The sequence below is a fragment of the Anaerovibrio slackiae genome (assembly GCF_009695585.1).
In the GTDB taxonomy this organism is placed as follows: domain Bacteria; phylum Bacillota; class Negativicutes; order Selenomonadales; family Selenomonadaceae; genus Anaerovibrio; species Anaerovibrio slackiae.
The window spans coordinates 1-57,671 of the sequence record NZ_VUNR01000017.1; the positions used below are offsets into that span (position 1 = coordinate 1).

Genomic DNA, 57,671 nt, shown 5'->3' on the forward strand with positions numbered 1-57,671 from the left:
CATGCTTCTTTACGGATATTCAAAAACCTGTTATACACAAACCTGGCGCATCCCAGTGTCTGATTGATTAGCTGTTGCTGTTGTTTAGTGGGATATATTCTATACTGATAGCCTTTTTGCTGTAACACATCGTTCACCTCCTGTCACTTACTATTATATCACCACTATGTTCTATTTTCCGCCTCGACTACTTGCGTAAATTCGGTGGACGTGGCATTCATCTCCCGCCTATAGAGGCAGGGAGTCTTCTGTCACATTAAGATAAAAATCCATTTCTTTGCCTTAATCCAATTCGTATTCCAGCATATTGCCAGTATTCGCATCAATGGTGCACTCAGCATCCATGTACTGCCCATATTGGAAATCTATTTCGTATATCTCATGGCCATCATCCCAATCATGCTCTACCTTTGTAATAGTTGCCCCAGGAAAATACCTGTATACAACATCACACGCTTCGTCACGGGAAATCTGGGCACACGCCACAGATGCTGCCATCAGGCAGCCTACTAGCACACTACCGAAGATCAGCTTCATTTTTCCTGACATACGATCACCCTTTACCTTTCACACTATTATACTACCACTATTATACTACCACTGTATTACCACCATTCGCTTAACATCTCCTCATCGCTTGATTATATTATCGCACATATTTCTGAAAAGACTCTGCATCGGATACAGGCATCTTCACGGTCAGCAACGTTCCCTGCTCATCATAATCTATGGCCTCTACCTTGCCAAGATTGTGCAGCTCCGTCACCAGCGCCCCCTGGTCATAAGGAATACACAAGGTCAGCGTTACCTGCCCCTGATTGAAAAAGCCTTTAATTTTTTCACGCAGCATCTTCAGTCCCTGCTCGTCCTTGGCAGAAATCACCACACCGTCCCTGCCCTGCAGCATCCGGGCGGCAACATACTCATTATCCTGTTCTGACTCCGGCAGCTTATCCGCCTTGTTGAACACAAACACAGATGGTTTATCCTGGGCCCCAATCTCCTGCAGGACTTCCATAACCGCCTTGATCTGCAATTCATAATTTGCATCGCTGGCATCCACCACATGCAGCAGCAAATCCGCTTCCACTGTCTCCTCCAGCGTTGCCTGAAAAGCACTGACAAGCGTATGGGGCAGCTTCTGGATGAAGCCTACCGTATCCGTCAGCAGGAGCTCCTGCTTTTCATCCAGCTCCACAAGCCTGGTAGTAGGATCCAAGGTGGCAAAGAGCTTGTCCTCTGCCAGCACCTCATCCCCTGCCGCCAGCGCATTCAGCAGGGTTGACTTCCCGGCATTGGTATACCCCACCAGGGCTGCCGTAGGAATACGGGAATTTTTTCGCTGTGCCCTGTGCAGCTGCCGCTGGTTTTTCAGCTTGGCAATCCGTTCCTCCAGGTCATGAATCCTGCCATGAATCCGCCGTCTGTCCATCTCCAGCTTTGTTTCGCCCGGGCCCCTTGTACCGATGCCGCCTCCCTGCCGGGAAAGCACCAGCCCCTGCCCACCCAGCCGTGGCAGGTTGTACCTGAGCTGTGCCAGCTCCACCTGCAGCTTGCCGGCAGCAGACCGGGCCCGCTGGGCAAAAATATCCAGAATCAGGGCTGTCCTGTCCACTACCCTCAGGCCGGTACTCATTTCCAGATTGCGCTGCTGGGAAGGGCTGATTTCATCATCCACAATCAGCAAATCCGCTTCCACATTCTGTGCCAGCATGCCAATCTCATCCACCTTGCCCCTGCCCAGGAAAAAAGCATTATCAGGCTTCGCCTTGCGCTGAATTACCTTGCCTGCCACCTGCGCTCCGGCAGTCTCTGCCAGCCCCTTCAGCTCCGTCAGGGAATCCTCAATGCTCCAGCCACCGGCAGAAGCATTGTAGTCCACTCCTGCCAAAATCGCCCTTTCCTGCCGCTTTTCAGTTTCCTTCAGCTGGTTGCGCCCCATCTCCTTGTTGATAGCTGTCACCAGCTGCATCAGGTTGTAGCGGTTCAGGTCTCCTATAGGCAGTTCCTTGGTGCCATGCACCACATAGCCGCCGCTTTCCGTCAGCTCACCGCTCAAAAAAGCCATGCTGCCATATATCCTGCCATCCTTCATGCCGATAGCTGCCATCACATCAAAGCGCATGCTGCGCAAAGATGACAAATCCGGTGCACTTAGCCTGGTATCACTGCTGGGGTGGGTATGCACGCACCGCACACCCGACAGGCGGTTTTCCGATTTGCGCTGCCTGATTTCCGGCAGGTCGACTGTCGCATCATCGCCCACGGAGACCTGCAGCACCTTGCCCTGGCGATTTATATAAACAGCTACCTCACGCTGCAGCTCTGCCGTCACCGACAGCATCAGCTCAGCTATCTCACGGGTAACCAGCTGACCGGCAGGCACCGCCAGCTCATACAGCCCCTCCAGGCTTTCCAGCACGCTTTTCTTGATATTTTTCAGCTCACCATGTATCATCATACCGCCTCCAATCAGCGCTGACCTATCTTTATACATCTCTACTCCATATTATAGAACAAATATCACAGAATAGCAAATTTTGGGTAAAACAAATTTTATCTGCACTGGCAGGATAAATACAAAAAAAAGCGGCTCCCGTAACAATGATGTACGCAAAGCCGCCTTTTTAGAATTTAAGCTATAAAATTATTATTCTGCTGCCTGACCAGTTGCTTCCAGTGCATCCCAGGCCGCATTGGCACGCTCTACGAAAACATTGCGGACAGCTTCATTTTCGCCCAGGCCATGAATGTATGCCTCTACCTTGATGCCTTCCTTCTCAAGGATGCTCTTGTGGGAGTCTTCCTCACTACCTGCCATGTCGTTGTTGGCGTGGTCACCGGCAACCATCATAAACGGCATAATAGTAACCTTCTTGATTTTCTTTGCCTTCAGCTTCGGAATGATGGTCTCCATGCTTGGCCAGCCCTCTACTGTCTCAATGAATACGTTGTCGTAGCCCAGCTCCTGCAGCTTCTCCTGAATCACTGCATAATAGGCATTGGCAATATTCGGTGTGCCATGAGCCATCATGACAATGCCCTCGCCCTTTTTCGTCTTTGGGAACTGGGTAGCAAAGGCTTTCAGCACCTCAGTCACATCGTCAGCCTGCTCCTCCTGGCCCTGCCAGTACATCAGCGGCGTGCCAATGGTCATCTTCTTGAAATCCTGCTTGTAGCTGTTGAACACACCCAGCTTATAGTTATACTCCATGCCAGGAATAATATCCAATGTGGTCAGGGCAACCCTGGTATAGCCTTCTGCCTTCAGCTGTGCCAGTGCTTCCTCAGGGGTAGGATACTTGATGCCCTCATTGGCTGCCACGCGGTCAATAATGATGTGGGAGGTATAGGCAGTTACAACCTTTACTCCCGGATGAGCTGCCTTAATGCCCTCTATGGTAGCATTAATAGTCTTGGCGCGGTTTTCTGCAAAGGTGGTGCCAAAGGTCATTACTACAATGGCATCCTTGTCAGCCAGTCCCTGCAAATCAGGATTCTCATATACCTGCACACCCATCTGGGATGCTGCCAAAAGGGCAGGAGTAGCGGTCTTCACCTCCGGGTTCAGCTCATAAGCAGCCTCGGAAGCAGCAGGGTTCACGGAAAATACTGTGCCTACGGCAACAGCAGCTACAAAAAATTTCTTCCAGTTCTTCATAAAATATTCCTCCTAAGAAAAAATACTATATATCTTCCTGCCTTAACAGCAGGAAAACTGACAACTTTTTTTGCAGCTCATACATTCATTGATTTTGACGGGCTGAATATTGCTCTGCTTTCAGCCTCTATAAAATTTATATGCACAATGGTTTTTATTTGGTTAATTATCAGATAACCACTGAAGAAATTTATCCCAATATCACTTCTCTAGGCTGCTGTTTTTGCGCAGCAGGTATAGGAAATAGGGAGTCCCCAGAAAGGCAGTCATAATGCCCACATTGACCTCCGTCTTTTCTATCAGCACTCTGCCCAGAGAGTCGCAGAACAGCAGGAATACGCCACCTGCCACAATGCTGGCTGGCAGCAGGTGCTTGTGGTTTGGCCCCACCAGCATACGCATCATGTGGGGGATAATCAGCCCCACGAAGCCGATGCTGCCGCTGATGCAGACACTGGCCGCCGTTGTCATGGCAGAAACCAGCAGCAGTATCAGGCGGTATTTTACCACCGGCATGCCCACTGCCTTGGCCTCTGCCTCGCCCAGGGCCAGGATATTCAGGTGCCGTGCCATCAGCAGCATGATGGAAATACCTGCCGCAATGGGCCCGATGCCCATCAGGACATGCTCCCAGCGGCGATAGTCCAGGCTGCCGATAGTCCAGAAAAGGTACTGCTGCAGCTTGTACTCATCCATGACCACCAGCAGGGCAGCCGTAATGGCACCCAGCAGCATGCCCACCACCACGCCGGACAGCAGCAGTGTCAGCACGGGAATCCTGCCGTTCCTGGTGGCCAGGCCGATAGTCAGGAACACGGCGCAGATGGCACCTACAAAGGCAAAGGCCGGCATAGCAAACATGTTTACGGCATTTACCCCCAGGCTGATGGCCACCACAGCACCTACCGTAGCGCCGCTGGAGACGCCTATGATGCCCGGGTCAGCCAGGGGATTGCTGAAAATCCCCTGCAATATCGTGCCGGAGGCTGCCAGCCCCGCCCCCACCATAAAGCCCACCAGGGTACGGGGGGAGCGGATAAACATCAGCACAGCCTCCTGCTGGGCCGAGACATTTACATCCTGCAGCACAGGCAGCCCCAGCTTGTGGCAGCACCAGGCCGCCACCTGCAAGAAACCCAGGTCATACTGACCTGCTGACAGGGAAAAAACAAATGTCAGGAGCAGCATAGCGAATAGCACTATGGCTACCAGCCTGCGATGATACTTCATGCTTCCCCACCTCCCATTGATGATTTGCCAATGGCTTGTGCCGTTTTTTCTGCATTTCTATCATCACTGCCGATAATCGTTGCCAAAAGCCGCAACTTTTCCTCATCCATAGGCTCCGGCAGGGTGTAAATATCCGCATGGCCCGTCTCCGGGTTGCGCCCCGACCTGATAGATACGCCGTAGCCATCGGTCAAAAGCTCATCAGTAAGCACCCTTTCCGGCACATCATCAGCAATAATCCTGCCCTGCCTTGCCAAAAGCAGCCTGCTGCAATACCTGGCGGCCAGGTTCAGCTCGTGGACAACCATCACCACGGTTTTTCCCCGGTGGCACAGCTCCTGGCAGAAGCGGAAGATTTCCTCCTGATAGAACAGATCCAGCCCTGCCGCCGGTTCATCCAGAAACAGCACCGGCGTCTGCTGGGCCAGCACCTTGGCCAGCAGCACCCTCTGCCGCTGGCCGCCGGAGAGGGCGCGGATAGGCTTGTCCGCCATTTCCAGCACCCCTGTGTATTTCATGCAGGCAGCCGTGATTTCCTTGTCCTCCTCACTCTGCTGCTGCCACCATTTCCGATATGGGTAACGCCCCGCCATGACAATATCCCGGGCTGTATAATCAAAGGTCAGCTCCACCTGCTGCTGGAGATAGGCAATCTTTTTCGCCAATTCCCTTTCCTGATAAGCCCCTATCTCCCTGCCTGCCAGCAGCACCCTGCCGGACCACACCGGCAGGAAGCCCCGCAGGGCTTTCAGCAGGGTGCTCTTTCCGGCACCATTCTTGCCGATGATGCCCACAAACTCACCTTTGCCGATGCTCAGGCTGATATTGTCCAGTATAGGATTTTGCCCGTTATATCCGGCTGTAATATCTTCCGCCTGGATAATTGTATTACTCATCCCATCACTCATACTCATATATAAAGCATACCTCACTCTACCGCGGACAGATGCTGCTGGTCAGCCAGCTTGAACTCGTCACCATAAACGGTATAAGCAATCTCCTGCACGGCAAAGCAGAAATCCTGGGAAGCGGTATAAATATATGCATCCCTTGGCTCCCGGATGCTGCCGGACTGAATCGCCTTCATCTGCTGCAGGGCAGGGTCCTTCAGATACCTGTCCCGGAAGCCCTGAATATCAAAAGTGCCATGGGCATTGTAGGTCGGCAGGAAAATCATATCGGGATTCATCTGCACCATCATTTCCTTGGTCAGCTTATCCCCCCGCTTCAGGCCGTACTCCGACAGGCAGTTGGTTACGCCTGCCAGAGTGCAGGCATCATCGTAGATGCAGTCCTTGCCGCCGTAATTGTTCATCAGGGAAATCAAAAGTACCCTCTTTCTTGCCTCCTGGGGGATTTTATCAACCTTTGCCTTGATTTCCGCCAGCTTGTCATCCATCATGCTCACCAGCTTGTCACCTCGCCGGGGTTCTCCCACGGCTGCCGCAATCAGACGGATATTGTCCCTTATATCCGGCAGGTTTTTGGCACCCTTGACTACGACTACATTAATCCCCATGTTCCGCAGGGATTCCACATAATCAATATCGCCCCAATCGGCGGCAATCACCAGGTCAGGCTCCATGGCGAGGATTTCCTCCACCTTGGGATGGCGCACCTTGTTGGGAATATCCTTGCCCAGCTCCACCACATTGGAGCTGACAGGATCATCCACCAGCACGTTGGCACACACTACCCTCTCAGGTTTCACCAGCCCCAGGAGGATATTGTCCGTGCTCATGGTGAGGCTGACAATCCGCTGGGGCTTTTCCTGGAAGCTCACCACGGTTCCCTGGTCATCCGTCACCTGATAGCCCCCTTCGGAGGCACTGTCCTGGCTGCCGCAGCCGCTGAAAAGCGCTGTCAGCACCAGCAAAAGCAACAGCAGCATTAAGCTTGCCGGATTCTTTCTGTACATCAATGCAAATCGCTCCTTTTCGCCCATTAAAAAAGCCCTTCCCCCACAGCAGAGGGAAAAGCCATCAACTTATAGCCCTGTCCAAAGGCTACAAATCCCCTTCCCATCGCTCGCAGGTACTGTACACAGCCAGCTTGCCGCAGCATGGCTGTCATATCATTCGGTGATTGCTGAACAGGCAATTCTTCTGGCTTAGGTTCATGGCTTGTCTGCGCCTTCTCAGGTTTCCCCAATGACATAACTTATGCAGACTCGCTCCCCTTACAGCGGCGGGACCGCGCCGGCTTTGACCGGCTTCCTTATTGAGTCTTTCGACACCTGTTCCAAATATTCATCTCCGTCCCTAATTGTAGCACAAATTTAAGCAAAAATAAACCCTCCCACGAGAAAAACAGTACATAAAAAACATAAAAAACGCTGCCGCCCCGAAGGACAGCAGCGCTCTCACCGTGACAGCACATGCCATCACAGCAGTATTCAGTTTTCAAAAGCAATGCCTTGAAATTACAGCTTAGGACCAGCAGCAACCAAAGCCTTGCCAGCCTCGTTACCAGTGTACTTGCCGAAGTTCTTGATGAAGCGGCCAGCCAGATCCTTTGCCTTGGTCTCCCACTCGGAAGCGTCAGCATAGGTGTCACGAGGGTCCAGAATCTTAGAGTCAACGCCTGGCAGCTCGGTAGGTACCTCGAAGTCAAACATAGGAATCTTCTTGGTAGGAGCCTCGTTGATAGCACCGGACAAAATAGCATCGATGATACCGCGGGTATCCTTAATGGTGATACGCTTGCCAGTACCGTTCCAGCCGGTGTTTACGAGGTAAGCCTTTGCGCCGTTAGCGTTCATCTTCTTTACCAGCTCCTTACCGTACTTGGTAGGATGCAGTTCCAGGAATGCCTGACCAAAGCAAGCGGAGAAGGTAGGAGTCGGCTCAGTGATGCCGCGCTCGGTACCTGCCAGCTTTGCAGTGAAGCCGGAGAGGAAGTAGTACTGAGTCTGCTCCGGAGTCAGGATGGAAACTGGAGGCAGTACGCCGAAAGCATCTGCGGACAGGAAGATTACATTCTTGGCAGCTGGTGCGGAGGAACCTGGCTGAATGTTGTTGATGTGCTGGATAGGATAAGATACACGAGTATTCTCGGTAACGGACTTATCAGCGAAGTCAATCTTACCATCCTCAGCAACAGTTACGTTCTCCAGCAGTGCATTTCTCTTGATTGCACCATAGATATCAGGCTCGGACTCCTTGTCCAGGTTGATAACCTTTGCATAGCAGCCGCCCTCAAAGTTGAACACGCCATTGTCATCCCAGCCATGCTCGTCATCACCGATCAGGCGACGCTTAGGGTCGGTAGACAAGGTGGTCTTGCCGGTACCGGACAGGCCGAAGAAAATAGCGGTGTTCTCACCGTTCATGTCGCAGTTTGCGGAGCAGTGCATGGAAGCGATGCCCTTCAGAGGGAGGAAGTAGTTCATCATGGAGAACATGCCCTTCTTCATCTCGCCGCCATACCAGGTGTTGATGATAACCTGCTCACGGGAAGTAGTATTGAAAGCTACGCAGGTCTCGGAGTTCAGGCCGAGTTCCTTGTAGTTGGTAACCTTAGCCTTGGAAGCGTTGTAAACAACGAAATCAGGCTCGAAGTTCTCCAGCTCCTCAGCGGTAGGCTGGATGAACATGTTGGTTACGAAATGAGCCTGCCAAGCAACCTCAACGATGAAACGAACCGCCATACGGGTATCCTTGTTGGCACCGCAGAAAGCATCTACAACGAACAGCTTCTTGTTGGACAGCTCGGTCTTTGCCAAATCCTTGACAGTAGCCCATACGTCCTCGCTCATAGGATGGTTATCGTTCTTGTACTCATCAGAGGTCCACCATACAGTGTCCTTGGAGTTCTCATCCATAACGATGTACTTATCCTTTGGAGAACGGCCAGTATAGATACCGGTCATTACATTAACAGCACCCAGCTCAGTCTCTTTACCTACCTCATAGCCCTCGAGACCAGCCTTAGTCTCTTCCTCGAACAGAAGCTCATAAGAAGGATTGTGAACAATCTCAGTAGTACCAGTAATACCATACTTGCTCAAATCAACGTTTGCCATTTTGCTATCAACCTCTTTCTCTTTATACTGCAGCAGCACTTTGCTGGCAAATTATGCCTGCTGAACTTCACAGGCATGTTTCCCATACGGTGGGCCGCCGCTTAAAATACTATTTCAAGGCTGGTACTTTCGTACCGCACCCTCGCTTTATATGTTATAGTATTTTGGCAATTTTGTCAAAAATTATTTAGACTTATTTCTGTATAAATTTTGCTTATTGTTCTCACAGTGCATTATTGTATTCACGCGAAAGCACTCAATTCTGCCCGGCAAAGGCTGCTACTGCCTGCGGCATAGCGGTCTTCTCTACCACATTGCCATGACGTACCTCGGCATTTTTCAAGGCAGCAAGGCCTGCCGGAATCTTAAAGCTGTTCATAGACTGCAGCTTGTCCAAAAGCTGGAACTCATCCATGCCCTCGATTGCCTCTCCCAAGGCTGTCAGCACGCTCTCATTGAACTTGTACGGACTGGCAGTGGATACCACTACCATTGGCTCGGCATTGCCCTGCAGCATATATTTGTGGGCGCTGTCCCATGCCACAGCAGTATGGGTGTCCGCAATATACTTTCTTTCGCCATAAACAGCATTTATCGTTTCCATAGTTTTCTGGTCGTCTGCCCAGTCGCAGCCAAAGGTGGCCTGAATCTTGGCCAGCACCTCTGCACCTACATCGTACCTGCCGGTTTCTGCCAGGGACTTCATCCACTCTGCCACCTGGGCGGCATCATTGGTCACATGATACAGAAGGCGCTCCAGGTTGCTGGAAATCAGGATATCCATAGACGGGCTGATGGTCTTGAAGAAGTCACGGTTCCTGTCATAAACGCCGGTGGTGAGGAAATCCGTCAGCACGTTGTTGGTGTTGGAAGCACAGATCAGCTTCTTTACAGGCAATCCCATGCGCAGGGCATAATAACCAGCCAGGATATCACCAAAATTGCCTGTCGGCACGGTAAAACTGATTTCATCCCCGGCACGGATAACGCCTGCCTTTAAAAGATCAGCGTATGCACTGAAATAGTAGACAATCTGTGGTACCAGGCGTCCCCAATTAATGGAGTTGGCAGAGGACAGGGATACACCGGCCTCATTCAGCTTTGCATTAAACTCCCTGTCGCTGAAAATTGCCTTGACGCCGCTCTGGGCATCGTCAAAATTGCCCTTGACAGCAGTAACGGCAACATTTTCGCCCTGCTGGGTAACCATCTGCAGCTTCTGGATGCGGCTGACACCGTTCTCAGGATAGAAAACAATAATCTTGGTCTGCTCCACATCCCGGAAGCCTTCCAGGGCTGCCTTGCCGGTATCGCCGGAGGTAGCCACCAAAATCAGCACCTGGTTCTTTTCCCCGGTCTTCTTCAGTGCAGTAGAGAGAAGCTGCGGCAGAAGCTGCAATGCCATGTCCTTAAAGGCGCTGGTAGGGCCATGCCACAGCTCCAGCACAGACACATCCTCCATGATATTCAGGGGAGCAACGGCTGCATCATCAAACTTGCCGCCGCCATAGGCACGCTCTACGCAGCCCTTGATTTCCTCGTCGGTATAATCAGTCAGGAAGCAGCCCAGCACCCTGGCAGCCCGCTCCTGATAAGAGAGCTTTGTCAGCCCCTTGATGAACTCCATATCCACCTGGGGCAGCTCATCCGGCACGAACAAACCGCCATCATCGGCAAGGCCTGCAATAATCGCCTGGGCAGACGTCATTTTCTGGTTATTTCCTCTTGTGCTGATGTAATTCATATAATTTCTTCACTCCTAAATAGATTTAGCAAACTAACTAATATTATTTTTATAAATATTTTACATAAGCAATTTATCTGATTAGATTCGCTACAACAGCATCCACAGCCTTCACCAAATCATCCGGGCTGAGTATCAGCTGCTGGCCCCTGATACCGGCACTGATGGCAATTTTTTCATAATTGCGGCAGGTCTCGTTCAGGTATACGGGATAATTCTTCTTGGCCCCCAGGGGTGAGCAGCCTCCCCGCACATAGCCGGTAAGACCCAGCACCTCCTTCAGATGCACCATCTCCACACGCTTGTTGCCAGACACGGCAGCCAGTGCCTTCATGTCCAGCTCCCCATCCCCGGGGATACACGCCATGAGGACTCCTGTCTTGTCCCCCCGGCACACCAGCGTCTTGAAGACCATCTTTACATCCATGCTGGCAGCTTCTGCCACATGGACTGCACTCAAATCATCCAGATCCACCTCGTATTCCTTGATTTCATAGCTGATTTTCAGCCTGTCCAGAATACGGGCGGCATTAGTTTTCTTGTTTTTCATACTGTAACATACTGTCCTTCCTTAGAAAACATAAATCCATGCTAGTATAACACAAATTATTTTTATTGTCTATAATCCAGCGCAAAAAATGCGGAGCAAATGCCGTCTTTTCCATGGAAAGGAAAAATTCCTGAAGAAACAAACGCACCTGCTCCGCCATCATGTTTTATTGCCTTTTTATTGCAGTTCTGCTGCAGTTATTGTGCAGTCATTGTGCCCCGTTGCCGTAGGCCGAAATCTCCGGCAGGTTCTCACCGCCCAGCAGGCTATAGGCATCACCGTTCTGCTCCGCTACGCCAGGATAATTAGCGGCCCTTACTGCTGCATCATCGTTGTTGCGCATGGAAGCAGCCGTCTTCTTCGCCACAGCTGTCCGGTCAATGACAGGACCTACCACAGCTTCCAGCTTGGACTTGTTCTCCGCCCACTGCTTCTGCAGGCCTGACAGCTTTCCATTGTACTGTGCCAGCCTGTTGTTCCAGACCGCAGCATTAAAGGTCGGACGCCTCTTGCCAGCCTTCCTGGCCTCCTCCGCCTGTTCCTTGGCATCATTCATGTTGTCGTTATGAGAAGCCACATCATAATAGCTTTCCAGCATATTCAGGGAAATTTCCTTGCGCTCCCTGAGAAGCTCATTGAGGTATCCCCCGGCAATCGGCACATTCAGCTCCTCAATCCGCTTGTAGGACTCCTCAAATATCTTCCTCGCCTCAAATACCCAGTCCAGATCATGCTCTGGATGCTGTGCCCTCAGCTCATCCAGCTTTTCCTGGGCAGCCGTCAGGATGAAGCGCACCTTGTCCTTGTAACGGATATAATCACGGTCATTCTGCTTGATCAGTTCATCTGCATACCTGCTGTAATTCTCAATGTCATAGAGCTTCCAGCTGCCATCATCCTGCCGTTGCAGCTTCAGATTGAGGATATAGGTATCACCGAAATTTGGCTCGTAGACGCGGATACCGGCAGTTACCCTGATAGGGCCTTCTTCCTCCTGCAATGCTACTTCCTCCGTGGCAACCTCCTTGCTTTCCTCGCCGGTCATGTAGTCATTGATTTTGGTGAGGATATAGCTGAGGACCTTATCCGTCAGGGTTTCATCCTTCCTGTCTTCCTCTCCCGGCGGCGGGTCCCTGTAGACATACTCCAGGCTGCGGAAGCTTACGGTCTTCAAGCCGATCTTATCCTGGAAGCTGGATTCTGCCGTTATCTTTTCCGGCTCCGGCCACTTTCCCGTCTTTACGTAGGTCAGAAAATCCTCCCTGCACAAATCACCGAAGCTGCCATCCTTCAGCTTGCCATACACAGGCTCATCCTGCGGCACCAGCTCCGCAAGCTTCTTGCTGCTGCCCTGAAAAATCGCATCCATGTCAATCCGCTTTTGCAGTTCATCCACATTGCCGGTCTGGATGGCTTTCTGCATAGCCCGCAGTGAATAGGTAGGCGTATAAATATAAAACTTAAAGTAAAAGGCACCTGCTGCAATCCCCAGCAAGAGCTCCAATAAAACACCTAAAATCACAGCTTTTCTAACCGTCATTTCCTCACCTGCTTTGCACATCATTGTGTTTTGCCCCATGCAGAAAAAAAGTCCTGCACAGAAAACATCCTTGTTTTTTTCTATACAAGACTCATTATATCATAATCTTAGAAATTTTTGTAATAATTTTGTTTTTTCATACATTATACCTATGCGCCGGGGCCTGAACCGGGCGCCAGCGCCTTGCATAACCAGCCGGAAGTTTTACATTTTAAAACGAAAAATCGATATAGGGATTTTCTATGATGGAAGTTTTATTGTATTTACTGCTCCCCTGCCTCCTGCTCAGGCAAATCCGCAAACAAATCCAGCTGCTCATGCTCCAGAATGCTGCGGTCCGCCTCCGGCAGCTCTGGCAGGTCACTGATGTCATTCAGCCCGAAGCATTGCAGAAAAGTATCCGTAGTGCCGTAGAGGATAGGCCGCCCGATAGTATCCTTGCGGCCCAGCTCCCGTATCAGCTCCATTTCCAGCAGCTTGGACATGATTTTCTCAATGCGCACACCCCGGATATGCTCAATCTCCTGCTTGGTAATCGGCTGCTTAAAGGCAACTATGGACAGGGTTTCCATGGCGGCAGGGGAAAGCCTCTTATCCCGTTCCTCGCTGAGCCTTTCCACATAGTGAAAATACTGTGCCTTGGTCACCAGCTGCCAGCCTCCGGCAACCTGCTGCAGCTGCAATCCGCTGCCACGTTCCTCCAGCTGCTTGCTGTAGGCTGCTGCCAGTTCCCGCACATTCTCCGCATCTATACCCAGGATTTCCTTCAGGCTCTCCATTGACACAGGCTCGCCACTGGCAAACAGCACCGCCTCAAAAGCCCCGGTCAGCTCATTCATGAACATCCTTATTTTCACCTACCCTCACGGAAATATAAATCTCCTCGAACTGCCCCTGCTGCTGCACAGTGATGCTTTTCAGCTTGATAAGCTCCAGCATCGCCAAAAAAGTGGTGATCAGCTCTGCCCGGCTATTTCCCTGAAAGGCATCTGCAAATCTCAGCCTGCCATCCCTGCGGTGCAAAAGGGAAATCAGCTCCTCCATCTTGTCCTGCACGCTAAATTCCTCAGGCGCCACCAGCACCTGAGGAATCTTCAGCTCCCTGCGCACCGCCAGCACATTGGCAAAAGCCTCCAAAAGCTCGCTCAAGGAAAGATTCTTTGGAGGCAGATGCCGCACAGGCAGCTCCATGGGCTCACGGGCCAGAAAACGCTCCTGAGACCTTTGCAGCTCCCCCATGACACTGCTGACTTCCTTAAAACGGCGATACTCCAATATCCTTTCTATCAGCTCCTGCCTCGGGTCTGCCTCCGGCTCATCATCCTTTTCCTTGGGCGGCTTCGGCAGCAGCATCCGTGACTTGATCTGCAGCAGGGTAGCCGCCATGATGATAAACTCGCTGGCAATCTCGATATTAAAGCTGCGGAATTTATCAAGATACTCAATATACTGCTCCGTCAGGGAAGCTATCGGAATATCATAAATATCTATTTTATTTTTCTCAATAAGATGCATGAGAAGCTCCATAGGCCCCTCAAAACACTCAAGCCTTATTGAATACTGCTCCATAAAAACTTCCCTTAAACTGCACAATACTCACTCAGCCAAATCCTCAGAACCACTAAAATCAGCTCAGATATCTGCCATGCATCAGCCCTGATATTTTGCCGCCTGGGCCCTGATAAGCTCCTCATCAGCAAAATAATTAATCTTCATGGCATCCTTCACATCCTGCAAGGTTGCCTCTGCCACCTGGCGAGCCCTGTCGCTGTCGGCCCTGAGAATATCATAGACAGCGGCAATATCCTTCTCATACTCCTTGCGGCGGGCGCGGATCGGCTCCAGCTCCGCCTGCATGATGCTGTTCAGGAACCGCTTAATCTTCACATCACCCAGGCCGCCACGGGTATAATGCTCCTTCAGCTCATCCAGGTTCTTATACTCAGGCAGATACTTGACAAAATCCTCCTCCTTGCTGAAGGCATCCAGATAAGTAAACACCGTATTGCCCTCCAGATGGCCCGGGTCGGAAACCTTGATATGAGTAGGGTCAGTGTACATGTTCATAATCTTCTGCTGCACGGTCTTTTCATCATCGGAAAGGTAAATGCAGTTGCCCAGGGACTTGCTCATCTTCGCTTTGCCGTCAGTACCCGGCAGGCGGCGGCAGATATCATTGTCCGGCAGCATGATATCCGGCTCCACCAGAGCCTCGCAGTTGTAAATCCTGTTGAAGCTGCGCACGATTTCCTTGGTCTGCTCCAGCATCGGCAGCTGGTCCTCCCCTACCGGCACCAGCGTAGCCTTGAAGGCAGTAATATCCGCCGCCTGGCTGATAGGATAGCAGAAAAAGCCCACCGGGATGCTGCCGCCGAAGCCACGCATCTGGATTTCGGATTTTACGGTCGGATTGCGCTGCACCCTGGCCACTGTCACCAGATTCATGTAGTAGAAAGAAAGCTCCGTCAGCTGCGGCACCATGGACTGAATAAACAGGGTGGACTTGGCAGGGTCCAGTCCCACGGACAAATAATCCAGGGCAACCTCGATAATATTCTGACGCACCTTCTCAGGATTGTCAAAGTTATCCGTAAGAGCCTGGGCATCTGCAATCATGATGTAAATTTCATCAAATTCACCGGAATTCTGCAGCTCCACCCGGCGCTTCAAAGAACCCACATAATGACCTACATGGAGCTTGCCGGTAGGCCTGTCACCTGTCAGAATAATCTTCTTCATCTCTCAAAATCCTCCCACTGCACAGGCAATGCATAAGAGCCCGTGCACATTTATGCAAATTATTTTTTGGCAAAGCCGCCAATCACAGAAAAACGCCGATAATGCTATTGAATATTCCCAATATCACCCGCTGCAAAGGAATCAATATCCCTGTCAGCACCGGCGTCATCATCATGGCAATCAAGATAATAAAGCTGTAGCGTTCCAGTGACATCAGCTTGTAGGCATACCTGCCCGGCAAAAACACCATCAGCACCTTGGAGCCATCCAAAGGCGGCAGGGGCAGCATGTTGAAAATCGCAAAGTTGATGTTGTACAGAACCATCAATGACAGCACCAGCCGCACCCCATCAGAAAAAATCCCTGCCTTAAACAAAAGAGCCATAGCTATCAGGGACAGGAACGCCACCACCAGGTTGGAAACAGGCCCTGCCAGCGCCACCAGCAGCTCCCCCTTTTTCCAGTCCTTAAAGTTGCGTGCATTATACATGACCGGCTTCGCCCAGCCAAAATGAGCTATCAGGAGCATCACCAGCCCTATAGGGTCAATGTGTGCCTTGGGATTCAGCGTCAGCCGCCCCATCATGCGCGGGGTAAAATCCCCCATGGCATCCGCCACCCTGGCATGGGCGTATTCATGCACCACCAGGGCAATCAGAAGCCCCGGCAGGCCGCCAATAATACTCATCAGAGAAAAATCAAACATAAAATCCTCCCTACTAATGTCCCTCCCGGCTTATCTGCCCTGCGAATCCTGCAAATCACGCAGAAGCAGCACCGCCGTAACGGACTTGGCATCACAGATTTCCCCTGACCTGATTTTTGCCATGGCCTCATCCATGGTCAGGGTGCAGACATTGATAAACTCGTCCTCATCAGGATGCTGCCTGCCTGCTGTCAGCCCCTCTGCCGCGTAAATATAGATAAACTCGTTGGAAAAGCCCACCGTGGTAGCCAGCTTGGTGAGGAAAGTGTATTTCTCAGCCTGGTAGCCCGTTTCCTCCGAAAGCTCACGCCTTGCGCAGTCCAGCGGATCCTCACCCTCGGCATCCAGCTTGCCAGCCGGAATCTCCAGTGTTACCTGCTGAATAGGATAGCGGTACTGGCGCACAAAAATCAGCCTGCCCTCAGGTGTAACCGGCACCACAGCCGATGCCCCCGGGTGCTTTATCCACTCCCGATAGGCAATATTGCCATTTGGCAGCCGGACGGTGTCCTTTTTTACATGCAGCAGATTGCCGTCAAAAACATCTTCGCTGCTTACCTTCTCCTCGATTAAATCAGCATCCTTGCCCATATTTTTATCCAACTCCCAATCCTTAGCCATGTTTTCTGTACCCCTCTTTTTTTATCTTTGCATAGGCAATCATTTCCCGGGCATTATCCAGGGATGCCGAGGAAACGTTGGCACCTGATGCCATTCTCGCAATCTCGTTGATGCGCTCCCCCTCAGACAGGGAACGGACCTCCGTAGATGTCTGGTTATCAGCCACATGCTTGCTGATGTAGAGATGATTGTCCGCCATGCAGGCAATCTGCGGCAGGTGGGTAATGCAGAGCACCTGCTTGCCGGCTGCCGCCATGGCAATTCGCTCCGCTACCATCTGGGCAGTCTTGCCGCCGATACCCGTATCAATCTCATCAAAGACCATGCTGGCAGGGGAAGTGTCCCTGCTGGCAGTAACCGTCTTGATAGCCAGGGCAATACGGGAAAGCTCGCCGCCTGATGCCACCTTCTGGATAGGCTTCGGCTCCTGCCCCGGATTGGCGGAGAACAATATCTCCAGCCTGTCACCGCCTGATGCCCCAAGAGACTCCGACGGCTGCACGTCAATCACAAAACGGGCATCCGGCATACCAAGGGCAGTGAGATGCCCCTCAATAGCATCGGACAAATCCCCTGCCGCTGCCCGGCGAAGCTCCGTCACCCTGCCGGCCGCCTTCCGTGCCGCTTCCCGTGCTCCGTTCACAGCTTCCTGCAGCCTGGCAATATCCTCATCATAATTTTCAATATCCGCCAGTTCCTGCTGACATTTATCATAATACGCCAAAATATCCCCGATGGTGGCACCATACTTCCGGCGCAGCTTGTCAATGACATCCATGCGGCTCTGCAGCCTGTCCAGAAGCCTAGGGTCAAACTCCATGGACTCCGCATAATCCCGCACCTCATAGCCAGCTTCCTTCACCTGAATGGCAGCCTCCCCCAGCACCCTGATGACTTCCTCCAGAGCATCATCAAAGCGGCTCAGTGCCTTTAGGCTCTCCACTGCTTCCTCCAGGCCGCTGACTACGCCTATGCCGTTATTGCCGCCACCATACAGGAGGCCGCATGCCTCCCCGGCATAACGGGAAATCTTTTCCGCATTGGACAGCTTGTTGATCTGCCGCTGCAGCTCCTCATCCTCGTTTTCCTGCAGCTGGGCGGCTTCTATCTCCTGAATCTGCCAGCGCAGCATATCCAGCCGCTGCTCATAATCACGGGAGGCATTTTCCTTTTCCGAAAGCTTTCCTTCCGCTTCCTTCAGAGCCTTGTACAATTCCCTGTACTCAGCCAGCGCACTTCCTAGCTCCCGGCCATAGCCATCCACCAGCTGAAACTGATTCTCCTGCTTCAAAAGGGACAGGTTCTCGTTCTGCCCGTGCACGTCCACCAGCAGGCCGCCCAGATTTTTCAGCACAGCCAGGGTTGTATGGCAGCCGTTAATCAGGATGCTGCCCCTGCCGCTGCTGGTAATCTGCCGCGTAATAATCAGCTCGTTCTCTGCCGTATCAATGGCATTTTCCTCCAAAAACGCCACCACATTGGGCTGATCCTCCAAGGAAAAAACAGCCTCCACACGAAGCCATTCCCTGCCATGCCGGATAAGCTCCGTGGAAAGGCGATTACCCAGCATAGCTCCCAAAGCATCTATCAGGATGGACTTGCCGGCACCTGTCTCGCCAGTCAGGATATTCAGGCCCTTATCAAATTCTATCTGAATATGCTCCAGGAGAGCAAAATTCCATACCGTAAGCGTGTTTAGCATTATAATCCTCTATTCTTCCATCCCTCAGACCGGGCAGCCCATGGACATCTCCCGCATTTTTGCCACAATGCCACGGGACTTCTCCTTGTCCTTCAGAACCGCCAAAACAGTATCGTCACCTGCCACCGTGCCTATGATTTCCGGCCACTGGGCATTGTCCAGGGCAAAAGCCACGGCAGCACCGGCGCCGGGCTGAGTCCTGATCACAATGATATTCTCACTGGCTTCCACCTTCAGCACAGAATCCTGAAATGCCTTCTGCATCTTAGACTCAGAATGCACCTGCTTCACATCCACCGGGAAAGAATAGCGGTATTTGCCGTGCCCATAAGGTATTTTCACCAGGTGCAGCTCCTTGATATCCCGGGAAACCGTTGCCTGGGTAACCTCGATTTTCTGCTCCTTCAGGGCAGCCGCCAGCTCCTCCTGGGTTTCTATAATCTGTGCCTCAATAATTGCCTTTATCTTTGCCTGCCTATAATTCTTCAATGTCCTCACCCCTCTATAAATTGCGCCAAAGCTTGTTTTTTAATGTATAATAATAATTCCTGTCCTCAAACTTGATAATCTTGGCAGGATCTTTCGCCTTGCGTATCGTAACCTCATCACCCGGCAGCAGCGGATAGCTTTCCTGCCCGTCCAGGGTTATCTGAATATCCTGATGCACCGCCGCTATGTGAATGCGCACCTTATCCTCATCCGGAATCACCATTGGCCGCACCTCCAGCGTATGAGGGCAGATAGGCGCTATCAGCAGTGACTTCACCGCCGGATTGATAATCGGCCCTCCTGCCGACAAGGAGTATGCCGTGGAGCCGGTAGCCGTGGAGATGATTACCCCGTCCGCCTTGTAGTCCGTCAGGCGGCATCCGGCAACGCTCAGGCCCAGATGCAGCATCCTGGCCACGCCCCCCTTGCAGATAACCACGTCATTGAGGGCATGCCCCAGAAAACGCTTCTGGCCGCGGCTGTAATGGGAGCTGGAAATAACCGTCCGCTCCTCAATATAATACTGATTGTTCAAAAGCTTGCCCAGGCGACTTTCCAGCTCCGGCACCTCAATATCTGCCAGAAAGCCCACATTGCCGATATTGATGCCGCAGCAGGGAATATTCTTGGCGTAGAGCTGCCTGCACACCCCCAGCAGGGTGCCATCACCGCCAATGCTGAGCCCTATGTCCACATTCTGTTTCCCAATCCCCTGTACTCCCAGTTCCGGGTATCCGCAGAGCCTGGCGGTAGCCTCCGGCATCATCAGCCGTACCTCCTTGTCTGCGAAAAAATCCACAATGCGCTTTAGCACCCCGGCTGACTCAGGCTTATCTATATTTGGAAAAATTGCTATTGTCTTCATCATTGCACACCTCAAAGGGCACATCCCATAAAATACATTGCATAAAATACATTTCACACCCCAAAATAATGACTACAAATAATGACTACAAATAATGTACTGCCATTAATGTACTGCCATCACTTATCCAGTGCCCCATGGGCCTGGCTGACCACGGATACCACCAGCTCATCAGGAACGCCATCCGTGGCAGAAGCCCCCTTGGCCAGCCAGACCAGATACTCGATGTTGCCCTCCGGCCCCTTCACCGGGGAATAGGTCAAGGCCTTGGGGGTAAGCTCCATCTGCCGTGCCAGTGCCAGCACACGGAAAATCACTTCCTCATGCACAGAAGGCTCCCTTACGACCCCCTTCTTGCCAACCTTTTCCCGGCCTGCCTCGAACTGGGGTTTGATAAGGGCTACAATCTCCCCCTCCGGCTGCAGCATCTCCCTGACAGCAGGCAGCACCTTTTCCAGGGAAATAAAAGCCACATCAATAGATGCCAGGTCCACGGGCTGCCCCAGCTGCTCAGGCGTTACATTCCTCACATTGGTGCGCTCCATGTTGACAACACGCTCATCGGTGCGCAGGCTCCATGCCAGCTGCCCGTAGCCCACATCAATGGCAAACACCTTCACCGCGCCATTTTGCAGCATGCAGTCCGTAAAGCCGCCGGTAGAGGCACCGATATCAGCCGCCACCTTGCCCTGCAGGGAAACGCCGAACTCCCTGATGGCCTTTTCCAGCTTCAGGCCGCCCCTGCTCACATAGGGCAGGGTATTGCCCAGCACCCTGATCTCCGCCTCCGGCTTGACCATGGTGCCTGCCTTGTCCACCTTCTGGCCATCCACCAGCACCAGGCCTGCCATGATAGTCGTCTTCGCCCGTTCCCTGCTCTGCACCAGATTGCGCTTTACCAGCAGGGAATCCAGTCTTTCCTTTGCCATTACATCATACCACCAATATCATCAATTGCCATTGTTTACTACTCACAAGGTTTTATTGATATCATCAGCTGCCATTACCTGCCGCTGCCGATGTTATCAATTATCCTGTCCGCTATCTGCTGCGGCATCAGGCCGCATTTTTCCAGAAGCTGAGGACAGGAGCCATGCTCAATAAATTTATCCTCAATGCCAAAGCGCAGCACCCTGCACTTTTTCCCTGCATCTGCCATAAATTCCAGCACAGCGGAGCCAAATCCCCCTGCCAGGGCATTTTCCTCCAGCGTAACCATAAGCTCCGGCTGTCTCTCCAGAAGCCAGCCCAGCATATCAGCATCCAGCGGCTTGACAAAGCGCATATTCACTACCGTAGCCTTGATATTCGCCATGTTCAGAAGCCGTGCCGCTTCCACCGCCTGCTTGACCATGCTGCCCACAGCCAGGAGCACCACGCCCCTGCCGTCACCGGACAAAAGCTCCGCCTTGCCGATTTCCAGCTGCCTGAAGCCATCAGACAATGCCGCACCGGTAGCAGAGCCGCGCGGATAGCGCACCGCCGCAGGGCCATTATACTTCACAGCAGTGTAGAGCATATCCCTAAGCTCGTTCTCATCCTTCGGCGCCATCACTACCATACCAGGAATGTGGCGCAGGTAGGAATAGTCAAATACGCCGTGATGAGTCGGCCCGTCCGCCCCTACCAGCCCTGCCCTGTCCAGGCAAAGGGTAACAGGCAGCTTCTGCAGGCACACATCATGCACAATCTGGTCATAGGCCCGCTGGGCAAAGGTAGAGTAGAGTGCCACCACCGGGTGCGCCCCGGCAGCCGCCATGCCTGCCGCCATGGTCACTGCATGCTCCTCGGCGATGCCCACATCAAAGAAACGCTCCGGGAACTGGCGGGCGAAAGCCTTCAGCCCGGTGCCTGACGGCATGGCAGCCGTAACCGCTACCATGCTGTGATTGTCATAGCCCAGCTCCAGCATGGTACGGCTGAAAATCTCCGTATAGGAAGGCGGAGCCGCCGGATTCTTGATTGGCTCCCCTGTAGCCTTGTTGAACTTGCTGATGCCATGGAATTTGTCCGGCTCATCCTCGGCAGGCATGTAGCCCCTGCCCTTTTTGGTGCGCACATGTACCAGCACCGGCCCCTCAATATTGGCAATCTGGCGGAAAACTGACTGCATGGCCTCTATGTTGTGCCCGTCAATAGGCCCTATGTAGCTAAAGCCCATTTCCTCAAAGAGCCCACCCGGCGTGATGGCAGCCTTGACGCCATCCTTCAGGTACTCTGCAGTCTTCAGCACCGTATCCCCGATATGAGGAATATTCCTGATGAAGCCCTCAATATCCTTCTTTGCCCTGGCATACTGAGGCGCCAGCTTGATGCGGGACAGGTACTCGGACATAGCGCCCACATTCCTGTCAATGGACATCTCGTTATCGTTGAGGATAACTATCAGCCTCTTGCCCAGGTCACCGGCATAATTCAGCCCTTCGTAGGCCTCGCCGCCGGTCAGTGCCCCATCGCCGATAATTGCCACCACGTTATAGTCCTTGCCTTCCAGGTCACGGACTATGGTCATGCCAAGAGCCGCCGAAATGGAAGTGCTGGCATGGCCTGTGCCAAAGGCATCAAACCGTGACTCCGACCGCTTGGGAAACCCTGTAATCCCGTTCAAGGTACGAAGTGTGGCAAAATTCTCCCTGCGCCCTGTCAGAATCTTGTGGGCATACGCCTGATGCCCCACATCCCAGACAAATTTATCCCGCTCCGGGTTGAATACGCTATAAAGTGCCAAGGTCAGGTCAACTGTCCCCAGGCTGGGTGCCAGATGGCCGCCATTTTTGGCACAGGTATCAATAATCATGCGGCGCAGCTCCGCCGCCAGGGACTGCAAATGGGAAATAGACAGCTTCTGTACATCAGCCGGGTGTTTTATACTATCTAAAATCTGTTCCACGCCAATCTCCCCTTTTACTTATTCCGCTCCAAGAGCATCTTCACCAGGTCACGGAGGAATTTTGCCTCATCGCCAAAGATTTCCAGTGCTTCCAGGGCCTGCTGCACAGTATCCGCTGCCAGCTTCTTCGCCTCATCCAATGAGGTCAGGGTAACATAAGTGGATTTCTCGTTGCGCTCATCGCTGCCTACAGGCTTGCCGATAACTGCCTCATCCCCCACCACATCCAGAATATCATCCGTAATCTGGAAAGCCAGCCCGAAGCAGTCAGCATAGGTGGTAAGGGCTGCCAGCTGCGCCTCGGAAGCCCCTCCCAGGATAGCACCGCTGCGAATGGCGGCACGGAACAGCGCCCCGGTCTTGCCCATGTGCATTTTGCGCAGCTCCTCCATGGAAATCCGCTTTCCCTCGGACAGCATGTCAATAACCTGGCCGCCTACCATGCCGTTAGGCCCGGCAGCTATGCTCATCTCCCTCAGCACTTCCAGAAGCACCTGGGCAGGCACCCCCTGCTGCCTGAGAATGACCTCAAAAGCCTGGGTCAGCAGGGCATCACCTGCCAGAATGGCAAGGGCCTCGCCAAAGACCTTGTGATTGGTCAGCTTGCCCCTGCGGTAGTCGTCATTGTCCATGGCAGGCAAATCGTCATGAATCAGGGAATAGGTATGGATCATCTCTATGCCGCAGGCAGCCTGCACAAAATCCGTTCCCCTTGCGCCCACTGCATCCGCGGCTGCCATCACCAGGATTGGCCGCAGCCTCTTGCCGCCAGCCATCAGGCTGTACTCCATAGACTCCGCCAGACGAGGAACCAAAGCCGTTTCCGCCCCCAGCTCCTTTAGCAAAGCTGCCTCTATCAGCTTTATTCTCTCGTTCCACTGTGTCTTGTCCATTGCCTTTCCCCCTAAATATCATTAAACAGAAATTATCTGTTATCTATATCTATTCCATTACTTGTTAACTATTACTTATTAGCCGTCATTTGTTATGCTTATCAGCCATTACTTATTGTCGATTATAAGCTCCTGCTCCGTTACACTGCCGTCCCCATTTTCCGCCAGCAGTATATCCATCTGTTCCTCTGCTTTCTTGAGGGCTTCCAGGCATTTGCCTGACAATTCCATGCCCCTGGTATAATCAGCCATGATTTCCTCCAAAGGAGCCTCACCGCCTTCCAGGCGGCTGACTATCTTCTCCAGCTCCTGCAAATTTTCCTCAAACGAGGCTGCTTTCTTCCGTGGCATAATCATACCTCCTCAATTTGGGTGACACATGCCTCCAATGATCCGTCTGCCACCCTTATCTTCACCACATCATCTACGCTTACTTTCCCTATGCTTGACACCACAGTGCCATCCTGCCGCTGCACCAGGCCGTAGCCCCGGCGCAGCACTCCTGCCGGATTCACCAGCTCCAGCTTGTCTATCAGATGAGAGATGCGCTGCCTGCGGTTTTTGATTTCACTGGCTGCAGCAGCTATCAGTCTCTCCCGGAGCATATCCGCTCCCTGCTGCCGCTGTGCCAGCATCAGCTTCGGCTGCCTGAACACCTGCCGCCCCATCAGGTCCTCAATGCGCCTGTAGCGGCTGTCAAAAAAATTCCTTGCGCTGATGGTCATGCGGCGCTCAAGCCCTGCAAGGTACCTGGCCAGCTCACCGGCATCCCGCACAGCGAACTCCGCCGCCTGGGAAGGGGTAGCCGCCCGCCTGTCCGCCACAAAATCAGCCAGAGTAAAATCCGTCTCGTGCCCCACGGCAGAAATCACGGGAATCCGGGAGCGATAGATAGCACGTACCACGATTTCCTCGTTAAAGGACCACAAATCCTCCATGGAGCCGCCGCCCCTGCCCACAATCAGCACATCCACCGGATATTTCTCGTTAAAAAAATCCACAGCCGCCGCAATCTGCTCCGCCGAGCCTGCCCCCTGCACCTGCACGGGCCTCAGCACCAGCTGGATGCCGGGAAACCGCAGCTTGGATACCCGGAAGATATCACGCAGCACCGCCCCTGTAGGCGAGGTCACTATGCCAATCCGCTTCGGGTACAATGGCAGCGGCTGCTTGTGAGCCTCATCAAAGAGACCTTCCCCGGCAAGCCGTGCCTTCAGCTGCTCAAAGGCCGCCGCCAGATCGCCTATGCCGTCAGGCACCATGCTGCTGACATACAGCTGGTACTTGCCGCCCTCGGCATAGACATTCACGCTGCCTGCGGCAATCACCTGCATGCCGTCCTGCGGCTGGAACCTCATCCTGGCAGCATTGCCCCGGAACATGACACAGGGAATAATCCCCCCCTTGTCCTTCAGGTTGAAATAGCAATGGCCGGAGCTATACCGCTTGAAATTGGAAATCTCACCCGTCACTGCCACATTCCGCAGGGCATGATCACCGCCTATTAAGTTTGCCAGATATCTTGTCAGCTCGCTGACTGTCACAGTCCCTGCCATAACCTCTCCCCTTGCACACAAAATGGGCTGCACCAGAAACAGGCAGCCCGGCTCTTACTTACGCAGCACAGCACCCAAAATGCCGTTGACAAAACGGCTGGAATCATCCGTGCCAAACTTCTTGGCAAGCTCCACCGCTTCATTAATAATAATATTCGGCGTAACCTTTTCTTCCCTGAACTTCAGCTCAAAAACTGCCATACGGGTGATATTTCTGTCCACACCTGCCATGCGTGAAAGCTTCCATTCCTTGGAGGCAGAGGAAATCAGCCCGTCAATCTCCGGCAGGCTGTCCATGGTGCCATTCACCAGCTCCTCCACGAACTGCCTGTCACGGGAGCCCAGGTGCCCCTCCATCTCAGCAGCCGCCGCATCTATCACAGCCAGCCTTGCTTCCTGCTGCTTTTCCTTCTCCGCCTCCTGGCACTGATTAAAATCCAGCTGGAACAAAGCCTGCAGTGCCAGCTCACGAGCCTGTCTTCTACTCATATCTGCAAAATCCTCTTTCTACACTCTTAACTCTATCTTACATTCAACTCTATCTTAATATTCAACTTTATCTCATATCCAACAATCCGGCATCAGCCTGCCATTCAGCGCAATCTGTGAATATCCTTAGGTATGCAATCCTTGATGTTCTGCCAGGTATCGCCTTCCCTGTCCACATTCATGCCCACAAAAAGGCCGACAGTACCCAAAAACAGAATAAAAAGCATATTCCAGAAGCCAAAAACCAGTATGCATATGCCCAGCAAAACACCTGCCAGGCCACCTGCGCACTTACCGGGATGCTCCTGCCACAGCCGCTGCAAAAACAGTGCCGCACTTTCCTTCATATCAAAATCCATCTTCAAACTCACCGCCTGTTACCCGATACGGCGTTTCTAAACTAATATACCTCGTTGCCGATATACCTCATTGCCGCCAGTGCTTTCCTCAGGGCTGTTACCTGATGCGGCGCTTCTTGACCGCTACGCCGCTGGCAATGCCCTGCACGGAAACAGCCAGCTCCACGTTGTCTATGCCTGCCGCCTGAGTCACATACCTGCCCACCTGAGTACGGACATCATCGGAAATGGCTGCAATGCCTCTTTCCTGGCCTATCTCGAGGCGTATATCCAGCTTCAGGAAATCACCCTCGTCCTTGCGCCGCTCCACCAGGGCCTTTGCCTTCGCCATGCGCACGCCATGCACGCTGGCAGAGAGCCTCTCAGCCATATCACGTATAGCAGCCAGGGAAACATTCACCTGCCCCGTAGCGCCCTGCACCACCAGCAGCTCCTTGGCATTTATCTCCTTGCTCCTGCTGCCGGAAAGGCTGCACAAAAGCAGATGAACGCTAACCAGCAGGAATACGCCTGCCACCGCCCCCGTCTGCCATTGATTGGCCAGGTAGTCGTACTCATTGAGCACCACACGCTCAGGAACGATGTGCAGGCAAAGAGCCACAATGCCTGCACACAGAACCCCGAAGAACAGTGTGTACACAAATAACAGGCTACGATTTAATATTCCCATTATTCAACACCTTTTCTGTTCTTAACGCACACGAACTTCTTCTTCACGAGCCTCCGTCTCAGGGAAGCCGACCCCCTGGACATGGACATTTACCTCCACCACGGAAAGGCCGGTCATGGACTCAATAGCGTTCTTGACCTTCTCCTGCACGGTCAGTGCCACATCCGGGATGCGCACGCCGAACTTCACGATGATGTACAGATCAACAGCAGCCTCGGTCTCTCCTACCTCAACCTTTACTCCCTTGGCAAGATTCTTCTTGCCGAGAATCTCCGCAATGCCGCCAACCAGTCCGCCGCTCATGCCGGCAATGCCCTCTACCTCCGTAGCAGCCATGCCTGCAATGATACTTACCACCTCGTCAGCAATACGGACAGAGCCAATGCCCTCATCCAATTTAATAGTATCGTTTGCCATAGAAAAAACCTCCTCGCAACAAAAACAGGATTTACTATGTATATTTTACCAAACATATAAGCTTTATTCAAGCCTTTTTGAATAAAAATACACCTTAATTTAAATTATTCTACATCACACTGAAAAATCCCTGCAAAATCTACTAAAATAATGTGCAAAAAAGGGATTCTACCACAAAAAAGCAGCGAATCCCTTTCACTTTCATGTAGTATTAATTTCTCAAGGTTCAGTGCAGAACAAAATATTTTGCTGCTTATGCACGCTCGATGTAGTTGCCGGTACGGGTATCAATCCTCAGCACATCGCCCTCGTTGATGAACAGAGGCACACGGACTGCATAGCCGGTCTCCAGGGTAGCCATCTTGGTAGCACCAGTAGCGGTGTTGCCCTTTACGCTTGGCTCACACTCGGTAACAGCCAGGTCAACGGAGTTTGGCAGGGTAATGCCGATTACGCGGCCCTTGAAGGACTGGATAGCAACTTCCATGTTTTCCTTCAGATAGTTCAGGGCGTCACCCAGCTGCTCCTTGTTCAGCTCCATCTGCTCATAAGTCTCATTGTCCATGAAGGTGTACATGCCGTCAGCCTCGTAGAGATAAGCCATACGGGCAGTATCAAGACGGGCAGCAGGCATCTTCTCATTCGGGTTGAAGGTACGCTCAACAACAGCGCCGGTCTCGACGTTCTTAATCTTGGTACGAACGAAAGCTGCACCCTTGCCCGGCTTTACATGCTGGAACTCGACAACCTGCCATACGCCGTTGTCAATCTCAATAGTCAGGCCAGTGCGGAAATCGGTACTTGTAATCATAAAATAAAACCTCCAAAAAATAAATTGCAAATAAATTATTGTGCCACGCAGCTCATACGCCCAGCTCAATCAATTCCTTCGGGCTGTGAGTCAAAATCTCGCAGCCGCCTTCCTTCACCACTACGGTATCCTCGATGCGGACACCGCCCCAGTCAGGAATATAGATGCCGGGCTCCACAGTCACCAGCATGTTCTCAGCCAGTGCCTCACAGGTGCTGGACGGTGAAAGGCGCGGTTCCTCGTGGATTTCCAGGCCGACGCTGTGCCCCAGGCCGTGGCCAAAATACCTGCCATAGCCTGCCTCGGCAATCTGCTGCCTTACCAGCCTGTCCACCTCCTTGCCGGATGCTCCCGGCTGAACCAGGCTTACCCCCAGCTCCTGAGCCTTCAGCACGGTGCTGTACACATGGCGCTGCTTTTCGTCAGCCCTGCCCATGCAAACAGTGCGTGTCATATCTGAATGATACCCCTTATACACAGCACCGTAGTCCATTGTAACAAATTCTCCGACATTTATCAACTTTTCTGTTGCAGTTCCATGAGGAAGGCTGCCTCTTTTTCCCGAAGCAACGATTGTATCAAAGGACGGGCGCTGGGAACCCTTCTGCCGCATACAGTTTTCCAGGGCAGCTGCCACATCCAGCTCCGAAATCCCCGGGCGGATATAGGTCAGGATATATTCAAATGCCTCGTCGCCAATCTCCATGGCACGGCGGATGCAGGCCAGCTCCTCCTGTGACTTGACCTGCCGCAGGCTGTCCAGGCTGACAGAATGAGTGAAATCCACATCATGAAGCTGCCCGGCAATCTTCCTGTGCCAGTCATAGCAGAGGCTGCCTCCCTCGAAGCCCACCCGTGACAAGCCATCTTCGTTGATGACTTCAGCCACGCGCTTAAGAAGCCCCTTTTCCTGCTTCTTCACCTTAAAATCCGGGGCTTCCCTGGCCGCCTGCTCCACATAACGAAAATCCGTCACCAGCTGTGCCGTATTCATGCCGATTACCAGCATGGAATCATCACCGGTAAAGCCGCTGAAATAATGCAGGTTTTCCAGCTTGCTGACCACCACGCCATCCAGCTCCTGCTCACGCAGGTACTCCCTCAAACCTATCAATCTATCCTTGTACATGAAAATACGCCTCTTTGTACACTATAACACTAAATAACACTAATTTTATCCTTTGCCGTTATTTATGCCCTTGCCTTGAGCTTTCTGATGGCTGTATACATGGCAGCGGCATAGCTGTCAGTGCCAAAGCCCAGAATCTGCCCCATGGCCACCGGCGCAATCACCGACTTGTGGCGGAACTCCTCCCTTGTGTGCACATTGGAAATATGCACCTCTATCACAGGCACCGCCACGGAAGCGATAGCATCCCGCAGGGCAATGCTGTAGTGAGTAAAGGCACCGGCATTGAGAATGATGAAATCCGTGCCATTCAATGGTGCCTGCTGGATTTTGTCAATCAGTGCCCCCTCATGGTTGGACTGGAAAAACTCCGTCTCCACCCCGGCCTCTGCCGCCTGGGCCTCCAGCATGGCGTTAATATCCGCCAATGTCGTGCTGCCATAAATCTCCGGCTCACGGGTACCCAGCATGTTGAGGTTCGGCCCGTGCATAACAAGAATCTTGCTCATATCCTTCTCTCCTCCCCCAAAATATCATATATCCCGGCGCAGAATGGCATAAGGCTCCACCGGCTGCGCCATCCTGATTTTCACAATCTGCTGCGGATGAGGCGCCACCTCAATAGGCTCCCCCTCATCATTGTACATCTCGGACAATACCTGGCGGAACCCGGCCAGCTTCGGCTGGAAAACCTCTATCTCCTGCCCTATTTTCATGTTGTTCCGCTGCTCCACAGTGGCAAAGCCTGTCTTTTCATCATATTCCAGCACCAGCCCCACAAAATCCGAGGTCTGGATATAGCTGGAAGTGCCGTAAATCTGATCCTTTTCCGTCGGGCGGCCATAATAAAAGCCGGTAGTATAAGCACGATGTGACACCTTGTCCAGCTCCTCCAGCCATTCTTTCTTTACGGCAAAGCCCTCAGGGTTTTCAAAGTAGCTGTCGATTGCCTCCCGATATGCCTTCACCACGCTGGCCGCATAGTGGACGCTTTTCATGCGCCCCTCTATCTTCAGGCTGTCCACGCCGCTCTCAATCACATCCGGCAGATAAGGCAGCAGGCACATGTCCTTGGAGTTGAAAATATATGTCCCCCGCTCATCCTCCAGCACAGGGAAATACTGCCCCGGCCTCTTTTCCTCCATAAGGGCATAATTCCAGCGGCAAGGCTGGGCGCAGCTGCCCCGGTTGGCATCCCGGCCGGTCAGATAGTTGCTCATCAGGCAGCGGCCGGAATAAGAAATGCACATGGCCCCATGGACGAACATCTCCAGCTCCACAGAGCATTTGCTGCGGATTTCCTTTACTTCCTTCAGGGACATCTCACGGGCCAGCACCACCCGGTCAGCCCCCATATCCGCCCAGGCATTTACTGCCGCCCAGTTGGTGTTGTTGGCCTGGGTGCTGATGTGCAGCTCCACATCCGGTGCAAACTGCTTCGCCAGGGTAAATACCCCCAGATCCGCCACCAGGAGGCCATCCACCCGGATGCTGTTCAGATAGCCCAGGTAATCAGGCAGGGCTTCTATATCGCTGTTATGAGGAAAGATATTCACCGTCACATATACCTTCTTGCCAAGATTGTGGGCAAAAGCAACTGCCTCCCCCAGCTCCTCCCGTGAAAAATTTCCCCCGAAAGCACGCAGCCCGAAGGCCTTGCCTCCCAGATAAACGGCATCAGCACCGTACAAAAGAGCCATCTTGAGTTTTTCCATATTGCCAGCCGGAGCCAAAAGCTCAGGTTTCTTCATCTATCTATACCTCCAACTTACTGCCAATCCATCGCCATCTTCGTGGATTTCCGTCCTGAATTCATCATTTTCCGTTACCATGCCGATGTACTCCCGCAGCCTCTTTACGATAGTGCGGAAACGCCTCGGCACCGGCTCACTGCCACGCACATAGCCGCGAAACAGCACATTGTCGGCAATCACAACCCCATCCTCCGCCAAAAGAGGATACACCTTGCGGAAATAATCCGGGTACTGCCCCTTGGCCGCATCAATGAACACCAAGTCAAACCGGCCGGACTGCCTCAGGATATTTTCCCCGGCATCTCCCCGGACGATAGTTATCTGCCCGGCAAATCTGCTCCTTTTGATAAAGCCTTCCGCCTCATCCGCCCGCTCATCACTCAGCTCCAGCGTCACAATCTCCACGTCATCAGCCCCATTGGCCGCAATATACAGGGTTGAATAGCCGATGGCCGTGCCTATTTCCAGCACCCGGCGGGGCCTTTTCTGCGCCACAGTTTCCGTCAGCACATGCAGCCCCTTTGCATTGATAATGGGCACATGGTTTGCCTCGCCGTATTCCTTCATCTCCGCCAGCAGAACGGCCAAATCCTTATCGTACTTATCGTACTTATCGTCTTTATTTACCTTATCTGCCTTATATTTCTTATCTGATTCATATTCTTTATCGTCTTTAACGTCGCTTTTCACTCTATCCTCGCTTGTCTATATCCAGCCACTATCTGACCAGCTTGCCTTTTTATGCCAGCCTTATTTCAGTTTTTTATCTTACCTGATTGACCAGGTCCAGGTGCTCATCATAGTTATAGCCGTAGTGGTTATGCCCATCACGATCCGCCACAAAATACAGATAATCCGTATCAGCAGGATGCAGCACCGCCTCAATGGAAGCCAGCCCCGGACTGGCAATAGGCCCCGGCGGCAAGCCGTAATGCAGATATGTATTATACGGGGATTCCACCAGCGTATCCTCGATGGACAAATCCTCCTTGACCTCGTCACGCAGGTACTGCAAGGTGGTATCCGTCTGCAATGGCATGTTGATGTCCAGCCGCTTGAAGAAAACCTGGGCAATCACCGGCCTGTCCTCAGGATAACGAGCTTCCTTTTCCACCAGGGAAGCAAGATTGACCAGCTCATAGATGGAAAGATTGCAGTCTGCCGCCTGCTGCCGCATCTCCGGGGTCAGCTTCCTGTCAAACTCATCCGCCATTTTCTGCATAATATCCCGGGGCGTAGCATCATTGGCAAAATCATAAGTATCAGGAAACAAAAATCCCTCTATGCGGTAGTCTGCCTCCGGCACCGCCTCTATATAATCATAAGGGGCAAAATCCTTCGCCTCCGACAGAAACTCCTTTTCATCCACCAGCCCCTGCTGGGCAAACAGCTTCGCCACCTGGCGTACATTCAACCCCTCCGGCACCGTCACGCGCACGGCAGAAGACCGTCCGTGAATCAGCACATTGAGGGCATCCCCCGGCCGCATGCCAGGCTGCAGCTCAAAAACACCTGCCTGAAATTTGCTGTCCGCATTATTCAGCTTCACCGCCAGCCAGAACTTTGCCTGAGAGTCAATAACACCTTCCTTTTCCAAGAGCTCGCCAATCTGTGATGAGCCCATGCCAGGCTTGATGCGCACATAAACCCTGTCCTCCCCGGAAACCTCCGTCACATCCGAGTAAGCGCAGCTCATGGCCAGCAGCACCGTGCTGACTGCCGCCACGGCACAGGCACCGACTGCAGAGGCAACCAGCAGATTGCGCTTCGCCTTTTTCTTTGCTTCCTCCCCCTCGGCACTGCGATAAAAAAACAATGACTCTATCCTGCTTGCCAGCTTGTCCTTTAACTCACTAAAATCCATAATCCACCCCACAAATTTTAACTTCTCTTATTGTACCACCATTTAGAAAGCTTTGTGAAGTATTTTCCATGATTATCTGCATTCACCTCTCAGCCATGCCTCTGCCTGCTGCCACTCCGGATAAAAACCTGCCACCAGGGCATGAAACTTCGGGGTATGATTCTTTTCCAGCAAATGAACCATTTCATGAATAATGACGTATGCCAGGCACTCCGGCGGCTTCTTGGCAAGATTCAGGCTGAGCCATACCCGCTTCTCCTTTATATTGCAGGAGCCCCAGCGTGTTTTCATGCGCTTGAGGCGCACCTCCTTTGCAGAAAGGCCCGTGATTTGCTCACACTTCGGAAAAATTTCCGTCACGGCCCGTTCCAGCTCCCGGCGGTACAGCTCATACAGGCAGTCCTCCATCTGCTCCCTGCCGCTGCCCGGCGGCACGGCCAGCACAATATGCCCATCTACCAGCCTGGCAAAATGAGCATGCTCCGTAAAGACCACATTTAGCTCATAGGCTTTTCCCCACAAAAAGCATCTGCCACCATCAGCAGCAATCCTTTCTCCGCAGCCCTGCAAGAATCTTTCCCGTGCCGCCATGATTCCCTGCCATGCTTCACGAAGCACCGCCTCCCATTCATAATTCCGCACCCCCGGGGCGCAGCTCAGCTCCACATCGCCATAAGGCGGCACCACCTTCACCCGTATATTCTTCATCCGCGGCCTGCGCACCACCTGCACAGGCACCCCTTCAAATATATATTCCTTCTTCGCTATCATCTTCACCATCCCAGCCAGGCCATAAAGTTGCTCAAAGATATAAAGGAGCAAATTTTTATTACATGTATTCTATCATATGCACACTAAAAAATCAATAGTTCTAAAAATATCTGCCAGCAAAGTGTATTATTAACAGTGGGTATCAAATCCTCACACTACAAACAAAATTCTTCTGAATATATTTTTTACAAAAAGCATTTTCGTGATATTTGTAGTTTTATATTGTAATCATAGCACCTTTGTATTATAATTAACTTACAAACATTTTTTCGTAGGATAATGCATTCTTATTACGGTATGCACACTATCCTGCTAGAATGAAATTTGGTATAATTTAGAGGAGGACGGACACAATGACAGCCAAATTCAGAAACATTTTAAAGCCCTGGGAAGAACTCACTTTTACTGACGATTACATGTTTAAGCTGGTACTCAGAAAGCATCCCAAGCTTTGCCAGCGGCTCCTGGAAGCTATCCTGCAAATAAAAATACTGAAAATTGTTTTCATCGAAGCGGAGCAGACCATAGAGCCAAAATATGACAGCCACGGCATCAGGCTTGATATTTATGTGGCTGATGACCAAGGTACTGTTTATAACGTAGAGATGCAGGTACGTCCATATACCGATTTGCTGCTGGCCAAGCGCATGCGATACTACCAGTCCACCATTGATATTGATGACCTCAAGCCGGGCGAGAGCTACGACCAACTGCCCAAAACCTTTATTATCTTTCTCTGCCCATTTGATTTCATGGGCGGAAAACGCTGCTTCTACATCTTCCGCACCTATTGCCAGCAGGACAAGGACTTACTCTTTCCTGACGAGGCAACAAAAATTATTATTTCCAGTACCGGCAATATCACCGATGATACACCTCGGGCGTTAATACCCCTGATAAACTACATGAACGGCAAAGCCGCCGAAGGCGAGCTGGTCATGGACATTGACTCTGCAATCAACACCGAAAAAACTATTGAGATAGAAAGGAGAAAATACATGACTTACGAAATGAAAATGCGGGAATTCAGGCAGGAAGGATATGAGGATGGCTTTGAGGATGGTTTTGAGGATGGCGAAATCAAAGGCCGTATTCAGTCTGCCAGGGACTTCATTGCTAGCGGCATACTCTCATTCGATGACATAAAAGCTACAGGAAAATATTCAAAAGATGAACTTGAAGCTATAAGGCAATAATCTATGCAATAAAAAATACCTGCCAGCAAAGTGCATTACATATTGCACCTTACTGGCAGGTACCTAATATCAAAACCTATACCACGAATTATCTTCCTTTTCCATGCGCCTGGCAAGCACGGCAGATTGCTCCAGCAGGCATTTCAGCATCCGAAGATTTTCCTTTAGCTCAGCCCTGTTCTCTATGGCATTATTCACAGATTCCTGATGATTGTCCAGATTTTCCACTATGCAGTTCAGCTGGGAAGAAATCTGCCCATTATCAAGCTCACCTGTCCTGCCCAAGAGATAATCAAGGCTGACACCATAAAAGTCTGCAAAATCCATCAATGCACCCAGTTCAGGCATCCGCTTCCCATGCTCAATCATGGAAATCGCAGCCGATGTATAGTTTCTATTGTATTTTTCATTATACAGTTTTCTAAATTCTTCCTGGGAATAGCCGCTTTTTACACGCAAATCCCTGAACCGTGCCATGCTTCTCACCTGCCTGAAAATACCAAATCATAATTCACCTTGCCACATGTTCCTCGGATATACTTTTTACCAGGCGGACTTATATCCCCTGATAAATATCCTTGCGCTCAGCCTTATAGGTATTGGAATTTGAATTGCCCAGTAAATCCAGTTCCCATACAACCTCACCATTCAAAAGCTCAATAATGGTGGACTGACGCTTGGACTTATTCTTTATATCCTTCTTAGTATACATGTGGTCATAAACACTGCCATCATCCGCTATATATTTTCCACCAAAGTCCAGCAGATAATGCTCCTGCCCCAGATAATCAACATCGCTGATAAAGGAACTGTACAAATCCCTGCCTCGTTCCTTGCCGTATTCCCATACCTGGCGCACAGTCATATTCTTTTCATCAATTTCATAAATAACTGCCCTTGAGTAGAGCCTGTCCTGCAACAAATTGCCAGAAGCATCCACTATATCAAAGTTCGTGTTATCAAACAGCATTATCCTGCCATCTGGCATCTCCATAGCAGCATGCTGGGCAGTAGGATATTCAAAATCATCTCCCACAGGCTTCAGCATATACTTCCGCAAATTTTCATTGCTATCCCCGATAGTTTTTGATAAAATCCACTTAATCTGTTTCGTATCAGCATCAAACTTCAGCACTGCATTCTGATGCCGCCCGGACACAACAAATTCCTTCTTGGCTTCGTTGTACCAGATAGCATTATTGTGGAACCAGTTTGAAGTTCCGCCTATATACGGTTTCTTTGCCTCATATGCTGTCATAGGCAATATTTCCTTCAAATCCCACTCCTTAACAGCTTTGCCGGTCTTTCTGTCCACCTCGACAATATAATCATTCTGAGAATCCCTGCCTTCCTTTGAGGCAGCAAAAAGCAGATTGCCATTTTCCATCTCACGAATATCATGATGAATCCCATAAACATTATATGCTGCAACTACCTTGCCCAAAGGTGAAATCTCAAATACCGTAGGAAGGTTATTGTATGTATTAGGAATTGGCTCACCGTTGCTAATCAGCATATTGCCATTTTTCAGATGTGTCAGCATCACACTTCCATTGTATTTTTTCTCACTGAGATACCAGCGAATATCACCATTGGCATCAACCGCCAGCATATAATTGCCATTTACATGCGGACAATCCACAAAGGTCAGCCCCACTGCCATCTTATCAGCCTGCTTTACTTTTACCTCGGATTTTGAAATATCCTCCGGAAGCACATCCGTCTTAATTTCCAGATCTTTTACTGTACTGTTGCCAGACTGAGTTACAGCAGTAACAGTAACTTTATTGGCAGTATCTGCATACAAGCCATAGATAGGCACCATATGCTGCTTGCCAAAGCCGGCAAAGGTATGCTCAATAGCAGTAAATTCATCCTTGCCTTCAACCCTGACAGTAATCTGGCTCGGCTCATCCGTCACAAATACAGCCACCGCACTAAGAGGGGCAATATGAAATGGATCCAGCGCCACAAAAGGGTTATCCAGCTTTGGCTTCTTTGCCAGTTCTTCCTCCAGGGACTTAACCACCTGCGCCTGGTTAGCAAAATGGCTATCTGCTGTAACAGTAGAATCATTCAATACAGCACTGGTAAGATTAGGGATTTCAACTGCTTCCTGCTTTTCACTGCCACAGCCAAAAACTCCCAGCCCCATTGCACCAATACCGATTACAGCTACTGCTTTCTTCAAATTTCTTAAATTCCTGCCATTCATATACATAGATAATTCTCCTTCCCTTATGGCTTAACCGTCATGAAATTTTTCTTATCCCCATCTTCATAAACCAGCTTCATCTCATCCTTTGCCGACTCTGCCGGAATTTCAAAGCATACCCAGCCATTGCTGTCCAGCTTCAAATCCGTAGCAGACAGCCTGTCATACTTATAGTCGGTCAAAAATACATCCTGCACCCGGTTATAGCTGTTCCCTTTGCCATCCTGCAAAGTAACCTCCTGCCACTGTAGCGGATGATTGCCTGCTATATTCTTCTTTGCCTCCAGCTTCACCAGCAAAAACACATTCCCAGCAGCTGGGGCATTGTTATGAGGCACCTTTGCTATACTGCCATCATACTGGCGCACATCATCTACAGCTTCCAGCTTGTCCTTTATCTGACATTCCTGCACATTGAGTGTCCAGCTAAGCTGCTCATTCTTTACATCAGAACCACAGCCTGCAATAAAAAATAATCCGCACAAAAGACACAAATTCACCATTTTGCCAAAGAATAATCTTATATTTTTTGAAAACATACCAAAACCGCTCCTTACTCAATAACCATATTTTCTTAGAATTTCATCTGGCACAAAATTTTTAGTTTCAACAAACAAATCCAAATAATCATTCTCTTTGTTATAAATATCGTTGCGTGAAAGACGATAATCTAAATACCTATTTGAAGTTGCTTTATTTGTAGCATAACATTCCCAAACAATATCTCCTGCCCGATTCACCTCACAGTACACAGTATCCAAATAATAATATGGTTCTTTTATTTTATCCATTGAACCACGTTCATGATTAAATACCCCCAAAATATCTCCATTAACTAAAAGGTCTGCATCACCACGAGTACAAGAAAACAATTCCGGTCTTTCTTTACCATACTGCCAAATTTGTTCTACAGTCATATTCTTTTCATTTATTCGATAATGAACTAACCGGGAATACAAAGGAGGTTCAACAACTTTGTTTAACTTAATCTCATTCTGTAGCCACTGATTCATATCGTTTCTGCTACTGCCGTTATCAAATAACAAAATATCTACAGTATCTGGATTATTATCATAATCAGGCAAAACTTCCACAGCATGCTGATTATATGGATATTCAAAATTGTCACCAATTGGATGCAACATGTATTGCTGCCAATACATAGGATAATCCTGAGGATCAGATAAAATCCATCTTAAATGATTATCCTTACTGTGCTTAAATACTGCTGACTGAAAATTGCTAGACGATATATAATCCCCTTGATGTTCCACTACAGCATTCACATGTGCCCAATCACGTATATCACCATGTAAAAGCCCAATTTGCCTGCTACGTGGTAACAAATCACCATAGTAAACATTATTGATAACATTTCCATTATTTACATCAATTTCTAATAAAGAATCCATCCAAGATTCTCCATATCCTGTTGTTGCCAGCAAAGTGTTATCATTCGTATAAAACAAATCATGGTGCATTCCATTTGGCAAATAAAATAATTGCTCAATTTTCCCTAGATATGACTCTTTTACAATTATTGCATCACCAAATGCAAATCCCCCAAAAGTTCGGTATACACATTGCCCCTTCATATAATTGTTTCCTACAAATAAGCTGTCATCAGTAAATAACCATCTAATATTTCCATATTTATCAAAAGCAAATTTCATGCCCCTGCTGTCAAGAGAACAATGAGAAAAATTAAAACCAGAAGCAATGTCTTCAGACTTTTTCCCATGGTATGTAATAAGATTTATTTTTTTGTAATCTTCTGGCAAGGAATCAGTACGTATCTTAACTTCTCTGCTATATTTTTGTCCCCCCCTAGTAGACAGGGAAATAATAACAGTATTTTCATACTCTGCATAAAGACCGTATACTGGAATTACATGTTTTTTGCAATATCCTTGTTTTTCAAAATCAAAACTAACATCTTCCTCTTGCGATTTACCAATAACTCTTATACTTGCCAGCATATCTTCCTCAGTATCAAACATTATCAAAGCTGTCAAAGGAGAATTCCCATAAGGGTTTACCACTAGAAAAGGCTCATCCAAAGTGTATCCACCAGCCTCATATTCTTTTTTTAATTGCTCATCAATAGCAGCTTGCTTCTTATATCTATCAAACAACCCTCTGATAGATTTTTCTTCTGCGGTCATCTCTGCAACATTTTGCGGTGTAGGTACTAATACAGAATTGACCTCCATTGTTCCTGGCACAAACTTATTAACCACCAATGCTACAACATTTTTCGGACCATATACATATTCTCTGCAAACCTGCTTAACCCATTCATTATTAGCATTATCCTTCATAGCAAAAGCTATTACATATGTACCTATGCATGTAACGACTAACACTTTAAATAAGGACGTCACTATTCGCCTTATTTTTTCTTGCTTGAAATATTTAATTCTAGTTCTAAAATCACTAAGCATTACACACAACTCCTACTATATAAATCTAACTTTGTACAAATATCCAAAGCCCTCTCAAGTGCCTGATCCATGTTATAATACTTAAAATCTGCCAATCTGCCACAATAATAAAAATTTGCAATCTTATCTGCCCTTGCTTTATAGGATGCTGCCAAAGCCTTGCTGCTCTCCGTAAGCAACGGATAATAAGGCTCTTGCGTCTCTCCCTGCTGATATTGAAGCGGATACTCTATCTCGTATGTTGTACCTTTTCCTTTCTGCACTGGCAATTTACTAAACTCAACTATTCTCGTATACCCTTCTGCTTCCGGGTAAGCTACCAAAGCCGCAGGCTGCTTGCTTTCGATATCCTCATGATGCCACTCAAACCTTAACGACCTATACGGAAGTGCCCCTAAATCTGCTCCAAAAAGTTCATCCAGGGCTCCTGTATAAATAACTGTATATGGGCACTTGATTCCATCAAGCAAAATAACATTGTTTTCCTTATCTACTGACAAATGCTCCAAAGCTTCAATGCCAAGCTTTACCTCAATATTTTTATGTGCCAAAATATTTTCAAAAATACCTGTAAAGGATTCTTTGGGCATCATTTGATACTCATTTTTGAAATATCCAGTTTCATAAGAAAACCTCAACGGAACCCTCTCAAAAATACTCGCATCCACCTTGTCCACCGGGATTCCCCACTGTTTGGCTGTATAAAGGCTGTAATCATGCGCAAACAAAAACTCACCATATTTGCGAATAACTTCGTCAGGACATTCCAATACTTCCAGAACTGTAGCTTCACTTCTAGCACCAAAGTACGCTTTTATCCTTGCCTTAAGCATTTCTGCTTCTGCTGGAGCATAAAAATCATCTATAGTCTGAAAATTAAATGGCGTAGGCGTAAACTTCCCCATAAAATATGCCATACATTCCAGATTATATGATTCCCACTCACCCCATTGACACATAAAATCATAAAGGGCTTTTTTCCTGGTATGAAACGTATGAGGGCCATATTTGTGAACCAAAATCCCATATTCATCATGATAATCATACATATTCCCAGCAATATGGTTTCTGCGTTCCCAAATCATTACCTTATTACCGCGTTCAGCTAAATGCCTGGCAATAACCGCCCCTGATAAGCCACAGCCAACAACAAGATATTCCATGTTAAAATGCTCCATATTTTTCTACAAAATCCCGAAAACTCAGCAAATTTTTATCCTTGTCTGCTAAAATCACCTTGTCTGCCCCGCCAATCTTATCCAATGGCCATTCCACGCCAATCTCCTCATCATTCCACAAAATACCATCATCGTATTCACCATAGAACTTTTCTGCACATTTGTATGACACAACAGATGGCTCTAACACCAGATAACCATGTGCACAGCCAGCAGGAACCAGTATCTCCTTCTGCCTGTCCCCAATCAAATCAAAGCCTACCCATTCCTTGAAAGTAGGACTATCCTTTCTCATATCAACCACTACATCAAAAACATGCCCTGTAATACACCGCACCAATTTCGGCTGCTGCTTTTCCCTCTGAAAGTGCAGGGCACGAATTACCCCCTTATGGGAAGTAGTATAAAAAACCTCCTGCAAATCATGACTGATACCATTCTGCTCAAAAACTTCTTTGGAATAATCCTTTGTAAAACTGCCCCGCACATCATCCGCATTAAAAGGAGTAATCTCCATCAAGCCAGCTATTTTCGTTTCCTTAAACTCAAATTTCTGTATCATTTTCCTTCTGCCTCCATTACGCTCACAAGCCAATCCCTTGTTTTTCTACATCCATCAGCGAAACTAATCTCAGCTTTAAATCCAGTATCCATCTCCGTTTCCTTGCAGGAAAAGCTCTCTATTGGCAAATTAATACCTGTAAACGGAACATCACCGAATACAAAATCCAGGTTTTCAGCAATTGCCCCTTTCATTTCTAACAAAAACTCCTTCAATGGCCTTGCCGTAGAACTTCCTATCAGGTATTCGTGAAAAGGCTTGCCATTTTCCGCAATCATGTAAAAAGCACGCGCCACATCATCAATATACACAAAATCATAATTCTGTGTTCCGGCAGTAAACTGAGGGCTCTCTCCGTTTATGCATTTCCTAATGGTCGTATTTACCATTCTAGGGCTCAATTCTCCTGCACCATAAGCATTGGTAATGGAAGGCCATACCAATTCTATTCCTAGCTTTGCCGCTACCGACATGCACATTACATGGGCAATCAGCTTGCCTCCGCCATAAATGTAACCTAACCCCGGCATATTTCCCTGGGTATATGCCGCTGCCATAGTTTCATGCTCCATGATGCTTCCAGCACATACAAACCTCTTGCAGCCAAGAGCATGGGCAGTTTCCAGTGCCTCTACCGTCCACTGGGCATTTTGCAGCTGCAGCTTAGTATCTGCCCTGGCAGACCCCGAGCATCCCTGCCACGCAAAATGGAAAAATACATCATACTCACCTTCTGGAATTTCCTGCCTGATACCAGAAATATCTGCCAATTCCAGATTGTATTTTTTTATTAACGGTGACTTTGGGATATTGCTGTCATGCCCTGCATGGCATAACGCCAAAACCTCAACATTTTGACTAACCAGATATTTAATAACATTGCTGCCAATAAAGCCATTTGCGCCAGTTACTATTGCCCTTTTCATCTCACATCCCCCACAAATACAGCAATCTGCCTATCCATCTCTGCCCTGATATCCTGCTTATTTAAGTAAGCTTTCGACCATTCAACAGTCTTACATATTGCTTCATCTATATGCCATCGTGCCTGCCAGCCAAAGACCTTTTTGATTTTAGAACAATCCAATTTCAGGAAATTTGCCTCATGAGGGCCATTGTCACTTTGGTTTATCCATTTTATGCCTCCCCACTTCTGACAAAAAATATCCACTAGCTCACCAGTAGTCAGGCAGTCACATTCGTCCGGGCCGACATTGTACCAGCCTGACAACGAAATATCATCATACTGCCGTGCTGCAATCATCAAATAGGCAAATAACGGCTCCAATACATGCTGATACGGTCTTGTTGAGGCAGGATTTCTAACAATAATGTCCCTTCCTGACTCTGCAGCACGAATGCAGTCAGGTATAATGCGATTGGCCGCAAAATCACCTCCACCAATCACATTGCCAGCCCTGGCAGTAGAAATCGCCACATCCCTACCAGCAAAAAAACTGTTTTTATAACTGTGTGTCACCAGCTCTGAACAGCTTTTGGAATTTGAATACGGATCAAAACCATCCAACGGCTCATTTTCCCTATAACCCCATTCCCACTCATTATTCTGATAAACCTTATCAGTGGTTACATTCAAAAATGACTTCACAGTACTGCTCTGACGTACACACTCCAGTATATTCACTGTCCCCATTACATTGGTTTCATAAGTGTATACAGGATGTTCATAACTATCCCTGACTAAAGGCTGGGCTGCCAGATGCAGGACTATTTCAGGGGCAGCCTCATCAAAAGACTGCTTCAATTGAGCAAAATCACGAATATCTCCAACAATGCTGGTCATTTCATTTCCAATGTCAGCCAATTTAAATAATGACGGCTCTGTCGGCGGTTCCATACTATATCCTGTGAGGATAGCACCTGACTTTATCAAAATTCTTGACAACCAGCTTCCCTTGAACCCGGTGTGCCCTGTTAAAAAGACTTTCTTTCCATTGTAAAAACTCAAATCAAACATCGTTTTCCCACACCTTCCACGGAGCATTGCCAGTTGCCCACAATTTTTCTAATTTCTCCCTATCTCTGAGAGTATCCATGCACTGCCAAAAGCCATTGTGCTTAAATGCCATCAGCTGCCCTTCCTTAGCAATACGCTCCAATGGTTCCCGCTCAAAAGTCGTACTATCATCAGAAATATAATCAAAAATCTCCGGTTCCAGCACCATATAACCGCCATTAATATACCCGACATCATTTTTGCTCTTTTCACGGAATGATTTTATTTCTGAGCCATCAATATCCAGGATTCCAAACCTTCCTTCCGGCTTAACTGCCGTCATAGTGCAAATCCTGCCATGACTTCTATGAAATTCAACCAGCTTGTCAATCGGAACATCACAGACACCATCACCATAAGTGAGCATAAAAGTTTCATTTCCAACATACGGGGCAATCCTTTTAACACGGCCGCCTGTCATTGTATTAAGCCCTGTATCAACAATAGTAACATTCCAAGGCTCCGAAGCATTCTCGTGTACAGTAACCTTATTCTCATGCTTAAAATCAAATGTGATATTGCTGTTATGCAAATAATAATTGGAAAAATATTCTTTTATGTATTCCTGCTTATAACCTGCACACACAATAAAATCATCATAGCCAAATGCGGCATATTCTTTCATGATATGCCACAAGATAGGCATTCCGCCTATTGAAATCATAGGTTTCGGCTTAAATTGTGACTCCTCACTAATACGAGTTCCAAATCCTCCTGCTAATAATACAACTTTCATTTGATGAACCTCTCCCTTATCTCTTTTTATTGCTAATTACCCTGGAATAAATATTTTTTGCAAATGTGCGCCTGGCAGAACCTTTAGGAAATAATACATAACATATTCCTTCCGTATACTCTTTTAGCCTAAACAACGCTTTTCTTAGCCAATAGGAGCTTTTATTATCTGGCAGAACAGTGTGTTCAAAATAGACCAATTGCAGCTCTTTAATTTTATATTTACCTGTTTTTTTCAAATGGTAAATATAAATTCCATACATAATCTCACCACAATATCCTAGTGTCCTTTCCATATCTTCCAGCAAATTGCTATTTTCCAGCATCTTCTTCAATGTAAAAAGGACAGTAAATTGAAATTGGTTCAATTTGTAAAAAAGCTCCCTTTTCATCACATAGCAGTTATATCCTCTATGCATGTTTCCATTCATATATTCACACGCATCGGCATAATATTGAGGAAATTTGCTTTTTATCGTCTCCAACAATACTGGCAAGATCTGCTTATTGATAAAAATCCCATCATGTGCCGCCCAATGCTCATACACTGTTTCTTTTATACCTTGGGGCGTCCATAAGTGATTGACATCAACAGCTTCATTGACCACAATGTCATATTCAGAGATTAAATCTCTGATATATTTTTCATTATCTAAGCCATATTTTTGCATGGTTCCTGTTTCCAGGAACGCTTCCTGACACATTTGCTGATACTTAGCTTTTCTGAAATACTTATTACTAAATACTAAATATCTACGATAATGACACAGACCATAATAATCCAAATCCATATTCTTCCATGCCCAATACTGCACGGTAAACTCGCCCAACATATTTCGTAGTTCCGAAATATTCTCTCCTGTATTATCTCCCTGCATTGCAAGTTCTATTTCAGAAAAAACTGCACCACAGGCAATAGGCATGTATATTGGATTGATAACCTGCACACTATTAATATCTATACGGTTAGAAACAAAAATTTTTATATTAGGCATATCAGAAAGTCACCTTATGATAAAGTTTCTTCAAAAACTCAAATTGTTTAGAACCTCTAGGCATTATTTTCTTTAATAAATCCCTACGTTTAGAGCCTCTAGGTAAGCACTTATCAACAAAACGCAATAAAAAACCACGATTTTGCGTAACGCTTATTGCTACTGAACTAACCATTATGGCTAATATTTTTTCATACATTGGCGTTAATCTAGCATACTTCCAAAAATAATGTGCATTATCCGAATTAGGAGCAAAACACGGAATTGTATTGCCGCAATAATGTATAGCCATAGGATTTGCACGTGCCTTAACATACATGTCATATATTTTTTTCGGAGCTAATTTTTCCGCTGTATCCCCCTCTCTATTCCAATCATGACTCATAAAATTCCACTTTGAATCCAACAAAACTACCTTACCATAACATATTTTATTCAACACATCTTGATCAAACCACTTCCATTTTCTAGATGATGCTATCTGTAATAAGTCATCACTATTGTACTTTTTTCGCATCTCTGCTAAATTCATTACCAAAATACCCGCATTAAAATATTTAAATACATCTTTAACCCCTAATTCATGTACATTGTAATAGTATTGTTCTTTTCTATAGTTAATATCAAGACAATCACATTCCGTATTTTCGATGTTATCCCACCCAGCCATAACTGTATCTATCGCAGCAGCAACATAATTCTGACCCAATTCTACATTAAATAAATCAGCAATGTCATGATTTAATATAACATCGCAATCCAAGTACACACATTTAGAATAGTTTTTTAATATATCTAATAACATTAATCTACAATATGTCATTATTGTAATATGATAATTAGTATAAAAATTATATTTTGACAAGATATCCTTGATTTCAAAAAATCTAACCGAAACATTAGAATACTCACGTATAGTATCTAATATTATTTTTTTGTTTATCTCACCAATTTCATTACTTAACACTACAATATCGTAATTATTATCTTTAGAACTATTTTGAACTATTGATTGTATTAATACACACAGAAAAACAGAATACGCATCACTTGATGTTATAGAAACCACTACATTATTACTTGAAAACGCTGGCAACATTTCTCTATTATGTATCATATATCCATTCTTCATTTTATTTTTCCTCCCAATTCATACAATTTATATGCTTCCTCTATGTTCCCCTTATATACTATTTCTCCTCCACTTAAATATACCGCCTTGTCGCACATCTTTCTTACTTGGTCAGCATCATGTGAAACAAACAACACTGTAGTCCCACTAGCCATAATCTCCTGCATGCGCTTGTGACATTTCTCCTGAAAAGCTGCATCACCAACAGCAAGGATTTCGTCTATCACCAATATATCTGCCTTTACTATAGTCGCAATAGAAAATCCCAATCTAGCTATCATGCCGGAAGAAAAATTCTTAATCGGCAAATCTAAAAAATCACCTAATTCTGCAAAATCCACAATTTCCTGAAAATGCTGTCTGATAAATTTCTTGCTATACCCCAAAACAGCACCATTAAGAAAAATATTCTCTCTTGCCGTCAGCTCCAAATCAAAACCTGCGCCCAATTCAATCAAGGGTGCTATTGAGCCATTAACTGTTACACTGCCACTTGAGGGGCGGTAAATACCTGAAATTACCTTTAGCAACGTGCTTTTACCACAGCCATTTTCACCAATCAGCCCCCATGACTCTCCACGCCTAATCTCTAAGCTGACATTCTTCAAGGCACTAAATTTGTTAAATTTCAGCTTACCTTTGGTAAACATTATGAATAAATCCTTCAACCCGGAAAATTGTTCCTGGGCAAGATTAAAATTCATTGTCACATTATCCAGCTTTATTACAATATCCTTCTTCAATACATTCATCCTCTTATCTCAGATATACATAACAAACTTGTTTTGAAGCTTGCGGAAAATGCTTATCCCTACAACCAGCGAAATACAGCTTATTGCAATGCACAGCATAATGTCACTGCCATCCGGCACCGTGTCATAAAGAATAATCTTTCTAAAAAAATCCAAAATATAATATAGTGGATTATAATACAGAATATATCTTAAATCCTCTGGAATTATATTCACAGGATAAAATATAGGTGTTGCAAAAGACCATGCCGTCGTCAACACACCATACAAATGAAACATATCCCTAAAGTATACAGACAAAGATGATAATGCCAAGCCTATACCCAAGGAAAAAACAAATAATATCACCAATCCCAGCGGCAAAAATAAAAGCGTTGGCTGCAAAGAAACATCCGTAGCAACCATAACAATAAAAATAGCCACCAGGCTAAAAAGCATATTTACAAAACTTGAAATTACGCTTGCTAGAGGAAAAACAAACTTGGGAAGATAAACTTTCTTTAACAAACCTGCATTGCTTAACACAGCTGACATGGCAACTGTAGTGGATTCAGAAAAAAATCCAAAGACTATCTGCCCGGTAATAAGGTACAATGGGTAGTTCGGTATATCAAAACGAAACACATAAGAAAAAATCATTGTTAAAATCCACATCATTAATAGTGGATTCATCAGACTCCACAAATACCCTAAGAAAGACCTGCGATATTTTATTTTTAAATCCCTAAGCACAAGCTGCTGTAACAACGGAATATATTTCCTGATTATTTTCCAATCAACATTCATATCATCACTCCACCAACAAAAACTATTTCCTGCCAAAAACTTTTCGTTTCAGCATCTTTATTCCCTTACATACAGTGTTTTCCACACCATAGCAGACCACACTTTTCTCAACATATTTGACCTGCCGTGTTTCCAGCCACACATCCAATAACCTCTCTCCGATATATCCCAGACAACGTGGCTCCTGATTGTCAGGCAAACGAAGTCCAACTTCCAGCAATATGTCAAACAACCAGCTGCAATACTCATAAAAATAATCTTTACGCATGATACACATATTGCAGATATGAGTAGACCTGCGATTTTTAAGATTTTCAAATGCACTATAATACTCCGGGTATTTTTCCTTCACGACACATCCTGCCACATCCAAATTCATCACATCATGTGCATGAGCAAACTGACTATATACTGTTTCTACATAATAATTTCTTTTCCTAGGCAAAATCACAGGTGCAACATGCAATAATCCCTGAACATCATCCATATTTGCAATTTCCTTAAATCCCTCAACACCCCTGCCTCTAAAATACCTGCGATAATGAACCAACCCTATATAATCTGCATTCACGTTCTTCCAAGCCCAATACATGCCTGTCAGTTCAGCAAACATATCATGCTTCTTGGAAATATTCTCACCAACATCATCCCTCTGAATCCCCAAACCTGGACTCCCAGCGGCTCCCACCTGCAAAGGAAGATACATATCATCTTTAGGCATAGCCGCCTGTTTATGGGTTGCCACAACAATTTTTATCTCCATCAATACGCACCTTTTTTACTTACAACTGCTTTAAATGTCTTCATCAGATACTTCATATCAATCCACACTGACCAGTTCCGCACATACCATGTGTCCATCTGCACCCGCTCCTCGTAGGTGGTATCACTTCTGCCGCTGGTCTGCCACATGCCGGTGATGCCAGGGCGCACCATAAGGTATTCGCGGATATTCTCGCCATACATTTCCATCTCTGCCTCCACAATAGGCCGTGGACCCACAAGACTCATTTCCCCCTTCAGCACATTGACAATCTGCGGCAACTCATCCAGGCTGGTTCTGCGGAGAAATGCACCTAGCCGCGTTACCCTTGGGTCATTAGTCAGCTTGAAGCTGCGTTCCCATTCTTTTCTGGCCGCTACGTTTTCGGATAGATACTGTACCAATGCCTTATCAGCATCCTTCACCATGGTCTGGAATTTGTAGCAGGAAAAGGGCTTGCCGTTCCTGCCCACCCTGCGGTGGGCAAAGATTACCCTGCCCCTATTGTCTATGCCCACCAGCAATGCCAAAAGCAGAATAAAAGGCGAAAGCAGGATACTGCCTGTTACCGTCACCACAATGTCAAAGCAGAATTTAAACCAGCGGTTATACCAGCGGGACAGGTTATTCTTGCTCTTTATCACAGCCACCTGCTCCACAAACAACGTACTAATCTCCACACTGCCAAGGGGCGAGCCCACAAGGCTTGGCGTAAAAAGCACAGTATCCGTAAGATGCTGTATCTCCATCAGCAGCTTCCGCATGCCATCCTCGGAAAGCCCCGGCGCAGCAACGATTACCGTCTGCAACTCCTGCTCCCTTATCACCCTGGCGGCATCCGCAAAGCCGCCCAGCAACGGATACTGCCGGGGCAGCTTCTCCGACACCGGGTGGTCATCCAGCACACCTATCACCTTGTAGCAGTAACAAAAATCATCCTGAAATGCTGACAACAATCTTTCTGCCGTCTTTCCTGCACCTATCAGCAGCACACGCTCCTGCAAAGCTTCCGCCTTCAGCATAATGTTGCCTGCCACATATCTGCCTAGTGCCACATACACAAAGGTAAACATCCAAAAGCACCCGGCATAATATCTGGAAACTTGCATGCTGTTCCGCATCAGGAATATCAGCAGCATGTACATCAAAAAGCCAAAGCATATCCCCCGGAACACATCCCGTGCCATCTCCAGGGACGGCCGGTTTAACCTGTATCCCTCTGCCAGCAGCATAATCAGCAAAAACATGCCCGGAATATATAAATATTGGTAATCCCAGGGCATTGCCATCATGCTGCTGGCATTCACCCGGAAAATCCTCTGCAAGCCAAGTGCTGTTGCCTCAGCAGCCAGCAGGGAAAGATAATCCGCCACTACCAGCAGCCAAACCGCAATTCTGCGCCCCTGAGCAATATTTCCTTGTTTCAAAAGCCTTCCCACCACAACTTAACTCTGAAAATAACTAATATTAACATATCTGTGTCCATTATAATATCACAATCGCCCCCCCCCCGCAAGACATTTACATTATTTTTATTTTTTTACTGCGCAAAGTCTTGCGGATGTAACTTTGGGAGAAAGTCGGAGCTAACGATTTTTTTGCAAAATAAAAAATCCCCCGCCAAAGCGAGGGATTTCCTACTTCCACACCAGCACAAAACCGGCATAAAATCTCGATTTTTTACAAAGCTATTACTTACTATTACTTGCGCAGGCCGAGCTTTGCAACGATTGCACGATAACGCTCGATATCTACCTTGTTCAGGTAAGCCAGGAGACGACGGCGATGACCAACCATCTTCAAAAGGCCGCGACGGGAATGATGATCCTTCTTGTGCTCCTTCAGATGCTCGGTGAGATAAACGATACGAGCGGTCAGAACTGCAATCTGAACCTCCGGGGAACCAGTGTCACCCTCATGAACTGCGTACTTCTGAATGATTTCCTGCTTTGCTTCCTGTGTCAACATGTGAAAATTCCTCCTATAAATGTTCTAAAATTCCTCAAGCTGGGACTGGCGCTGGAGTTCTCGCCAATCTTAGCCAAAGGCTGATTATGCTGCCATGCCAACAGGCACAGCACACTCTGAACACTATAGCACAACTTTACACAAATGTAAATAGCTCTGCGCAATTTTATAAAAAACTACAAACTCGCCAGCAGCTTCCTAGCCTTTTCCTCGTCAGCATGCAGCTGCTTCACCAGCGCATCAACGCCACTGAACTTCTTCTGCTCACGCAGCTTGGCAACAAACTGCACAGTCAGCGGACAATCGTAGATATCCTTGGAAAAATCCAAAATGTTTACCTCCAAACGGCGATTGCAGCCTTCAAAGGTAGGATTATCCCCAATGTTGGCTATGCCATTGTACAGCCTGCCATCCAGCTGCACCTTCACTGCATAGGCGCCATTGGGCAGCATGGCACGCCTGTCACCGATAGCCAGATTTGCCGTAGGAAAGCCCAGCTTCCTGCCCCTGTGGTCACCGTGAATAACCCGGCCGCCAAAGCTGAAAAAGCGTCCCAGGTATTCATTGGCCTTTTCCAGATTGCCTGACTCCAGCAGGCTGCGTATCCTGGTGCTGCTGACCATCTTGCCGTCCAGCTGCACCGCCTGCCCGATTTCTGCCTGAAAGCCGTAGTCCTCCCCTACACGCACCAGCATCCGTGGATTGCCCTTTGCCTTGGCACCAAAGGAGAAATTCGGCCCTGTCACCACATACCTCGGATTGAGAGCCTGCTGCAAATCCAGCAGGAAATCCTCCGGCGACTGGCGGCAAAGCTTTTCCGTAAAAGGAATATTCACCAGCACCTGCACTCCCAGCTCCGCCATAATATCCGCCTTGGAAATATTATCGCCAATCTGCATCGGCACCCTGTCAGGAGCCACCACAGCCAGGGGATGATTGCTAAAGGTATAAACAACGCTGGTCAGCTTATGAGCCCTTGCCAGGCTTACCGCCCGCTTGATAATGCTCTGATGCCCCACATGGACACCATCGAAGGTTCCCAGGGCCACTGCCGTGGCCCTGCCATTCAAAACCTGCCTCGCTTCACTAAATTTATTACAAATAAGCATTTACATCACCATCACAAAATCAATTTACTCTACTATTATAACCTCACACAAAGAATAACACAAGATTTTACAAATTTTCATTTTCTTTTCAGATACAGCTGGTATATTATAGACAATCCCTTTGATGTACATGATGTACTCAATGTACAATCCCATATACATCATTTCTCCATCCCATTGGCGGCATCGGAACTCGGTGCCGTCACTTTTTTTGCGCTTATATCCCTTGCCCCCTCTTTTCCCCTCTTTACGCTTTTCTTTTTTGCGCTTTTCTTTTTTACTTTTTCATTTTGCCCCTGCCCTGGTTTTTAGGAAATTCTTTTCATTTTTGCTATTTTGAAAGCTTTTCTCATTATTCTATTTGTATTTTGTCATTTAATATGCTAAATTATAGAAAGGGCATGTTTTTTCGCTACCAGACAATATATGCCGTAACCACTAATATATTACTTACTACACAATAAGGAGACTTCTCATGAAAAAAATACTTTATCTTTTTACCGCTATCCTGCTGCTCTCCGCCACCCTGCTGACGGGCTGCGGGCAAAACAGCACCGCAGATAATGATCAAAAAGCTGACGGCAAATTCCGCATTGTTACATCCTTTTATCCTGTCTATATCGCTACCGCCAATATCACCAAGGGCGTGGACGGCGTAGAGGTCATCAACATGACCAAGCCACAGACCGGCTGCCTCCATGATTATCAGCTCACCACTGACGACATGAAAACCCTGGACCAGGCAGATGCATTTGTTGCCAACGGTGCCGGCATGGAGGCCTTCCTGGACAAGGTCATCAATGAGCACAAGAACCTGAAGGTCATTGATGCTTCCAAGGATATTGAGCTTTTGCAGGATGAGGAGGGCGAGAATCCTCATGTGTGGCTGAGCATCGCCGATGCCATCCGCCAGGTGGACAACATTGCTGCCCAGCTGGCAGAGGCTGACCCGGAGCATGCCGCAGCCTACAAAGCTAATGCCGTAGCCTACACGGACAAGCTGAAGGCCCTGCAGGCAAAGCTCCATGCCGAGCTGGACGCCCTGCCGCATCGCGACATAGTAACCTTCCATGAGGCCTTCCCGTATTTTGCCAAAGAATTCAACCTGAACATCGTCAAGGTAATTGAGCGTGAGCCTGGCACAGAGCCGACTCCTTCCGAGCTGCAGGAAACCATTGAGGACGTGAATAAGCTTCCAGTGAAGGTGCTGTTCACCGAGCCTCAGTATTCCCCTTCCGCTGCTGAAACTATCAGCCGGGAAACAGGCGCAAAAATCTATTCCCTTGACCCGGTGGTAACAGGCGAAGCCAACGAAACCGTACTGGATGCCTACATCACCACCATGGAAAAGAATGCCGCTGTCCTGAAGGAAGCATTGCAGTAATCCAGTAATCCAGTAATCCCCCCAATGCAGGTGCATCAGCCTGTATCGGGGGGATTTATATTTGCAAAAAAAATCGCCGGGGAGCATGCTCCCCGGCACATAGCATAAAAATATTATTTTAGGCGGTGCGAACAATAACCGATACTCCATCGGGAATTACTGTCACACTGGCGTTATTACCCTTTATCTCAAAAGCACGCTGCAAAGCCTCCTGGAAGGTAGCTGCATGCTCCATGTGCATTTCCTTTATCATCTCAGGACTGCACATATCAGTCACCATAATCACGGTAAACTTAGCCAGAATCCTGGCCAGAATCTGCATTTCCCACTGATCAGGGATGGTTTCATTCCTCGGCACCTTGGCAATCCGCTCCAAAAGGGCACGAGGGCTGGCCGCATCCCGGAGGTTCTCATAGAAGGACTGGCCGCCATGGCCGTCGTTGCAGGCGGAAACCATGATGATGACACCGCCCTCCTTGCAGTTGGCCTCGGCAGCAGTCATCCCCTTTACGGACTGATAGATATTCTGATCCAGCGGATAGCCGCCATTGGTAGTAACTACAATATCAGAAGGATTTGCCTTGACCTCCGCCATCTTCAGCACAAACTCGCAGCCTGTCACATGAGCCTGCTCGCTGTCCCCGGCAAAAGCCCCGATTACCTTCTTCTCCGCATCAATCACCACATTCAGAATGAACGCCAGCTTCGCCTGCTGGGCAGCGTAGAGCATATCACGATGAATAGGATTGTTCTTCAGGATGCCCGTCCTGGCATAAGGGCTGGCAATGAACTCGCTGCAATGATTTGCCATAACAGTAGTGGCTGAGGCAATGCCCGGCAGGATGCTCTTTCTGCCGCCGGAGAAGCCCGCAAAGAAATGGGACTCAATAAAGCCCTCGGCAATCAGAAGGTCAGTGTCAATGGCGATGCGGTTCAGCTTCAGGGCACCACCTGACGGCAGCGTCCCCAGGTCTGCCATACCGGCATCATCACGGGAATCATGGACAATAATCTTTTCCTCCGCCACAATCTTCTCGCCATACTTCTGCACCAATTCCTCATGGGTAGTAGCGCGATGAAAGCCCGTGGCAATCAGGATGGTAATATCAATCTCAGGATTTGCCTCACGGATTCTTCTCAGCAGGATAGGCATTGTCACATGGCTCGGCACCGGCCTGGTGTGGTCGCTGGAAATGATGACCATGGACTTCTTGCCCTTGACCAGCTCCTCCAGGGACTGGCTGCCAATGGGATTATCCAGGGCACGCTCCACGATTTCCTGCTCCGTTCCCTCCATGCGGCAGCCTGCCGGGTCCGACTCCAGCACCCCTTGGAAATTCTCGTCAGGAATCTCGATATTCATCCGAATTTTGTTATAAGGAATTTTTAACTCCATAAAAGACACTTCCCCTCTTTATTACCCTTTACACCCCAACTTCTTCTTAATTGTAAATTATTTAATATTGATTATACAGTAAACATAATCATTTGGCAACATGTTTTTCAAAAATTCATCTAACAAATTTCCGCTAGATTTTCACATATTTTCGTGACAAAATTACGCTTGTACGATATAATACAGTGTAATAGCGTAATACAGTTATTCTGCGACAAAATAAGACACAATAAGGAGAGAAAAACCATGCACATTCCAGAGAACTATCTCAGTCCCGGCACCTGCGCGGTACTGACCGCGGCTATGGCACCTGTCTGGTACATGAGCCTGCAAAAAGTAAAAAAGGAGCTGCCGCCGGAAAAGCTGCCCCTTCTGGGAGTTGCTGCCGCCTTTTCCTTTCTCGCCATGATGTTCAACATCCCACTGCCGGGAGGCACCACGGGGCACGCCGTAGGAGGTACGCTGATCGCCCTGCTTTTCGGCCCTTACGCCGCCTGCCTGTCCGTCAGCGTGGCGCTAATCGTGCAGGCGGTATTCTTCGGGGACGGAGGTATCCTTGCCATCGGCGCCAACTGCTTCAACATGGCGTTCCTGCTGCCCTTTACAGGCTACTATGCCTTCAGCTTGCTGAAAAAGTGCTTCACCACTGGCACTATGCTGCCTGTTTGTGCCGCAGGAGCAGGCTTCCTGGGCATCAATGCAGCAGCCCTGGCCGCCGCCATAGAGTTCGGCATCCAGCCCCTGCTGTTCACCAATGAGCTGGGGCAGGCTTTGTACTGCCCGTATCCCCTTTCCATCTCCATTCCTGCTATGATGGCAGGACATCTGACTATCTTCGGTCTTGCCGAGGCGGTGTTCACAGGGACTATGCTGGCATATCTTACCAAGGCAGCACCGGCATTTTCCAGTGCCGCAGACAGGTATGCTGACAAGAAAATCGGTGCTTCCCTCACTGCCCTGCTGGCGCTCATTATCCTCTGTCCTCTTGGCCTCATTGCCGAAGGCACTGCCTGGGGCGAATGGGGCCCGGAGGAAATGGCTGCACTGACGGAGAGCAGTGCGCCTCTCGGCTATACACCTGAGGGCATGCTGACAGGCTTCAGCCTGGATGTGCTCTTTCCTGACTACGCCATCAGTGGCCTGCCTGACGCCTTTGCCTATATTCTTTCGGCTATCATCGGCACAGCCCTGCTGGTCATCACCTTCAAGCTCTGGGGCTCCTTCGCCACCCTGAAATAAGCACCTCTAAAGCCCCTGGGATAAACACAAAAAACACCCTGAAATAACCAGCAATGAACAGCAATGAGCAAAAATATCATTCTGCTCCCCCGCCCCTTCACCCTTATGACCTGAATTAACCACAATGCGAGGGGATATTGCCATGCAGCTGCCTGACTGGCTAAAAAAAGAAGAACAATATAATCCTGACCAGGACCGTGATTATTTTATTTCCCGGTCCTTTTTGCGTATCACAGGAATCCTGGCAAGATACGAATCTGCCCCTCCCTTCCTGCCGGACAAGCTCTGCCCTTCCCCCATGGCAGCCATGCTATTCCTGCTTCTGCTGCTCCTGCTCATTGTCACCAGCAGCCAGCCCTATTTTCTCTATACCGTAGCGGCCCTGCTGCTGGCCCTTCTCGCCCTGCAGGATGGCCGCCGTATCAGCCGCCTGTTGCTGCCGTCACTGCTGGCAGCCCTGTTCTCCCTGTTCATCCTGCTGCCTGCTATTCTCATGACCACCAATCCCCTCACCCTGCTGCTGCCGGTCAAGACCTTCCTCACCGTGCTGGCATCCGGCATCTTCACCGGCCTTTACCCCTGGAACAGGATTACTGCCGCCATCAGCTGGTTCCATGTCCCCCAGCTGGCCATCTTCATCCTGGACACCGCCCTCAGATATATCTACCTGCTGGGCAGCCTCTCCCGGGAGTTCCTGACAGCCCTGCAGCTGCGCTCCATAGGCCAAAACCGCCAAAAGTCATGGGCCATGGCAGGCGTTGTGGGCAATCTTTTCCTCAAGTCCCAGGAAATGTCCCAGGAAATGTATCACGCCATGCAGTGCCGCGGCTTCACCGGCACCTATCCCCACAGCCACCAGCGGGCATGGCAGCCTGCCGATATAGTGCTTTTATTGACTGCAACAGCCCTGCTTTTCATTTACCTGAGATTGGAGATGCTCTTATGAAAAACACACCAAATAATATAACAGACAGTACAGCAGGCTGCACACCTGTCATAGAGCTGCAAGATATTACCTTCAGCTATCTGCCGGAGCAGCCCCTTCTGCAGGATTTCAACCTCAAAGTAAATGCCGGTGACGCCCTGCAGCTGACAGGTGCCAACGGCTGCGGCAAGACCACCCTCATCAGGCTGCTGAACGGCATCGCCTTCCCTGACAGGGGCACATACCTCTTTATGGGGGAGCCGGTCACGAGGCAAAGGCTGGCAGACAGTGCCTACGCCAAATGGTTTCACCAAAAAATCGGCTATGTATGGCAGAATCCCGATGCCCAGCTCTTTTGCAGCAGCGTGGAGGAAGAAATCGCCTTCGGCCCTGCCCAGATGGGGCTGTCTCCGGCAGAAATCCGCCAGCGGACAGATGATACCCTGGCACTTCTCCATATAGAGCACTTACGCCATCGTGCCCCCTACACCCTCAGCGGCGGCGAAAAGAAAAAGACCGCCATCGGCACCATCCTGGCCATCAATCCCCAGATATGGGTGCTGGACGAGCCCATGAACGACCTGGATGCCACAGCCCAGCTGTGGCTTGCCGACCTTCTGTACAGCCTGCAAAAAGCTGGCAAAACCATCATCTTTACATCTCACGAGCAGCAGCTGGCCGCCACCCTCCATGCAACCAAAAAAGACTTAGCCTGACCAGAGGCTAAGCCTTTTTACAATTTTACAAATTTGCATTCATTCAGGCAGCTGTTTCCATTTAGGCACTCCGCCCCGGCTATCTCAATGGATGCTGACAGCCCGGAACACGCTGGTATCAGCCCGATGCCGCGACTTGGAATACTCAAAGGGCCTGCCATCACTGAGAAAAGCCACCTGCGCCACCTGCAGCACCGGCAGCACGCCCTCAATCCGCAAGAACTCCTTCTCCTCCTCCGTAGGCATATCGGCGCTGACTGTGCGGTGGGCAGACTGGATTTGCAGCTTCAGGGTATTCTCGATATGGTTGTAGATGGAGTTCATCAGCACCTCCTGCTTGATGCCGGGGATCACCTCGATAGGCATCTGGGTGTACTCCACATTCTCAGGCCTGCCGTCCAGATAGCGGATACGGATGATATCATACACAAAATCCTCCGTGGAAATCTTCAGCTTCTCCGCAACCTCCGGGCTAGGATGCACTATCTCGAATTTCTTCACATCGGTGCTGACCTGATGGCCCTGATGGGTATTGCTGAAGCCGCCAAACTGGCCGCACATGCCCACATTCTCCACATCCTCCTCCTGCACCCCTTTCACGAAGGTGCCGGAGCCCCGGCGCTTCACTACCAGCCCCTGCTTCACCAGCTCATCCACGGCACGCTTCACCGTAATGCGGCTGACA

The 57,671-nt window shown here is 48.8% G+C and carries 59 protein-coding genes and 1 riboswitch (1 of these 60 running past the window's edge); of the genes, 5 read left to right on the forward strand and 54 right to left on the reverse strand.

All coding sequences use genetic code 11. The annotated features are described in order from the left end of the window. The 35 genes from FYJ84_RS14815 to FYJ84_RS09170 all read right to left on the reverse strand — a co-directional run. Positions 1 to 137: helix-turn-helix domain-containing protein (locus FYJ84_RS14815; protein ID WP_328596366.1), on the reverse strand; the 137-nt coding region annotated here is incomplete at its 3' end. 145 nt (positions 138 to 282) lie between these two features. Beyond that, a complete protein-coding gene (locus FYJ84_RS09005; RefSeq protein WP_154407277.1) occupies positions 283 to 549 on the reverse strand; it encodes a PepSY domain-containing protein in 267 nt (88 codons plus the stop codon). A 97-nt stretch (positions 550 to 646) separates the two neighbouring features. Further along, on the reverse strand, positions 647 to 2,458 hold the full coding sequence (gene hflX / locus FYJ84_RS09010; RefSeq protein WP_455423409.1) for a GTPase HflX: 1,812 nt from the start codon (positions 2,456 to 2,458) through the stop codon (positions 647 to 649). A 192-nt stretch (positions 2,459 to 2,650) separates the two neighbouring features. Then, a complete protein-coding gene (locus FYJ84_RS09015) occupies positions 2,651 to 3,661 on the reverse strand; it encodes a sirohydrochlorin cobaltochelatase (RefSeq protein WP_154407279.1) in 1,011 nt (336 codons plus the stop codon). Positions 3,662 to 3,862: 201 nt separating this feature from the next. Then, the gene (locus tag FYJ84_RS09020; protein WP_154407280.1) at positions 3,863 to 4,891 is read right to left on the reverse strand and encodes a FecCD family ABC transporter permease; all 1,029 of its coding nucleotides are present in this window, start codon (positions 4,889 to 4,891) and stop codon (positions 3,863 to 3,865) included. Next, positions 4,888 to 5,787, reverse strand: a complete 900-nt coding sequence (locus tag FYJ84_RS09025; RefSeq protein ID WP_154407281.1) for an ABC transporter ATP-binding protein — start codon at positions 5,785 to 5,787, stop codon at positions 4,888 to 4,890. Before FYJ84_RS09025 ends, FYJ84_RS09020 begins: the two co-directional genes overlap by 4 nt. A gap of 32 nt (positions 5,788 to 5,819) precedes the next feature. Next, complete coding sequence (locus FYJ84_RS09030) at positions 5,820 to 6,809, reverse strand: ABC transporter substrate-binding protein (RefSeq protein WP_154407331.1); 990 nt, start codon at positions 6,807 to 6,809, stop codon at positions 5,820 to 5,822. Between the two features lie 160 nt (positions 6,810 to 6,969). After that, positions 6,970 to 7,146: riboswitch (cobalamin riboswitch) on the reverse strand. A 167-nt stretch (positions 7,147 to 7,313) separates the two neighbouring features. Further along, the gene (pckA, locus tag FYJ84_RS09035; RefSeq protein ID WP_154407282.1) at positions 7,314 to 8,915 is read right to left on the reverse strand and encodes a phosphoenolpyruvate carboxykinase (ATP); all 1,602 of its coding nucleotides are present in this window, start codon (positions 8,913 to 8,915) and stop codon (positions 7,314 to 7,316) included. Between the two features lie 256 nt (positions 8,916 to 9,171). Continuing rightward, the gene (gene thrC, locus FYJ84_RS09040) at positions 9,172 to 10,659 is read right to left on the reverse strand and encodes a threonine synthase (RefSeq protein ID WP_154407283.1); all 1,488 of its coding nucleotides are present in this window, start codon (positions 10,657 to 10,659) and stop codon (positions 9,172 to 9,174) included. 73 nt (positions 10,660 to 10,732) lie between these two features. Next, on the reverse strand, positions 10,733 to 11,209 hold the full coding sequence (gene ybaK / locus FYJ84_RS09045; protein WP_154407284.1) for a Cys-tRNA(Pro) deacylase: 477 nt from the start codon (positions 11,207 to 11,209) through the stop codon (positions 10,733 to 10,735). Between the two features lie 208 nt (positions 11,210 to 11,417). Beyond that, the gene (locus FYJ84_RS09050; RefSeq protein WP_154407285.1) at positions 11,418 to 12,749 is read right to left on the reverse strand and encodes a hypothetical protein; all 1,332 of its coding nucleotides are present in this window, start codon (positions 12,747 to 12,749) and stop codon (positions 11,418 to 11,420) included. A 263-nt stretch (positions 12,750 to 13,012) separates the two neighbouring features. Then, positions 13,013 to 13,594: an SMC-Scp complex subunit ScpB gene (gene scpB / locus FYJ84_RS09055; protein WP_154407286.1), complete on the reverse strand. Its 582-nt coding sequence runs from the start codon at positions 13,592 to 13,594 to the stop codon at positions 13,013 to 13,015. Further along, positions 13,581 to 14,318, reverse strand: coding sequence for a segregation and condensation protein A (locus FYJ84_RS09060; protein ID WP_154407287.1), 738 nt, complete (start codon positions 14,316 to 14,318; stop codon positions 13,581 to 13,583). Before FYJ84_RS09060 ends, scpB begins: the two co-directional genes overlap by 14 nt. A gap of 81 nt (positions 14,319 to 14,399) precedes the next feature. Then, positions 14,400 to 15,488 (reverse strand): tryptophan--tRNA ligase, encoded by a 1,089-nt coding sequence (trpS, locus tag FYJ84_RS09065; RefSeq protein WP_154407288.1) that lies wholly within the window; start codon positions 15,486 to 15,488, stop codon positions 14,400 to 14,402. An 82-nt stretch (positions 15,489 to 15,570) separates the two neighbouring features. Beyond that, positions 15,571 to 16,194, reverse strand: coding sequence for a site-2 protease family protein (locus FYJ84_RS09070; RefSeq protein WP_154407289.1), 624 nt, complete (start codon positions 16,192 to 16,194; stop codon positions 15,571 to 15,573). Between the two features lie 30 nt (positions 16,195 to 16,224). Next, positions 16,225 to 16,815: an NUDIX domain-containing protein gene (locus FYJ84_RS09075; RefSeq protein ID WP_154407290.1), complete on the reverse strand. Its 591-nt coding sequence runs from the start codon at positions 16,813 to 16,815 to the stop codon at positions 16,225 to 16,227. After that, positions 16,808 to 18,517: a DNA repair protein RecN gene (recN, locus tag FYJ84_RS09080; protein WP_154407291.1), complete on the reverse strand. Its 1,710-nt coding sequence runs from the start codon at positions 18,515 to 18,517 to the stop codon at positions 16,808 to 16,810. The genes FYJ84_RS09075 and recN overlap by 8 nt, the downstream gene beginning before the upstream one ends. A 24-nt stretch (positions 18,518 to 18,541) precedes the next feature. Then, on the reverse strand, positions 18,542 to 19,006 hold the full coding sequence (gene argR, locus FYJ84_RS09085; RefSeq protein ID WP_154407292.1) for an arginine repressor: 465 nt from the start codon (positions 19,004 to 19,006) through the stop codon (positions 18,542 to 18,544). A gap of 13 nt (positions 19,007 to 19,019) precedes the next feature. After that, positions 19,020 to 19,874: an NAD(+)/NADH kinase gene (locus FYJ84_RS09090; RefSeq protein ID WP_328596363.1), complete on the reverse strand. Its 855-nt coding sequence runs from the start codon at positions 19,872 to 19,874 to the stop codon at positions 19,020 to 19,022. 116 nt (positions 19,875 to 19,990) lie between these two features. Continuing rightward, a complete protein-coding gene (locus FYJ84_RS09095) occupies positions 19,991 to 20,800 on the reverse strand; it encodes a TlyA family RNA methyltransferase (protein ID WP_154407293.1) in 810 nt (269 codons plus the stop codon). A gap of 74 nt (positions 20,801 to 20,874) precedes the next feature. Continuing rightward, on the reverse strand, positions 20,875 to 22,761 hold the full coding sequence (dxs, locus tag FYJ84_RS09100) for a 1-deoxy-D-xylulose-5-phosphate synthase (RefSeq protein WP_328596364.1): 1,887 nt from the start codon (positions 22,759 to 22,761) through the stop codon (positions 20,875 to 20,877). Between the two features lie 14 nt (positions 22,762 to 22,775). Further along, entirely contained in the window at positions 22,776 to 23,654 is an 879-nt protein-coding gene (locus tag FYJ84_RS09105; RefSeq protein WP_154407294.1) for a polyprenyl synthetase family protein, read from the reverse strand. Between the two features lie 108 nt (positions 23,655 to 23,762). Continuing rightward, positions 23,763 to 24,005, reverse strand: coding sequence for an exodeoxyribonuclease VII small subunit (xseB, locus tag FYJ84_RS09110; protein ID WP_154407295.1), 243 nt, complete (start codon positions 24,003 to 24,005; stop codon positions 23,763 to 23,765). A gap of 2 nt (positions 24,006 to 24,007) precedes the next feature. After that, the gene (gene xseA, locus FYJ84_RS09115) at positions 24,008 to 25,210 is read right to left on the reverse strand and encodes an exodeoxyribonuclease VII large subunit (protein ID WP_154407296.1); all 1,203 of its coding nucleotides are present in this window, start codon (positions 25,208 to 25,210) and stop codon (positions 24,008 to 24,010) included. A gap of 54 nt (positions 25,211 to 25,264) precedes the next feature. Further along, a complete protein-coding gene (gene nusB / locus FYJ84_RS09120) occupies positions 25,265 to 25,699 on the reverse strand; it encodes a transcription antitermination factor NusB (protein ID WP_154407297.1) in 435 nt (144 codons plus the stop codon). 104 nt (positions 25,700 to 25,803) lie between these two features. After that, positions 25,804 to 26,058, reverse strand: coding sequence for a DUF2273 domain-containing protein (locus tag FYJ84_RS09125; RefSeq protein ID WP_235901413.1), 255 nt, complete (start codon positions 26,056 to 26,058; stop codon positions 25,804 to 25,806). 97 nt (positions 26,059 to 26,155) lie between these two features. Next, the gene (gene amaP, locus FYJ84_RS09130) at positions 26,156 to 26,728 is read right to left on the reverse strand and encodes an alkaline shock response membrane anchor protein AmaP (RefSeq protein ID WP_154407298.1); all 573 of its coding nucleotides are present in this window, start codon (positions 26,726 to 26,728) and stop codon (positions 26,156 to 26,158) included. A gap of 21 nt (positions 26,729 to 26,749) precedes the next feature. After that, positions 26,750 to 27,145 (reverse strand): Asp23/Gls24 family envelope stress response protein, encoded by a 396-nt coding sequence (locus FYJ84_RS09135; RefSeq protein ID WP_154407299.1) that lies wholly within the window; start codon positions 27,143 to 27,145, stop codon positions 26,750 to 26,752. 253 nt (positions 27,146 to 27,398) lie between these two features. Continuing rightward, a complete protein-coding gene (efp, locus tag FYJ84_RS09140) occupies positions 27,399 to 27,956 on the reverse strand; it encodes an elongation factor P (protein ID WP_154407300.1) in 558 nt (185 codons plus the stop codon). A gap of 52 nt (positions 27,957 to 28,008) precedes the next feature. Further along, positions 28,009 to 29,085 carry a M24 family metallopeptidase gene (locus tag FYJ84_RS09145; protein WP_154407301.1) on the reverse strand — a complete coding sequence of 359 codons (1,077 nt, stop codon included), beginning with the start codon at positions 29,083 to 29,085 and terminating at the stop codon, positions 28,009 to 28,011. Positions 29,086 to 29,147: 62 nt separating this feature from the next. Next, positions 29,148 to 29,594, reverse strand: coding sequence for a type II 3-dehydroquinate dehydratase (aroQ, locus tag FYJ84_RS09150; RefSeq protein WP_154407302.1), 447 nt, complete (start codon positions 29,592 to 29,594; stop codon positions 29,148 to 29,150). Positions 29,595 to 29,618: 24 nt separating this feature from the next. Beyond that, the gene (locus FYJ84_RS09155; RefSeq protein WP_154407303.1) at positions 29,619 to 30,836 is read right to left on the reverse strand and encodes a peptidase U32 family protein; all 1,218 of its coding nucleotides are present in this window, start codon (positions 30,834 to 30,836) and stop codon (positions 29,619 to 29,621) included. After that, complete coding sequence (locus FYJ84_RS09160; RefSeq protein WP_328596365.1) at positions 30,837 to 31,529, reverse strand: O-methyltransferase; 693 nt, start codon at positions 31,527 to 31,529, stop codon at positions 30,837 to 30,839. A 73-nt stretch (positions 31,530 to 31,602) separates the two neighbouring features. Further along, positions 31,603 to 32,703, reverse strand: a complete 1,101-nt coding sequence (gene mltG, locus FYJ84_RS09165) for an endolytic transglycosylase MltG (RefSeq protein WP_235901412.1) — start codon at positions 32,701 to 32,703, stop codon at positions 31,603 to 31,605. Positions 32,704 to 32,775: 72 nt separating this feature from the next. Next, positions 32,776 to 33,474, reverse strand: a complete 699-nt coding sequence (locus FYJ84_RS09170; RefSeq protein WP_205764178.1) for a M48 family metallopeptidase — start codon at positions 33,472 to 33,474, stop codon at positions 32,776 to 32,778. Positions 33,475 to 33,827: 353 nt separating this feature from the next. On the opposite strand from FYJ84_RS09170, the gene FYJ84_RS09175 reads away from it, so the two are divergent. Beyond that, positions 33,828 to 34,670 carry an Rpn family recombination-promoting nuclease/putative transposase gene (locus tag FYJ84_RS09175; RefSeq protein ID WP_154407305.1) on the forward strand — a complete coding sequence of 281 codons (843 nt, stop codon included), beginning with the start codon at positions 33,828 to 33,830 and terminating at the stop codon, positions 34,668 to 34,670. 69 nt (positions 34,671 to 34,739) lie between these two features. On the opposite strand, the gene FYJ84_RS09180 is transcribed toward FYJ84_RS09175, so the two are convergent. The 17 genes from FYJ84_RS09180 to FYJ84_RS09260 all read right to left on the reverse strand — a co-directional run bounded on the left by FYJ84_RS09180 (position 34,740) and on the right by FYJ84_RS09260 (position 51,326). Continuing rightward, positions 34,740 to 35,147 carry a helix-turn-helix domain-containing protein gene (locus tag FYJ84_RS09180; protein ID WP_154407306.1) on the reverse strand — a complete coding sequence of 136 codons (408 nt, stop codon included), beginning with the start codon at positions 35,145 to 35,147 and terminating at the stop codon, positions 34,740 to 34,742. Between the two features lie 79 nt (positions 35,148 to 35,226). Next, entirely contained in the window at positions 35,227 to 36,891 is a 1,665-nt protein-coding gene (locus FYJ84_RS09185) for an aryl-sulfate sulfotransferase (protein WP_154407307.1), read from the reverse strand. A gap of 17 nt (positions 36,892 to 36,908) precedes the next feature. Next, the gene (locus FYJ84_RS09190) at positions 36,909 to 37,424 is read right to left on the reverse strand and encodes a hypothetical protein (protein WP_154407308.1); all 516 of its coding nucleotides are present in this window, start codon (positions 37,422 to 37,424) and stop codon (positions 36,909 to 36,911) included. Between the two features lie 18 nt (positions 37,425 to 37,442). Continuing rightward, positions 37,443 to 39,329 (reverse strand): aryl-sulfate sulfotransferase, encoded by a 1,887-nt coding sequence (locus FYJ84_RS09195; protein ID WP_154407309.1) that lies wholly within the window; start codon positions 39,327 to 39,329, stop codon positions 37,443 to 37,445. Then, positions 39,329 to 40,492, reverse strand: a complete 1,164-nt coding sequence (glf, locus tag FYJ84_RS09200; RefSeq protein ID WP_205764179.1) for a UDP-galactopyranose mutase — start codon at positions 40,490 to 40,492, stop codon at positions 39,329 to 39,331. The genes FYJ84_RS09195 and glf overlap by 1 nt, the downstream gene beginning before the upstream one ends. Position 40,493: 1 nt before the next feature. Then, a complete protein-coding gene (gene rfbC / locus FYJ84_RS09205; RefSeq protein WP_154407311.1) occupies positions 40,494 to 41,069 on the reverse strand; it encodes a dTDP-4-dehydrorhamnose 3,5-epimerase in 576 nt (191 codons plus the stop codon). Then, entirely contained in the window at positions 41,066 to 41,995 is a 930-nt protein-coding gene (locus tag FYJ84_RS09210; protein WP_154407312.1) for an NAD-dependent epimerase/dehydratase family protein, read from the reverse strand. Before FYJ84_RS09210 ends, rfbC begins: the two co-directional genes overlap by 4 nt. Further along, positions 41,992 to 43,047 (reverse strand): CDP-glucose 4,6-dehydratase, encoded by a 1,056-nt coding sequence (gene rfbG, locus FYJ84_RS09215; protein WP_154407313.1) that lies wholly within the window; start codon positions 43,045 to 43,047, stop codon positions 41,992 to 41,994. Before rfbG ends, FYJ84_RS09210 begins: the two co-directional genes overlap by 4 nt. Next, entirely contained in the window at positions 43,040 to 43,822 is a 783-nt protein-coding gene (gene rfbF, locus FYJ84_RS09220; protein WP_154407314.1) for a glucose-1-phosphate cytidylyltransferase, read from the reverse strand. Before rfbF ends, rfbG begins: the two co-directional genes overlap by 8 nt. Before the next feature lie 16 nt (positions 43,823 to 43,838). Beyond that, on the reverse strand, positions 43,839 to 44,816 hold the full coding sequence (locus FYJ84_RS09225) for a DUF4422 domain-containing protein (RefSeq protein WP_154407315.1): 978 nt from the start codon (positions 44,814 to 44,816) through the stop codon (positions 43,839 to 43,841). Position 44,817: 1 nt separating this feature from the next. Next, positions 44,818 to 45,948, reverse strand: coding sequence for a glycosyltransferase family 8 protein (locus tag FYJ84_RS09230; RefSeq protein ID WP_154407316.1), 1,131 nt, complete (start codon positions 45,946 to 45,948; stop codon positions 44,818 to 44,820). Continuing rightward, positions 45,945 to 46,691 carry an ABC transporter ATP-binding protein gene (locus tag FYJ84_RS09235; protein ID WP_154407317.1) on the reverse strand — a complete coding sequence of 249 codons (747 nt, stop codon included), beginning with the start codon at positions 46,689 to 46,691 and terminating at the stop codon, positions 45,945 to 45,947. The genes FYJ84_RS09230 and FYJ84_RS09235 overlap by 4 nt, the downstream gene beginning before the upstream one ends. An 18-nt stretch (positions 46,692 to 46,709) precedes the next feature. Next, complete coding sequence (locus FYJ84_RS09240; protein ID WP_154407318.1) at positions 46,710 to 47,486, reverse strand: ABC transporter permease; 777 nt, start codon at positions 47,484 to 47,486, stop codon at positions 46,710 to 46,712. 22 nt (positions 47,487 to 47,508) lie between these two features. Further along, positions 47,509 to 48,249, reverse strand: coding sequence for a DUF4422 domain-containing protein (locus FYJ84_RS09245; protein WP_154407319.1), 741 nt, complete (start codon positions 48,247 to 48,249; stop codon positions 47,509 to 47,511). Then, positions 48,249 to 49,676: an undecaprenyl-phosphate galactose phosphotransferase WbaP gene (wbaP, locus tag FYJ84_RS09250; RefSeq protein WP_154407320.1), complete on the reverse strand. Its 1,428-nt coding sequence runs from the start codon at positions 49,674 to 49,676 to the stop codon at positions 48,249 to 48,251. The genes FYJ84_RS09245 and wbaP overlap by 1 nt, the downstream gene beginning before the upstream one ends. Before the next feature lie 274 nt (positions 49,677 to 49,950). Then, positions 49,951 to 50,217, reverse strand: coding sequence for a 30S ribosomal protein S15 (rpsO, locus tag FYJ84_RS09255; RefSeq protein ID WP_154407321.1), 267 nt, complete (start codon positions 50,215 to 50,217; stop codon positions 49,951 to 49,953). 176 nt (positions 50,218 to 50,393) lie between these two features. Then, a complete protein-coding gene (locus FYJ84_RS09260) occupies positions 50,394 to 51,326 on the reverse strand; it encodes a bifunctional riboflavin kinase/FAD synthetase (protein ID WP_154407322.1) in 933 nt (310 codons plus the stop codon). Between the two features lie 475 nt (positions 51,327 to 51,801). On the opposite strand from FYJ84_RS09260, the gene FYJ84_RS09265 reads away from it, so the two are divergent. Continuing rightward, positions 51,802 to 52,710 (forward strand): metal ABC transporter substrate-binding protein, encoded by a 909-nt coding sequence (locus FYJ84_RS09265; RefSeq protein WP_154407323.1) that lies wholly within the window; start codon positions 51,802 to 51,804, stop codon positions 52,708 to 52,710. A 118-nt stretch (positions 52,711 to 52,828) separates the two neighbouring features. On the opposite strand, the gene larA is transcribed toward FYJ84_RS09265, so the two are convergent. Next, entirely contained in the window at positions 52,829 to 54,106 is a 1,278-nt protein-coding gene (larA, locus tag FYJ84_RS09270) for a nickel-dependent lactate racemase (protein WP_154407324.1), read from the reverse strand. A 246-nt stretch (positions 54,107 to 54,352) separates the two neighbouring features. Here larA and cbiM point away from each other — a divergent pair, with 246 nt between their 5' ends. The 3 genes from cbiM (at position 54,353) to FYJ84_RS09285 (ending at position 56,986) form a co-directional block, all read left to right on the forward strand. After that, complete coding sequence (gene cbiM, locus FYJ84_RS09275; RefSeq protein WP_154407325.1) at positions 54,353 to 55,345, forward strand: cobalt transporter CbiM; 993 nt, start codon at positions 54,353 to 54,355, stop codon at positions 55,343 to 55,345. Between the two features lie 142 nt (positions 55,346 to 55,487). Next, positions 55,488 to 56,291 (forward strand): energy-coupling factor transporter transmembrane component T, encoded by an 804-nt coding sequence (locus tag FYJ84_RS09280; RefSeq protein WP_205764180.1) that lies wholly within the window; start codon positions 55,488 to 55,490, stop codon positions 56,289 to 56,291. After that, the gene (locus FYJ84_RS09285) at positions 56,288 to 56,986 is read left to right on the forward strand and encodes an energy-coupling factor ABC transporter ATP-binding protein (RefSeq protein WP_154407327.1); all 699 of its coding nucleotides are present in this window, start codon (positions 56,288 to 56,290) and stop codon (positions 56,984 to 56,986) included. Before FYJ84_RS09280 ends, FYJ84_RS09285 begins: the two co-directional genes overlap by 4 nt. Positions 56,987 to 57,070: 84 nt before the next feature. Here FYJ84_RS09285 and FYJ84_RS09290 read toward each other — a convergent pair whose 3' ends face one another. Then, positions 57,071 to 57,671: the 3' portion of a GntR family transcriptional regulator gene (locus FYJ84_RS09290; RefSeq protein ID WP_154407328.1), read on the reverse strand. Its footprint extends 110 nt past the window's final position; the window shows 601 of its 711 coding nt (coding positions 111-711); its start codon lies off the right edge, out of view; it ends in the stop codon at positions 57,071 to 57,073.

Coding starts and splice junctions, on each gene's coding strand:
- larA (WP_154407324.1), bottom strand. CDS start 54,106: ATGGAGTTAAAAATTCCTTATAACAAAATTCGGATGAATATCGAGATT.
- thrC (WP_154407283.1), bottom strand. CDS start 10,659: ATGAATTACATCAGCACAAGAGGAAATAACCAGAAAATGACGTCTGCC.
- aroQ (WP_154407302.1), bottom strand. CDS start 29,594: ATGAGCAAGATTCTTGTTATGCACGGGCCGAACCTCAACATGCTGGGT.
- FYJ84_RS09245 (WP_154407319.1), bottom strand. CDS start 48,249: ATGGAGATAAAAATTGTTGTGGCAACCCATAAACAGGCGGCTATGCCT.
- FYJ84_RS09210 (WP_154407312.1), bottom strand. CDS start 41,995: ATGAAAAGGGCAATAGTAACTGGCGCAAATGGCTTTATTGGCAGCAAT.
- FYJ84_RS09135 (WP_154407299.1), bottom strand. CDS start 27,145: ATGGCAAACGATACTATTAAATTGGATGAGGGCATTGGCTCTGTCCGT.
- amaP (WP_154407298.1), bottom strand. CDS start 26,728: ATGGGAATATTAAATCGTAGCCTGTTATTTGTGTACACACTGTTCTTC.
- FYJ84_RS09015 (WP_154407279.1), bottom strand. CDS start 3,661: ATGAAGAACTGGAAGAAATTTTTTGTAGCTGCTGTTGCCGTAGGCACA.
- FYJ84_RS09025 (WP_154407281.1), bottom strand. CDS start 5,787: ATGAGTAATACAATTATCCAGGCGGAAGATATTACAGCCGGATATAAC.
- FYJ84_RS09225 (WP_154407315.1), bottom strand. CDS start 44,816: ATGCCTAATATAAAAATTTTTGTTTCTAACCGTATAGATATTAATAGT.
- FYJ84_RS09125 (WP_235901413.1), bottom strand. CDS start 26,058: ATGGATTTTGATATGAAGGAAAGTGCGGCACTGTTTTTGCAGCGGCTG.
- xseB (WP_154407295.1), bottom strand. CDS start 24,005: ATGCCACGGAAGAAAGCAGCCTCGTTTGAGGAAAATTTGCAGGAGCTG.
- FYJ84_RS09260 (WP_154407322.1), bottom strand. CDS start 51,326: ATGCTTATTTGTAATAAATTTAGTGAAGCGAGGCAGGTTTTGAATGGC.
- FYJ84_RS09230 (WP_154407316.1), bottom strand. CDS start 45,948: ATGAAGAATGGATATATGATACATAATAGAGAAATGTTGCCAGCGTTT.
- FYJ84_RS09155 (WP_154407303.1), bottom strand. CDS start 30,836: ATGAAGAAACCTGAGCTTTTGGCTCCGGCTGGCAATATGGAAAAACTC.
- FYJ84_RS09050 (WP_154407285.1), bottom strand. CDS start 12,749: ATGACGGTTAGAAAAGCTGTGATTTTAGGTGTTTTATTGGAGCTCTTG.
- FYJ84_RS09175 (WP_154407305.1), top strand. CDS start 33,828: ATGACAGCCAAATTCAGAAACATTTTAAAGCCCTGGGAAGAACTCACT.
- hflX (WP_455423409.1), bottom strand. CDS start 2,458: ATGATACATGGTGAGCTGAAAAATATCAAGAAAAGCGTGCTGGAAAGC.
- recN (WP_154407291.1), bottom strand. CDS start 18,517: ATGCTAAACACGCTTACGGTATGGAATTTTGCTCTCCTGGAGCATATT.
- FYJ84_RS09005 (WP_154407277.1), bottom strand. CDS start 549: ATGTCAGGAAAAATGAAGCTGATCTTCGGTAGTGTGCTAGTAGGCTGC.
- FYJ84_RS09090 (WP_328596363.1), bottom strand. CDS start 19,874: ATGATGAAGACAATAGCAATTTTTCCAAATATAGATAAGCCTGAGTCA.
- FYJ84_RS09060 (WP_154407287.1), bottom strand. CDS start 14,318: ATGGAGCAGTATTCAATAAGGCTTGAGTGTTTTGAGGGGCCTATGGAG.
- FYJ84_RS09020 (WP_154407280.1), bottom strand. CDS start 4,891: ATGAAGTATCATCGCAGGCTGGTAGCCATAGTGCTATTCGCTATGCTG.
- scpB (WP_154407286.1), bottom strand. CDS start 13,594: ATGTTCATGAATGAGCTGACCGGGGCTTTTGAGGCGGTGCTGTTTGCC.
- rpsO (WP_154407321.1), bottom strand. CDS start 50,217: ATGTTGACACAGGAAGCAAAGCAGGAAATCATTCAGAAGTACGCAGTT.
- FYJ84_RS09180 (WP_154407306.1), bottom strand. CDS start 35,147: ATGGCACGGTTCAGGGATTTGCGTGTAAAAAGCGGCTATTCCCAGGAA.
- FYJ84_RS09145 (WP_154407301.1), bottom strand. CDS start 29,085: ATGTACAAGGATAGATTGATAGGTTTGAGGGAGTACCTGCGTGAGCAG.
- ybaK (WP_154407284.1), bottom strand. CDS start 11,209: ATGAAAAACAAGAAAACTAATGCCGCCCGTATTCTGGACAGGCTGAAA.
- FYJ84_RS09265 (WP_154407323.1), top strand. CDS start 51,802: ATGAAAAAAATACTTTATCTTTTTACCGCTATCCTGCTGCTCTCCGCC.
- glf (WP_205764179.1), bottom strand. CDS start 40,492: ATGGAATATCTTGTTGTTGGCTGTGGCTTATCAGGGGCGGTTATTGCC.
- FYJ84_RS09280 (WP_205764180.1), top strand. CDS start 55,488: ATGCAGCTGCCTGACTGGCTAAAAAAAGAAGAACAATATAATCCTGAC.
- mltG (WP_235901412.1), bottom strand. CDS start 32,703: ATGGATTTTAGTGAGTTAAAGGACAAGCTGGCAAGCAGGATAGAGTCA.
- FYJ84_RS09185 (WP_154407307.1), bottom strand. CDS start 36,891: ATGTATATGAATGGCAGGAATTTAAGAAATTTGAAGAAAGCAGTAGCT.
- rfbF (WP_154407314.1), bottom strand. CDS start 43,822: ATGAAAGTTGTATTATTAGCAGGAGGATTTGGAACTCGTATTAGTGAG.
- efp (WP_154407300.1), bottom strand. CDS start 27,956: ATGATTACAAGTACCGATTTCCGCACTGGCCTGACTATTGAGATTGAC.
- FYJ84_RS09195 (WP_154407309.1), bottom strand. CDS start 39,329: ATGCTTAGTGATTTTAGAACTAGAATTAAATATTTCAAGCAAGAAAAA.
- FYJ84_RS09030 (WP_154407331.1), bottom strand. CDS start 6,809: ATGTACAGAAAGAATCCGGCAAGCTTAATGCTGCTGTTGCTTTTGCTG.
- xseA (WP_154407296.1), bottom strand. CDS start 25,210: ATGGCAGGGACTGTGACAGTCAGCGAGCTGACAAGATATCTGGCAAAC.
- FYJ84_RS09095 (WP_154407293.1), bottom strand. CDS start 20,800: ATGGCAAAGGAAAGACTGGATTCCCTGCTGGTAAAGCGCAATCTGGTG.
- FYJ84_RS09190 (WP_154407308.1), bottom strand. CDS start 37,424: ATGTTTTCAAAAAATATAAGATTATTCTTTGGCAAAATGGTGAATTTG.
- FYJ84_RS09105 (WP_154407294.1), bottom strand. CDS start 23,654: ATGGACAAGACACAGTGGAACGAGAGAATAAAGCTGATAGAGGCAGCT.
- FYJ84_RS09170 (WP_205764178.1), bottom strand. CDS start 33,474: ATGATAGCGAAGAAGGAATATATATTTGAAGGGGTGCCTGTGCAGGTG.
- nusB (WP_154407297.1), bottom strand. CDS start 25,699: ATGAGTAGAAGACAGGCTCGTGAGCTGGCACTGCAGGCTTTGTTCCAG.
- FYJ84_RS09070 (WP_154407289.1), bottom strand. CDS start 16,194: ATGTTTGATTTTTCTCTGATGAGTATTATTGGCGGCCTGCCGGGGCTT.
- rfbC (WP_154407311.1), bottom strand. CDS start 41,069: ATGATACAGAAATTTGAGTTTAAGGAAACGAAAATAGCTGGCTTGATG.
- FYJ84_RS09075 (WP_154407290.1), bottom strand. CDS start 16,815: ATGGCTAAGGATTGGGAGTTGGATAAAAATATGGGCAAGGATGCTGAT.
- FYJ84_RS09285 (WP_154407327.1), top strand. CDS start 56,288: ATGAAAAACACACCAAATAATATAACAGACAGTACAGCAGGCTGCACA.
- trpS (WP_154407288.1), bottom strand. CDS start 15,488: ATGAAGAAGATTATTCTGACAGGTGACAGGCCTACCGGCAAGCTCCAT.
- FYJ84_RS09240 (WP_154407318.1), bottom strand. CDS start 47,486: ATGAATGTTGATTGGAAAATAATCAGGAAATATATTCCGTTGTTACAG.
- rfbG (WP_154407313.1), bottom strand. CDS start 43,047: ATGTTTGATTTGAGTTTTTACAATGGAAAGAAAGTCTTTTTAACAGGG.
- pckA (WP_154407282.1), bottom strand. CDS start 8,915: ATGGCAAACGTTGATTTGAGCAAGTATGGTATTACTGGTACTACTGAG.
- cbiM (WP_154407325.1), top strand. CDS start 54,353: ATGCACATTCCAGAGAACTATCTCAGTCCCGGCACCTGCGCGGTACTG.